A 57671-nucleotide genomic window follows, 5' to 3' on the forward strand; every position below is an offset into this window, starting at 1 on the left:
ATTACCCCAGCCACTAAGCCAACGCTCAATGAGAGTCCAAAGCCAGCAATAATCGACAATAAAGAAATTACAAAAGGAAATTTGAAAGTGTTTGCAGCTATAAAGGCTAATAAAATACCAGTGACCATGCCAATACATCCACCAACAATGGAAATCATGATCGCTTCAGTTAAAAATTGATTAAGTATTGCAGAATTGGTGGCTCCCACAGCTTTACGAATCCCGATTTCTCGCGTCCGTTCAACCACAGAAACCAGCATAATGTTAGCAATACCGATTCCACCAACCACTAACGAAATTCCAGCGATCGCTACCACCATTACTGTAAATAAACCCACAATACTAGTGAAGGTACTAACAATATCCGCTTGATTAGTCAATCGAAAATCATCAGCTTGCGGCGGATAAATATTGTGACGCAGCCGTAAAAGATTAGTGACTTGAAACTGAGCGGCTTCTAACTGTTCCTGATTAGCGCCTTTAACTAAAATTCCATTTACAGAAACGCCTACTAGGGCATTGTTTCCAACCAGTCTCTTTGACATAGTAGTTAGAGGAATGAAAACCTGGTCATCTCGATCCATCGGCCCCTGAGAACCTTTAGGTTCCATCACCCCAATTACTTCATAAGCCTCTCCCTGAATCCGAATTCTCTCGCCGATCGGATTTACACCCTGTGCAAAGAGGGTTTTTTGAACTGTAGGGCCAAGAATAGCTACCTGTGCGGCAATATCTAATTCTTCTTGAGTAAAATATCTCCCTTGCTGGGGGTGAGTATTTCTAACTTCTGGGTAGTTCAAATCTGTGCCATAAATCGTAGTTGAAGTGTTCTGTCCTGCATATACAACTTGGGCGCTGCGTTGGAGATAAGCAGAAACCATCTGTGCTGATGGTGCTTCTTTAGCGATCGCCTTGGCATCTTCCCAAGTCAAGGTGCTGCTAGAACCTACTCCTTGACGGACATTCCCACTTCTTGCCGCACCCGCCAGAATTTGAATGACATCTGTACCCAATGCTTGTATCTGTTGTTCAACCCCCTTTTGCACTCCCTGACCGACAGAAGTAATGGCAATGACTGAAGAAATCCCAATAATTACGCCCAACATAGTTAGACCTGTGCGTAATTTGTTACTCCACAGAGTCTCTGCCGCCATTGTCAAGATTTCCAGCAACGGTACTGTGCGAGTATTCTTCGGTTTGTAAAAGCCCTTAAATATCTTAAACATAAAGTTTTATTTAAAACTCAATACAATCAGTTAAGCATTTCTTCCTTCTCTTCCTTTGCGTCCTTGGCGTCCTTGGCGGTTCGTTAAAAAAGTTGACCTTGACAAAGAGTTAAGCCTTAACCCAAGTGTATTGATTTAAAACTTACTTTAAGGGGAACCACCAGCAGAACCGCCGCCTGAACGACCTCCGCCACCACCGCCTGAACGACCTCCACCGCCACCGCCTAGACCAGGGAAAACTCCTCCTCGTGGTGTTGATTGCGGACGCGATCCTGGTGGGAAACTCAGCAATACCCTTTCATCTCCTGTCAATCCAGACTTAACTTCAGTAAAGTTATTCGCGCTGACACCAGCCTCAATAGGAGTAAACACAGGTCTGTTATTCTTTCCTGCTACAAATACACCTGTGGCATTTTCTTGCCGCACCACCGAGGCGGTTGGTACTACTAGAACATTTTCAACTTGACCGACTTGAAAATCTACTTCCGCATTCATCCCAGATCGCAATAGCCTTTGAGGGTCTGAAAGTGATACTCTCACTTCAAAACTGGTGACGTTTTGCTCTACTATTGCTTGGGCAGCAATTTGGCTGACTTTACCTTCAAAAATTTTTCCTGGATAGGCATCCGCCTTAATCGAGACTTTTTGCCCAAGGCTAATTTTGGAAATATTTGTTTCCGCTAAATTTGCGACAACTTCATTTGTTGAAGCGAGAGACAAGATTGAAGAAGAAGAAGAAGAAGCTACTTCACTACTGGCTGTTGTCGGTGTCACGAAAGCGCCGGGATCAGCATACTTCTTTGTCACTACACCATCAAAAGGGGCGCGAATAATTGTGTCATTGATTTGGGCTTGGATGTTTTGCAACGAACCACGAGCAGATGTTACCTGGGCACGGGCTGCGTTAATATCTTCTTGGCGCGTTCCGGCTTTTAGAAGTGCTAAAGCTTGCTGTCTTTGCTTCACCACAGCTTGGGCTTGCTCAATGTCTTCTGGACGTGACCCAGCTTTTTGTAGAGCCAGTGCTTGTTGTGCTGCATTTACAGTAGCTTGGGCGCTGTCGCGATCGGCACGGCTTTGGTTGAGAGTCTGAAGGGAAATACCGCCTGCATTGTAAAGTTGTTGATTGCGGACAAGATTATCTTCTGCTTTTCTTAGAGCTGCTTGAGTGTTTTGTAACTGTGCCTGTGAAGCAGCAATATCTTGAGAGCGATTACCTGCTTGTACCTTTTGTAGATTCGCTTCGGCTTCGTCTAATGCTCCCTGTGATTGGCCAATATCTTGAGGACGATTACCTGCGATCGCCTTTTGCAGATTCGCCTCGGCTTGTGCCAATTGTCCTTGAGCAGAGGTGAGTTGCCCCCGCAAGTTGGAATCATCCATGTAAGCGACAATCTGTCCCTGTTTGACAATATCCCCTTCTTTCACCAGCAGGCTTTTCAGGATGCCGGAATTTTTCGGGCTGAGGTTGATTGACCGCTCAGGTTTCACCGTTCCATTGGCTGAAACTGTGATTGTTAAACTCTGCCTTTGTACAGGCTGTGTCAGCACCCGCCGTCTGGCTTCTTGGCGGGGAGCAACCGTTACTTGGTAATAAACGGCATAGCCAATTCCACCCAAAAGGCAAAGAGCAATTAGCCAAGAGAGCCAATTACGTTTCACCTTTTTTTTCTTTATCTCTGGAACGAAAACTGATGAATCTACGGTATTTGGTGTATCAATCATATAACTTCGTCTCAAAAGAACAGCTACCGAGCTAGTTATTCACGGCTAATATAGCCTGGTAGCCCTATACCAACAATGATTTTGAGTTTTTAAGTGTTTTAAAGGTTTATTTGCAGTACTAATCCACTAGGGAGTCTGAAGTAATCATCATGCACTCTAACTAATCTTCCAGCAGGAACAATTTCCTGATTAGGAAGAAGAATATCCCCGTTGGGAAGTCTGAAGTAACCTTGATTACGCAGTCTAGCTATGGATCTAGCAGGAATAATTTCCCCATTGGGATATCTGATGTCACCATTACCAAGTCTGACTACTCTGTTATTGAATTGGTTGTTACGGTTCCAATTATCCCGTTCTCTAGAGTTTCTGACTTCTACAGGATAAGGTCTGCCGTCGCGGTTCCAATTATCTCGATCTCTAAGGTTTCTGACTTCTATAGGATAGGATCTGCCATCTCGGTAATTACTTCTATCTTCTCTATAGTTGCGTCTGCCGTCGCGATCCCAATCTTGATTGCGATCGCCAACAACGTAGACTTTCGTCTGGGCACTTGCAGGCGCAGTTAAGAGAGTAGGAACAACGATCAGGGCAGCAGCAGCTAAGACTATCGATACCCGGTTTGCTTTCAACATGGAATTGATTCCTTATTTGTATTAAAGTTATATTTTGCTGAGTTTTGAATTCAGCAATCTTTAGTCATTTGTTGTGTTTAATATTTCCCTCTTCGTATAAATTCATACATATTAATTATTACTTAAAACGTCCAAACCAATGTATGACCAAAGTCATTAGTAATTCCAGACTCATGTATGACCAAAGTCATAAGTTTTTTTAATGGGGCATTGGGAATTGGGCAAATAGTATTGTTCTTAATTTTTCTCCCCCTGCCTCCCCTGCTCCCCCTGCTCCCTCATCCCCACTCCCCACTCCCTAATTAATCCTAATGATGGAAGATTTTGCTACCGTCAACAGCGCAGATCGTTTAAGCTAGCTGAAAGATTCTTTGATTAGTGGCTTAAAGGCGGTAGTGTGCCTAAACATGTTCGTTTGATTTCTTTTCTAATGGTCTGTAGTTTATGGAGTATGCCAAAAGCCGCTAACGCGCAGGCATTAATACCCCATACATTGCAACTAGATGGGACAAAGTTAGAGAAGCAGGGGTTGACCTTGGCTCAAGAGGCGGCTCAACTGGCTCAGTTTCAACAGATTGATTTAGCTTTGCCACGAGCGCGTCTGGCTAGTCAACTGGCTCCGAAGAATGATAAAGTGTGGTTGCTCTTAGGTGGATTGCAACTGCAAACCAAAGAGTATGACGGGGCGATCGCTAGCCTGAAAAAAGCGCAATCTATCAACCCCAAAAATGGTGATATTTTGTTTGCTTTGGGTTCAGCTAATTTTCAGCAGAAAAATTACCAAGCAGCTGTTGTCAATTACCAAGATGGTTTGAAGTTAAAACCCAACGATCCAGAGGGTTTATTTAATTTGGGTAATGCTTACTATCTGCTGGGTAAATTGCCAGATGCGATCACGCAGTACGATAAAGCCGTCTCCTACGATAAAAAATTCTGGCCTGCGATTAATAATATTGGCTTAATCAACTACGAACAGGGTAATACCTCTGAAGCGATTAAACGATGGCAATCTGCTATAACCCTTGATAAGCAAGCCGCAGAACCTTTATTAGCCTTAGCAGTGGCACTGTATACTAAAGGCGATCGCCAGCAAGCATTAAGCTACGGGGAAGCCGCACTCCGCATCGATCAGCGCTATGGTAGTTTGAATTTTCTCAAAGAAAACCTCTGGGGCGATCGCCTACTGGCTGATACGAAAAAATTCTTAGAATTACCGCGTATTCAAGCAGCCCTACAGCAACGAGAAAACTCATCATCAGCCCCTGAACAACAGTCTACTCAATAGGAGTGGGAGTGGAGAGTGGGGATGAGGGAGCAGGGGGAGCGGAGGGGACAAGGGGACAAGGTGACAAGGTGACAAAAGTTTAGAACTTTCAACAAGTCTTTCCCCTTGTCTCCAATTCTCCTTGTCCCCAAATCCTCTTTCCCAATGCCCAATTCCCTACTCCCTACTCCCTACTCCCCTGTCTTATTACCACTTGCCTAATAGTACCTTTTCGTAGTACATCTATACTAAACTGACTAAATACAGGAACTAGTTGCCCAAAAATCTTTGCGGACGAGTAGTCCTGAAATTAGTTGTCAATTCTCAATGGTCGTCTGTGGGTAGAAGTGCGATGATTTGGTCAACAAACTGTTGATGGTCAACAACTGGCTTAGAAATGTAACCATCAGCGCCGCTTTGCTTGAGAAAGTTTTCGCGATCGCCTTCCATAGCATGTGCCGTCACCAAAATAACGGGTAAGTTTGCTGTTTTGGGATCAGATTTTAACATTTGTGTAATTTTGATTCCATCAACAGATTTACCTTGGTAAACGCTTCTAGACAGAGAAACATCCATCAAAATCAGGTCGGCTTCTCCTGATTGGGCAATTTTTATTACTTCTTCCACATTTTCAGTGTGTTTTACACCCAAGCCGCCACGCTTGGATAAAATTTTGGAAAAAACACGAGCATTAATTAGATCGTCTTCGACAATTAAAACAGTTTTCATGAGATTTTTAGTAATAGAGGTACAGTAAGGCGATTAGGCAATTCAAAATTTAAAATGAGAAAATGCAGTCATGGCAAGTATCCTGACTATGGAGTCTATACAAATTAAGTGTGCAGCAAGCATATCATTCGATTAAAAAAACAGCTACCTGCTATGTGTTTCCTTTTTAATAGTCAATGTACATCCTGTCATCAAGGATGATACTACTGCTTTTTCTTCTATGACCATGCCAATTTTAGATTTTAGATTTTAGATTAAAAATCATTTCGGTTCATGCCCCGCCCCAAGGAATGCCCGTAGCTCTGCCCTTATGGTGGGCTGAACAAATCCAAAATCCCAAAATTTAAAATCCGACGCTCGACGACTCACTCTAAGCGAAGCTATGCCAAAGGCTTTACGCTGCGCTATCAAGCTTCGTACCCTTGTAGTCGGTGTCAATCCAAAATCGGCAATCTAAAATCCAAAATTGTTTGACTATCAATATTTTGTTAGGAATCCCATTTCATCCGTTATGCTGTGGTTGCTGCAATATTGAGTTCCGACGGCTTTAGTGTAGTTAAATTTCAGGGAAAAAACTCATGGCAAAACAGTTAAACCTTCTCTCAACGGGACAGGTAATTCCAACAGCCCTGCACACCGAGATGCAACGGTCTTATCTAGAATATGCCATGAGCGTGATTGTCGGGCGAGCGCTACCAGACGTGCGTGATGGCTTAAAACCAGTGCATCGCCGCATCCTATATGCCATGCACGAACTTGGTTTAGTACCAGATAGACCCTATCGAAAATGTGCCCGTGTAGTGGGTGATGTGTTGGGTAAATACCATCCTCACGGCGACCAATCAGTTTACGATGCTTTAGTCAGGCTAGTACAGGATTTTTCTAGCCGCTATCCTTTGCTGGCAGGACATGGTAACTTTGGCAGTGTCGATAATGACCCGCCAGCAGCGATGCGTTATACAGAAACGCGCCTCGCACCCATTAGTCATGAGGGAATGCTGACAGAAATTGGCGAAGAAACTGTGGAATTTGTCGGTAACTTCGATAATTCCCAGCAAGAACCAACAGTATTACCTGCTCAGTTGCCGTTTCTGTTGCTCAATGGCTGTTCTGGTATTGCCGTGGGAATGGCGACGAATGTTCCACCCCATAATTTGGGAGAAGTTGTCGATGGGTTAATTGCTTTAATCGACAACCCAGATTTGCCAGATGAAAAATTATTTGAGTTAATTCCAGGGCCAGACTTTCCTACTGGTGGGGAAATAATTGGTGAGACTGGAATTCGAGAAGCATACACCACAGGTAAAGGTGGCATTTTGCTGCGGGGAGTTGCGACTTTAGAGGAAATTCCAGCCACAAGGGGAAGCAAGCGACGGACGGCAATTATCATTACAGAGTTGCCTTATCAAGTAAATAAGGCTGCCTGGATTGAGAAAGTAGCGGACTTAGTAAATCAAGGTCGTTTGCAAGGAATTTCTGATCTTCGAGATGAAAGCGATCGCGAAGGGATGCGGGTGGTAATTGAACTCAAACGCGATACTAATCCCCAAGAAGTTCTCCAGCATTTGTATCATCAAACTGCTTTGCAAATGACTTTTGGGGCAATTCTCCTAGCAATAGTGAATGGACAACCCCGCCAGTTAAGTTTGCGTCAACTTTTGCAGGAGTTTTTGAGTTTCCGAGAAGAGACGCTCAACCGTCGCTACAATTACGAGTTGGAGAAAGCCCAAAGTCGTGTGCATTTGCTGGAAGGTTTACTCAAAGCACTATCTAATTTGGATCGGGTAATTGAAATTTTACGCCAAGCTCCCGATGGCAGTACGGCAAAAATAAACCTTTGTAGCCGACTAGATTTGAGTGAGGCACAAGGAGATGCAATTTTGGCTATGCCGTTGCGTCGCCTCACCAGTTTAGAACAGCAAAATTTGCAGCAGGAATTTGAGCAGATAAGTGAACAAATTAGATTGTTGGAGCTATTACTCAACGATCGCCGAGAATTACTCAAGGCACTGAAAAAAGATTTGCGATCGCTCAAGCGCAAGTACAGCGATCCCCGACGGACAAAAATTGGAGAGGAGCAAAAGTCTAAGGTAGAGGAGCAGAGGGGCAGAGGGGCAGAGGGGCAAAGGAGCAGAGGGGCAGAGGAGGAGGAACTTAAATCTTCTGAACCAGCAGAGGAAGCGGTTTTAGAATTTACCCAACGGGGTTATGTGCGCCGCACCCAGCCATCTGGGAGAAAGTCAAAAGGTGAAAATGGCCTGCATGATAATGACTTCATTATTCAAACTGTGTTGACTGACACAGAGAAAGACTTGCTAGTATTAAGCGCTAGCGGCAAAGTTTACCCTGTGAAGGTGGGAGAAATTCCCCCAACCACTGGCCGTTCCCCACGAGGAAAACCTTTGATTACCATGCTTAGTAATACTGCTCAAGGCGCTCAAGAAGCTGTAGTCAGCCGCTTTTTGCTGCCGGAAAATCTCGAAACTAAGCAGATGATTCTTTTAACAAAAGAGGGACGGATTAAGCGGCTGTCTCTGGGAGAATTTACTAACTTAACTCGGCGCGGAATCACAATTTTGAAGCTCAAAGATGATGATGAATTGTCATTTACCCAGTTCACCAAACCAGGAGATCATCTGATTTTAGCTAGTTCAGGTGGGCGACTGTTGCGCTTTGCAGTCAATGATGAACAATTACCAATCATGGGACGTGCAGCGATGGGTTTACAAGCATTTCGGTTATTGAAAAATCAGCAAATGGTTGGCTGTGCCACTGTCGGGAAAGATGATCAGCTACTGCTAATTACTCAAGAAGGATATGCCAAGCGAATGCCTGCGAGCCAGTTAAGAGCGGCTAATCGCGGCGATTTAGGCACGCAAGCGCTGAAATTTGCCAGCAAAACTGACAACTTAGCTGGTATGGTTATAGCGACGATCGCATCTAGCGAGGTAGCTTTAGTGACGAATAAAGAGCGGGTGGTGCGGATACCTGTGGAAACAGTGCCAATTTTAGGAAGGGATGTGAAAGGTGAAAGCATCCTTCAACTCAACCGTGATGAAAAAATCATTACTGTTGCTGAAGTGCGATCGTAAATTAGGGTGATGTTCAACTTGCGACAAGCCAACTTGCAGGATTTAGAGGCGCTAATCCAACTGCGTCTCGAACTTCTGCGGGAGGCTGGCGATATAAAAGGTAACTCTGACACCGCAAACCTAGCAGAAGCAACTCGAAAGTATTTTGCTGAAAAAATGCCGCAGAATGACTTTTTAGCTTGGCTAGCTGAAGTGGATAGTCAAATTGTTGCCACTAGCGGCTTAGTATTTTTTCAACGCCCCCCCTACAACGGTAATCTTTCAGGCTCAGAAGCCTACATTATGAACGTTTATACAATTCCGATGTGGCGAGGACAGGGAATTGCTACAGCACTCTTAAAGGAAATTATCAGCTTTGTCAGAGCAACTGAGGCAAAACGCCTCTGGCTTCACGCCACTGAGGATGGTAAACGTATCTACGAGAAGCTTGGTTTTGTCTCGACTTCAAAAAAAATGGAAATAGTCTGGTATTGAACCAAGTATTTTTGACTACAAACATCTCTATAAATTATCAAATAGTTTTTGATTTTAAATAACAAACTCTATATCAAATCAAGCAATGTAAGTTATTTACTTGAATATTAATGTCAATAAGCCATATTATTTATGGAAGTAAAAATTTATATAACACCATTTCACCAAAAATCTGATACAGATGCAAACCTTGAAAGTATTGCTGTATCTAAGTTTTTTAATTGCGTTAACGACGTAGGAGGGTCATTGCGAATTGCGTTAGCGTTCGCGTAGCGTCTCGTAGAGAGGAACGAGCGTCATTGCGAATTGATCTAACATTTCTTCTACCTCAGTAAATCTCACTGAAGGTAGATGTTTGAATATGTATAAATAGTTATTTCTATTTATGTCAAGCTATGGAAACAAAAGTATAAAACATGTTGCCTTTATTAAAATATTTGTTATATTAGTTTACATAAGGAAATAAACCTTAAAAATCAAGCTTGGAGTTTGAACGATGACTAATGCAACCACAACAAAAGTAACTACTCCTGTAATTGAAGATCGCAACGCTTGGCGTTGGGGCTTTACTCCACAAGCAGAAATTTGGAACGGCCGCTTGGCAATGATCGGCTTTTTGGCAGCCGTTTTGGTTGAGCTTTTTTCTGGTCAAGGCTTTTTACATTTTTGGGGCATTCTATAAGTTTTAATATCTAAAGATGACCTATAAATAAAAAAACCTGGAGTGCTAATTCACTACCAGGTTTTTTATTGTTTTGTCAGTTGTCAGTTGTCCTTTGTTTATTTACTAATGACCAATGACTAATGACTAATGACTAATTGACTACCGAATATACTCTTTGAGAACACTGTTACGATTTGGGTGGCGTAACTTGCGGAGTGCTTTCGCTTCAATTTGACGAATACGTTCGCGGGTGACGTTGAAAATCTGTCCGATTTCTTCAAGAGTCTTCATCCGACCATCATCCAAGCCGTAACGCAGTCTGAGCACATCGCGTTCACGAGGACTTAGACTATCGAGGACTTTTTCAAGGTCTTCGCGCAGAAGGTTTTTGGAAACTTGGTCTTCTGGCGTTTCACCATCGGATTCAATAAAATCGCCCAATCGAGAATCTTCTTCTTTACCAATGGGTGTTTCTAATGAAATGGGTAGCTGGGCAGATTTAGCAATAAATCGCAACTTCTCAATGGTCATTTCCATACGAGTGGCAATTTCTTCTTCAGTGGGTTTGCGACCCATTTCTTGAGATAGCAACTTGGTAGTTTTCTTAATCCGAGAGATGGTTTCGTAAAGGTGAACTGGAAGACGAATTGTGCGGGATTGGTCTGCGATCGCGCGGGTAATTGCTTGACGAATCCACCATGTAGCATAAGTGGAAAACTTATAACCTTTTTCGTGGTCAAACTTTTCAGCGGCACGAATCAAACCGAGACTGCCTTCCTGAATTAAGTCTTGGAACGACAAACCACGATTCATGTACTTCTTGGCAATTGAAACTACAAGACGGAGGTTAGATTGCACCATCTTGTCTTTCGCCCTACGACCAACATGGAGGCGATAACGAAAAGCTGGCAAAGGTAATTGTACTGCTTCTGCCCATTCACTATCTCTAGGATCGCGATCTAACTGTTCACAGAGTCTTTCTCGCACTCTCTCTAATTCCAGCAAATCAGCGATTTTCCGCGCCAATTCAATTTCTTCGTCTGCCCGCAACAGCCGAATTCTACCAATTTCTTGCAAGTAGAGCCGAATTGAATCTTCGGTATAGTGCTTCTTCTTGCTTTGTGTCCGACGACGCGATTTAGCGGCTTTTCCAGACTTTGCGTCGTCCTCATCAGACTGAGGCTCTAAAAATTCCTCGTCACCTTCATCGATGATCAGCAAGTCCTCTTCATCGTCTATTAAGAGTTCTTCTAACTCGAGCTCAGGCTGATTTATTATTTCTAGGTCAGGCTGATATATGCTTTCGAGTACGTTGTTAGCCTGGTTCATGCCGCGTTCCTCATGCTCCTTGCAGAATCAATTACTCAAGACAAGATGTGTTTACTGCTCTTTTAAACGAGCTATTCATTAACCGAAAATAAGATTTTTGGCAGATTTGCCAAAGATATTTTCGGACGTTTTACACCTCCGGTCGGAGGTTTTAAAACTAGTTTAAGCGATTACTAAAAGTGACTTGCTCATCTTAGTAAATGTTATGTGTGTTGCTATCACACACTGCTTTCAACTAACTGGTCAAAAAAAAGACTCGTCTTTATCAAAAAATTTGCCACTCTATACTAATGAGTTCAGATTGTTGGCAGATTTTCCTAGAAAGACTCTTCCGATTGTAGCCTGTTTCACAGAAATTGCACTCTTTTTGTGTATTAATCATGAACTTCTAAAGCAATTATTAGCCACTATTACCAAAAAGACATTAAAAACAGGAGTTATACCCTTAAATTTTTTTCCACTTTTCGGAATTGCAGTGACCCTCTTATTACATTACAAAGTAAGTACCTTTGCTTTTGCCGAGTTTCATGTGTTTTACACAACATTTATTACTTAGGAAGAGTGAATTTTATGTTAACTCAGACGATTCGCCTTAATCTACCCATTTTTACATTTCCTTCACAAATTACGCATTCCTTAGACTAAAGCGGTTCTTGACCTTGGGTAAATACAACAAGGGTGATGGTGTTTGCCTTAAAGCAGTTAACCTTCTGCGTACTAATTACCTTAACTGAGGAGTTGAGGCTGTGGCAGAATCGACCTGATAGAAGATCGATTTAGGTTTAACTAATTTGGTCTTATTCACACGTTAGCGCACTGTGGCGATTTCAGCCCTATGAAACTTGACAAACTTTTCTTATTGTATACAAGGATATTTTAATCAATACAAAAAGAATTTGTCCTGTGAACTCGCCGATATAGTCTTATTTAAGGCAAAAGTTCATTAGATACATCCGATACAATCGCGATCGCTAAGGCAGTACATGAAGATATTAACAAGTTTACTGCCAGATGATGTGCGCTTCCAGTAGGCATTACCTCGAACAAAGAGAATCCTGAAGATTGCCTGATGATTTGGTTACAAACTTAATTTACGTAAGTATGTTGTAAGCTTAAATACTTTTATTTCAGTATTTTTTTGTCATCTTATTATGAGAAATCCTCAAAATACTTATTAATTGCTGTTTGATAGATGAGATTCAGTTATTTTCTTAAAGCATAACAAATGTGTTTCTAGCTGGTGGACAAAATAAATCAGCCATTCAGTCCAAAGAGTATCATCTTAACTAAACTTCTATAAAGTTGGTAGTTTAGCTAACAGTAGAAGATTGAATTTTTGTAAAAGATTGACAATCAGCAAATTATATGGTTGATTGCTAACTGAAAAATTTAGAATTTTTGTAGTTATGTTGCTCTGACCAGAAATAAAAAGGTACAGAGCAAATAAATTTATTTATGGGGTTGGGAAATTTTTAACTTTTGAATGCGTGACTTTTGACTTCCCGGAAGGGGCTGACCTATCGTGGTGTTGGGGTGGTTTTTAGACTTGAGGGAAAATTAGGTGGCAGAAGTACCTGGTCAACTATATGAACAATGCCGTTGCTAGCTGGGATGTCTGGCTGAGTCACTTTAGCGTTGTTGACTGTGATTGAATTGCTGGCACGATCAACTGTGATTTGAACAGGACTACCTTCAATTGTTTTAACTTGTCCAGATGTCAATTGCTGGGAGGCAATTCCCCCAGGTATAACATGATACGCTAGAAGCTTGACTAATTGTTGTTTGTTTGCTGGCTGTAAGAGTTGATCTAAAGTAGTTTTTGGTAAAGCAGAGAAAGCGGCGTCAGTAGGTGCAAATATTGTGTAAGGGCCTGGTTTAGCAAGCTGTTCAGTTAAGCCTGCGGCTTGCACTGCTCGGATGAGGGTTTGAAACTGTCCCTGACTAGCTGCTGACTTTGCCAGTTCTGCTAAATTTTGGGTGGCAATAGTGGCAGTAGGAGTTGGCGTGACAGAAGGGACGGTTGCTGTAGGAGTTTCGGCAGGTTGAACGCAGGCAGACAGAGCAATCAAACTACTTATGCCAATAATATTGAACAATATTTCTACTATGCCTTTGCTCGCTTTCATAGCTTTGTCTAAAATCCAGTTAAATAAGGAATTATTGACAATATCTAATGAATTTATGGATATAGTCACTCATCTAACGACATAGTTTGTAGTCTGAAAAATATTAATACAAAGTATTTATATGTTTTGTAGTTTGACATCCTCCGAAAGAGGTAGCTTTTATAGCAGTTTTGGATATAAAAAAGGTAATGGGTGAAAACGTATTACCCATTACCAATGTCACAAATTATTGGAGTCGTGCTAAAGAATCGATATTAAATATCTAAATCGGTGAAGTTGAGTTTAGAACCATAGGTTTCAATGAATTCCCGTCTGGGAGCGACGCGATCGCCCATTAAAATTGTGAAGATGCGATCGGCTTCAGCAGCATCCTCAATTTCGACTTGCTTCATTTTGCGGGTTTCTGGGTTCATTGTGGTGTCCCAGAGTTGTTGTGGCATCATTTCACCCAAACCTTTGAAGCGTTGGATGGTGTAGTTAGCGTTAGCAGGAAATTTGGCGATCGCTTGATCTTTTTCGCGATCACTATAGCAGTACTCATGATTACGTCCCCGTTCTACTTTAAACAGGGGGGGACAAGCAATATAAATAAAGCCTTGTTCGATCAGCGATCGCTGATATCGATAAAAGAATGTTAACAACAAAGTCCGGATGTGCGCTCCATCTACGTCAGCATCCGTCATAATGACTATGCGGTGATAACGCAGTTGAGTAGAATCGAATTCATCACCTTTGACACCTAAACCGAGTGCTGTAATTAACGATTGAACTTCGTTATTTTTATAGATTTTAGCGTCGTCGGTTTTTTCAATGTTAAGAATTTTACCACGTAGAGGCAAGATTGCTTGAGTGCGGCGATCGCGTCCTTGTTTGGCACTCCCACCAGCTGAGTCCCCTTCCACGATGAATATTTCCGATTCGTTGGGATCGCGAGAACTGCAATCTGCTAATTTACCAGGTAATGGCGAAGATTCCAGTACGGATTTGCGCCGAACTAATTCCCGCGCATGACGCGCTGCTTCTGCGGCTTTGAAAGCTTGGATAGCTTTATCTAAAATTGAGTCTGCGATCGCAGGATGAAATTCTAAGTACTCCGTGAGGACTTCTCCTACTAAAGAATCAACAATGCCTCGAACTTCAGTGTTACCGAGTTTGGTCTTGGTTTGTCCTTCAAATTCTGGATCAGGGACTTTAACCGAAATTACCGCAGTCAAACCTTCGCGGACGTGTTCGCCACTGAGGTTAGGTTCATTCTCTTTAATTTTATTGCGCTTGCGAGCGATCGCATTTAATGTCCGAGTCAGAACTGCTTTCAACCCTTCTAAATGCGTACCACCATCTACTGTACGAATATTGTTAGCGAAACCTAGAATATTATCCGTGTAAGCATCAGTACACCATTGCAAAGAAACTTCCACTTGTACATTGTTCCGTTCTCCTTGCACATAGATAATTTCTTCATGCAGTGGCTGCTTCTCGCGGTTCATGTAAGCAACGTACTCTTTGATCCCACCTTTGTACTCGTAGGTTTCTACCTTGGATGTATCGCTTTTTAGTAGTTCTAAACGGTGGTCACTAAAGGTAATTTTGACACCTGCATTCAGATACGCCAATTCCCGTAGGCGACCTGATAAAGTGATGTAATCAAACTCAATGCTAGTTGTAAAGATTTGGGTATCTGGCTTGAAAGTGACAGAAGTTCCAGTTCTAGCTTCTTTGTAAGGCTTGACTTGCAGCTCACTAACTGGGACACCACGTTCATAGCGTTGGAGATGAACTTTTTTATCTCGCCAAACTGTAACTTCTACGACTTCAGATAGGGCATTAACAACAGAAATACCAACCCCGTGTAATCCTCCAGAAACTTTGTAGCCACCACCGCCAAACTTACCACCAGCGTGCAGTACCGTCATCACGGTTTCCAAAGCCGATTTTCCGGTGCGCGAGTGAGTATCGACGGGAATACCGCGACCATCATCTGTTACAGTCACCGAACCATCAGCGTTGATATCCACCTCTATATGAGTGCAATGACCCGCCAAAGCCTCATCGATTGAATTGTCCACCACCTCGTAAACTAAATGGTGGAGTCCTCGCGGCCCAGTGGTACCGATGTACATTCCTGGTCTTTTGCGGACGGCTTCCAGACCTTCCAGAACTTGAATCTGATCGGCACTGTAACTGCTCGTCATGTAAACTCTCCTGATGCGTGGGGTTGAAATCGCCTAAAGGCAAATAAAAGTAAAAACACTCCAAAATTTTAACACAAAAGCCTTGCTGGCGTCTGTAGGGCATTTTCAAGAGAAGTTTATACTGGGGTTGCACTACCGTGGAAGAGGGGCAGGGGAGGCAGAGGGGCAGGGGGCAGGGGGAGCAGGGGAAGTAGGGGAAGAATTTCTAAATCTTGACAAATGACTGATGACTAATGACTAATGACTAAATTAATTGTGATTTGTGGGGCGACGGCAACGGGTAAATCGGGTTTAGCTTTGGCTTTGGCAATGCGGTTCGGTTCTGTAATTCTCAGTGCTGATTCTCGTCAAGTTTATCGTGAGTTTGATATTGGGACGGCAAAACCAACTGTAGCTGAACAAAAATTGGTGCCACACTATTTAATAGATATCTGCAATCCAGCAGATATCATGACAGTAGCAGACTATCAGCAGCAAACACAAGCTTTAATTGCTTCTGTTGGTGTTACCCCACTGTTTTTAGTTGGTGGTACTGGTTTATATATCCGTTCCATTGTCCAAGGGATGAAAATTCCGAGAGTTGCACCACAGATGGAATTGCGATCGCAACTTGAATCTCTCGGTCAACCACAACTCTACGCCATGTTACAACAAGTTGACCCAGTTGCAGCACAAAAGATTCATGGCAATGATTCAGTGCGAACTTTAAGAGCCTTAGAGGTATATTATGTCACTGGTCATCCAATTTCAGAACAGCAAGGGGAGAATCCACCAAATTATCCGATTTTGCAAATTGGTTTAGATTGCGATATTGAAAAGTTGCTTGCTCGTATTCAACAGCGCACTGAGCAAATGATAGCAAATGGTTTGGTTGCTGAAGTGGAGTATCTTTGTCAAAAATATGGCGCTGATTTATCTTTGTTGAATACTTTAGGCTATCAAGAAATTAAGCAGTATTTGGCTGGGGACATTTCCTTAGATGAGGCGAAAGAATTAATAATTTTGCATACGCGACAATTTGCCAAGCGACAACGTACTTGGTTTCGAGCCTATCCACAAATTGAATGGTTTAATGCAGATGATCCTAATTTATTAGAGAAGGTTTGGTATCGGATAAATGAGTTTATAAGTTGTATAAGTTCGTGAGAATTCTAAACTCATGCAAAGACGCAAATAACTTTGCGCCCTTACAGTGAGTGTTCTACAAATTGTCAGGATCTACGCCCATAGCCCGTAGCCTATCTGCTAACAATTGGGTGCGTTGTTCTGCTTGTTCGGCACGTTGTTGTTCCTGTTCGGCGCGTTCATCTCCAGTCGATAAAACATTACCATCTTGGTAGCACCAGCGTAACCAAGTATCTTGTCTACCTTCAAATTTTCCTTGCCACAAAGTTACACCTAAACCAACTTGTTCTAACCAATTTTCTGAAGTTTCAAAGTAGCGCCTTCCTCTAAGTTCATAAACGCGTAGTAGTTTTTCTCCTAATTGTTGATTCTGGTCATATACAATGTAGTAACTAGCCCGCATTTGTTCATAAATTTTCAGCTTTTTGCCAAGTTCATCCCCTTCTTTATTAGAGACAATTTCTAGGACAACTTCTGGAGGTTTGCCAAAACGCCAAACCATATAACAACGATTTTGTTTTTCCCACCAATTTTCAGGAACTTGGACATCTAAGCTGAGAAAAACATCAGGTACAATTGCTGGTTGACCGTCTGTATGATAGATACCTACATTAGCTTCAGCTAAAAAAGTCTGCTGTTGTATGGAACTGTAAAGAGAGCTAACTAAAAGACGTTGTTGTTTGGCAGATGCAAAATTGTCCACAGGTGTATCATCTTCAGTGACTAGCTGGTTGGCATCTGGCACATAGTAATCATCATCATTGATTAGAACTTGCTGAACCATGATTTTATCCAGTATTTAAGAGCGTTATTTCTAGGTTAATTGATTGGGGATTGCAGAGTGCATTGATTCAATATTTTATACTTAAAAATTCTGAGGAGTAGTCATCAATGGAATCTTTTTCAGAACTTGTAAAGCTTTCTAGACTATTAAATGATTTCAGACAACCCTGGTTTGTAGCGGGTGGATGGGCGATAGACCTTTTTATAGGAGATGTAACTAGGGTACATAAAGATATAGAAATCGCAATATTTAGGAAAGACCAGAACAGCCTGCGAGAATATTTATTTGGCTGGGAATTTACCAAGGTTGTTAATGGAAAAATGGAGCCTTGGAATGAAGATGAATGGCTAGAGTTACCGATACATGAAATTCATGCTCATACTAAAAATAACTTATTCTCGGAACTAGAGATTCTCCTGGATGAGTCTTCACAGAGCGAGTGGAGGTTTCGTAGAAATCTTGATATTGCACGTCCATTATCAATGATTCGGTTATTTTCTGATATCGGTGTACCGTTCCTTGCTCCAGAGATTGTACTCTTATACAAAGCCAAGAATCCCAGGTCTAAGGACGAAGATGATTTTTATCGTGTATGCAGGTTACTTAATGAAGAGCGTCAAGTTTGGCTTAAGCAAGCAATAACACTGTGTCACCCCGGACATCATTGGCTTGCAGAAATTCATGCTAACTGAAGATGAGCGCGATCGCATTTACTCACTCTTAGCTGCTATTCTTGCAACAATAGTAATTACAGCTATACTAACCAGCCTGCAACATCTACCTTGAACTTTAAAAAACTATGCTTACCCAAGATAAAAAACAACGCAACTGGAAACCTATTCTCAAAGCATTCGAGGCTGTCCTTGGCAAAAATGGTGTGGTGCAACGCCGCGAAGAACTCATTACCTATGAATGCGATGGTTTGACTGGCTATCGCCAACGTCCGGCTGTGGTGGTGTTACCCAGAACTACAGAACAAGTTGCAGAAATTGTAAAAATATGCAACCAATATTCTATCCCCTTCATAGCACGCGGCTCTGGCACTGGTCTATCTGGTGGCGCTTTACCATTAGAAGATTCTGTTTTAATTGTCACTTCGTTAATGCGGCAAATCCTCAGCATTGATTTGGAAAATCAACGGACAGTTGTCCAACCAGGGGTGATTAATAGTTGGGTAACGCAGGCTGTTAGTGGTGCTGGTTTTTACTACGCTCCTGACCCTTCCAGTCAAATTATCTGCTCTATTGGAGGCAATATTGCCGAAAACTCTGGTGGCGTACACTGTCTTAAATACGGTGTTACTACTAACCACGTTTTAGGATTAAAAATTGTCACGCCGGAAGGGGAAATTATTGATTTAGGCGGACAAATCCCAGAAATGCCTGGTTATGATTTAACAGGTGTTTTTGTTGGTTCCGAAGGCACTTTAGGAATTGCCACAGAAATTACTTTGCGAATTCTCAAAAGTGCAGAATCAATTTGTGTGCTGTTGGCAGATTTTACTAGCATTGAAGCAGCTGGGGCAACTGTTTCTGATATCATCAGCGCCGGGATTATTCCTGGTGGTATGGAAATGATGGATAACTTCAGCATCAATGCTGTTGAAGATGTTGTAGCAACTAATTGTTATCCCCGCGATGCTACTGCCATTTTGCTAATAGAAATTGACGGTTTAGAAGTAGAAGTTGCAGGAAATAAGCAGCGAGTTATTGAAATTTGTAAAAAGAATGGGGCACGAAATGTCACTTCTGCTACTGACCCAGAAACTAGATTGAAATTATGGAAAGGACGCAAAGCCGCTTTTGCTGCGGCTGGGCATTTAAGCCCAGATTATTATGTACAAGATGGTGTAATTCCTCGGACTCAGTTGCCTTATGTTTTGCACGAAATTAAAACATTAAGTGAACAATACGGTTATCGAGTTGCTAATGTATTTCATGCTGGCGATGGCAATCTTCATCCGCTAATTCTTTATGATAATTCTGTGCATGGAGAATTAGAACAAGTAGAAGAAATGGGTGGAAAAATTCTTAAACTTTGTGTCCAAGTTGGTGGTAGTATTTCGGGTGAACATGGCATTGGTGCAGAGAAAAAGTGCTATATGCCACAGATGTTTAGCCAAGTTGATTTAGAAACTATGCAGTGGGTGCGGCAAGTTTTTAATCCTAAAGGGTTAGCAAATCCTGAGAAGATATTCCCTACACCACGAACTTGTGGTGAAGCAGCAAATGCATCGGTACTCAAGCAATTTGAAGGTGTGGAAAGATTTTAAGAAGTTAGGAGTTAGGAGTACAGACGCGATTAATCGCGTCTGTACAAAAATTAAGAGTTTGGAGTCATAATTTATCAGGTTTTAGTATACGTTAAGTATATTTATAACCAAGATTGGCTCTGCATTATTGCTACTATTCTGAGTTCTGAGTTCTGACTCCTGAATTCTGAATCATCATTCCTTTACATCATCCGGAGGATTACAACTTTATTTTGTAGTTATATATATTCCGATCGCACTAGGTAACGCTTACAAATGAATCGGGTTGCTCGCCGTTATGTTTCTTACTTACTGTGTTTGGGATTAGTAGCCACCTTGACAGTTTTTTCGCTCTTTTCAGTCTCTTCAGTGCCAGTTTATTCCCAAAACATAAGTCCTTTAACTACAGAAATTCGCGGCGTTTGGCTCACTAATGTTGCTAGTGGTATACTATTTGTTCCTTGGGGTATTAACCGTGCTATAAACCAATTATCGGCTCTTAACTTTAATACAATTTATCCTGTAGTTTGGAATCGAGGACATACTTTTTATAAAAGTGCTGTAGCTAAAATGACTACAGGTTCGGAAACTCAACCTTTGCTCAACTTCATGCACGGGGGACAGGATGTTTTAGCCAAAATAGTAACACTTGCCAAAAATAAAGATTTGAGAGTCGTCCCCTGGTTTGAATACGGGTTTATGACGCCGCATTATTCACAATTAGCAAGGCGTTATCCCGACTGGTTGACAATTGGGCAAGAAGGTGTAAAGTCTACTCAAGATGCTCCACCAGAAGAAATCGATAATGTTTTGGTAAGTAAGGTGGCTTGGTTAAATCCCTTACATCCGCAAGTTCAAGAGTTTATCCAAGGGCTAATTTTGGAAGTAGTCAAAGATTACGATGTGGATGGTATTCAGCTTGACGATCATTTTGGGATGCCGGTACAGTTTGGCTACGATCGCTTCACTATTGAACTCTACCAGCAAGAGCATCAAGGCAAAAGTCCCCCAACTGATCCTTTTAACTCAGAATGGATGCGGTGGCGAGCAGATAAAATTACTGATTTTATGGCAGAAATCTATCAAGCTGTCAAGGCAGTAAAACCTAAAGTTAGAATATCTCTGTCTCCTAACTATCAAGCTTTTGCCTACAAATACTATTTGCAAGACTGGGAAAATTGGGTAAAAAAAGGTTTAGTTAATGAGTTAATTTTACAGGTATATCGAAATGACAAAAATTCTTTTATCGCGCAACTAGAACAATCATCCATAAAATTGGCTCAAAGTCTAATTCCTGTAGGTATTGGTATATCAACAGGAACGGTGCGTAATCCTGTGAAAATGGCACAAATTAGAGAACAAGTTCAGGTTGTACGCGATCGCAATTTTGATGGTATCTCCTTTTTCTACTGGGAGAGTCTCTGGGGTTACATTGTACCGGAATCACCCCAACAGCGACGCAAAGCTTTTTTTGATCTGTTTAATGCTAAAACTGTCAGACTATTACAACCAAAGAAACTTTAATGCCATTCGCGCCGGAAAATACTAGATTTAGCTTTCTATTGCTGTGGACTTTCGCTACTTTTGGCGGTTTTTTATTGAGTTTACTATTTATCGAAGTCGGCGATAAACCAGATATTGGGGTAGTAGAGGCGGCTATCGGCGGATTTGCGATCGCACTTCCTCAAGGTTGTCTTCTCAAAGAACCTATCTATTGTATCAGGTGGATTTTGTCAAGTCTTTTGGGTTGGAGTATCATCACCGCGATCGGTATTGGTGCGGTGGGTTGGATAGTACCTAGTACTCAGATTTTCCCTGCAAGAATCCTGTCTGGGGCGATTTATGGGGCGCTTGGCGGCTTGGGGATTGGATTGGCACAATTATTAGCAATTCCCCACCATAACGCGTGGCGATGGATATTTGTCTCTTCGGCAAGTTGGGCTGTTGCTGTCCCCATAGGTTCTGTTGTCGGGATGATTTTACACCGCCTGATGCAGTTATTTTTAGGCGAAGTCATGGGATTAGCTATTACTTGGCTGCTGGTTGGTATCCTCACCGGAATAAATGCTCATAAATTGCGATTGTAAATCCTCCCATTCCCTATTGCCTATATTAAGAATTATAAATTTAATTGATGTATACTGAAGTTTGCACTTAAGTATATGCAAAAATCTGGAAAAACTGTTAAAAATCAACTTCAATAAGTTTGCCCAACCTGCAAATGTATTTTTGCCTTCAAAAAGCAGGATTTGTTAAGCTGACTTTTATTAGCTTTCCTAGATTTCTGACAAGAAGTAGAGAAAGATCCAAATCTCGATGAGCAATAGCTGACAATACTTTGCTATAGGCGCTGAAGTGCATTTAATATAAGCGTAACGACAAGAGAGCGCCTAGAAGAGTCAGTAATACCAGACAGGGACTCTCGCATGAATATAAATCCAATGGAATCAACTATGGAGTTGACAAAATTATCACCACCTCAGATTCTCTTCGGCACAGAAGTAGATGAGAAAAGTAGTAGTGAGCAATTTTTACTGAGCATGTACGATTCTGTGCAAGCATCAATATTTGTAGTTGATGTTCTGGAGGACGGAGATTTTCGCTATGTGGCACTTAATCCCACTCATGAACAGTGGATAGGCATTCGCTCAGATGATCTCCGGGGCAAAAAACCAGAGGATATTCTCTCCCCCAACGATGCTGCTAAGGTGCGTCAGCATTATGCTGAATGTGTGCTATTCGGCAAAACTATTTCTTACGAACAATGTTTGCAATTCCAGGGAGTTCAGACTTGGTGGAGTACGACTCTCACGCCGCTAAGGGATGCTAACTCTAGGATTTATCGACTGATTGGTACTAGTAGCAATATTACTCCTGTGAAGCAAGCAGAGCAGGCAGTTGGACTCCAGGTTGAACGGGAACAACTGCTAGAAGCGATCGCGGGACGAATTCATCAATCTGTCGAATTAGAGACAATTCTGCATCAGACAACAATTCAACTGCGGCAGTTTTTGAATTGCGATCGCGTCCTAATTTATCGCTTCGAGACTGATGGCAGTGGGGTAATCATTGCTGAATCAACTGTGACTGATCCCCTGTTGGGAAAAAATATTACCGATCCCTGCTTCAGTGGCAAATATCCAGAACACTACAGGCAAGATTGCATTCAAATTGTTGAAGATATTTATGCAGATGGGTTGCATCCTTGCCATATAGATTTTCTGGCATCTTTGCAGGTGAGAGCCAATCTAACCGTGCCGATTTTCAAAGAGCAAGATATGTGGGGGCTATTGATTGCCCAGCATTGCCACCAATCGCGTCAATGGCAGCAAACAGAAACAGACTTGACTCTTCAGTTGGCAACTCAAATCGGCATTGCTGCCAGACAGGCAGAACTTCGTCAGCAAATCAAGGATCTCCAAGCAAAGTTGGAGTTGCAAAAACAGAAACAAAAAAATCAGTTGCAGCAGGTGCGAAACTTTCAAGCCTTAGTGCGACGCATGACAGAACAAATCCGCGACAGTCTGGATGAAAGTCAGGTATTGCAGACAGTGACTCAAGAATTAGCAGAGTTACTCAACCTTGACCGTTGCCAAATCGAACTTTATAGCACCTGTCAAACTCTGGTTACTATTACCTACGAGTACAGCATTAACCTACCTCGCTGTCAAGGATTGACCAGACAGATTGCAGACCGTCTTGAAGTTTATCAGTCACTATTGCAAAAACAACCTTTGCAATTTTTAGAAATTGTCCCTGGATGGCAACCAAAATTGTTGGTTATGTCTCAGATGGCTTGTCCAGTTTTCGATACTCAAGGGATTTTAGGAAATATTTGGTTGACAAGACCAACACAAGAGGCATTTGATGAATTTGAAATCGAGTTAGTGCAGCAGGTTGCAAATGAATGTGCGATCGCTATTCGTCAAGCCCAACTTTACCAACAAACCCAGGCACAGGTCAAAGAATTAGAAAATTGCGATCGGCTCAAAAACCAATTTCTCAGAAACCTGTCCCAAGAATTGCGGACACCAATAACAAGCATCAGCCTTGCAGTCCAAACTCTTGAAAGTGTCCTGACACCAGCAGAAATATTAGAGATAGAAATAGTTCCACAACTCTTACAGATTCTGCATAACGAGTGTGCGCGAGAAAACAAGTTAATTAACGACCTACTCACACTCACATATCTAGAAGCCGAACCTGATCCCCCAACTTTGATTGCCATTGACTTACAAAGCTGGCTTCACCCCATTGTCGAGTCTTTTCGAGACCTCACCACTTGCCAGCGACAGCAGTTAAACCTGAGTGTTGATCCCGCACTTCCGCTTTTAGAGACAGATATCACAGATATGGAGAGGATTATCACCGAACTACTCAACCATGTCTGCAAATATACCCCAGCAGGCGAGTCTGTCACAGTCTCTGCTCACCTGGCAGAGGACGCAGTAGAGCTTAATATTAGCAATTCAGGACTAGAGCTTACCAGCAACGAACTGTCACGGATATTTGAGCCTTTCTATCACCCTTCCAAACATGATCCTTGGAAACATAGCGGCACTGGGCTAGAATTGGCATTAGTGCAGAAAATGATCAGACATTTAGGCGGCTCAATTTATGTAGAGAGTGGAGCCGGTCAAACCACCTTCAGCATCAGATTCCCGCTTTAATTAGTTTTTTGGCACGGTACTAGCTAATTTGTCAGAAGTTTGCTATTATGGTTATTCGTGCGGGTGACTAGCTCAACGGTAGAGCAGTAGACTCTTAATCTATTGGTTGCGGGTTCAAATCCCTCGTCACCCACTTTTAAAGTATTTTGTACATTAATTAATTATCTGTCACTGTTAACAGATTATTGTCACTTTTCACTAATTAAGCGCATTTGTTGGAGGGAATTCCTAAAGTAGAGGTAGAGGCTAAATCTTCCCTATTAGCTGCACATGGGTTTGATGCAACTAGGATTTTTGTGGGAAGAAAGACCTAACCCCCTAACCTCCTTCCCTATAAGGGAAGGGGGAAATTCAAAACCTCTCTTCTTTTAGGAGAGAGGAATGGAAGTGAGGTCAATATTTAATTTTGATGGTGCTTAATTATGACTGTAACCTTACAATTACCTCCTAATCTGCAATTTACTGATGAGGAATTTGCACAAATTGTCGCTGTGAATAAAGAATTGCGACTAGAGTTAACTGCTGAAGGGGAATTAATTATCATGTCACCCACTGGGGGAGAAACGGGAAACCGTAATTTTGATTTATTAGGTCAAATATGGTTTTGGAGCAATCAAAATAACCTCGGAAAAGCTTTTGATTCTTCTACTGGGTTTAAACTGCCAAATGGGGCAACTCGTTCGCCTGATGCTTCTTGGGTAAAGATAGAAAAATGGAATGCTCTTACCCCAGAACAAAGAAAGAAATTTATCCCTTTGTGTCCTGATTTTGCAGTGGAATTAGTTTCTGAAACTGATGATGTGGAAGAGATTAAAGCCAAAATGGCGGAATACTTAGCAAATGGCTTAAAACTCGGTTGGTTAATTAATCCTAAAGATAAACAAGTAATCATTTATCGCCCAAATCTTGCACCAGAAGTTTTACAATCTCCTACGAGTCTATCAGGTGAAGATGTTCTCCCTGGTTTTGTTTTAAATTTACAGCAGATTTTTATATAGATGAATGATTATCTTGATTTTATTTCTACAATTACAGAACGTTCTCAAATTAAAACTTTTATAGAATCTGATGCTGGTGTTCAGCAGCAAGAAGGCAAACTTTATAGTGTGTTTGCTGCTTGGTGGCAAATACACTATAAATTTTGGGTGAGTTGCCTAAAACTAAAAAGGTGATGGAACTCTGCGCTGAGTTTTTTAGTTCTTTTGTGGATAGTTTGCAACCAGTGGGATTACTTGGCCGCTTTAAAGTTGCGGGTGTGATTGCTTGCTTTAAAGAAAAGATGCTTTAAGTTTTACAAGCCGATGCAATGGCATAACAAGCCGATGCGTTAACAATAAAACTGATTTAGCAGGCAAAAGTAAGTTTTATTACAGCGATCGCCTCAAATTTTTGCCACATCATGCCTTTTTACTGATATTTAGAATCTAATTGCATAGCTCCCAAATATTTAGTCAAATAAGGCGAAAAAACTTCATAAATTAAGGTTAGTGGCTGTCCATGATGCCAAAACAAGTAATGGCGACCCCAAAAAGGCCCAGCTACATCAAAACCAGACTCTAGGGCCGATGAGTCACCATAGTAAATTCCTCGAACATCCCGATACAGTTCTGTGCGAAGACGAGCTAAACTTGCCCAAATTGGTAATGAACGATTTTGCAAATACTCATCTACATGACTAGCTTCCCACCACGAGGTAGCATAGGCTAATCGCTGACCAGAAGCAGTCCGCAGCCACACTTGCCGCCGTAATCGCGGCCCTGGTACAGCTTGGATCAAGTCAGGAGCGTCATCTAAGTCCATGCCAATCAATGACATATCAATGACATCTACTTCTATAGGCTCACCTGTAAGCAATTCTAGGTGACGTGTTGGAGAGCCGTCACCCAAAAGCATTAGCTGCCAAGCAGGTGCTAGCTGAGTATGAGGTAAACTTTTTTGAATTATTTCCTCCCCTCCTTGCCAAATCGGAGTGAGGCGATGCCAAGCTGCTGGCAGTGTTAGGTTGTTTGTCGCCGTAAAAGTAATACTCAATGCTTTTTACAAAACTTCACGTATCTCTATAAAAGCATAAAAAACCATAGAGTCATTTGTTCTTTGTCATTTGTCCTTTGTTAAAAATTTCTGATGCCTGAGCAAGCCGCGAAGCGTCTAATCTTGCAAGATGACTAATGACCCTCTAAATTTAAGGGTCAACAGTCCAAGGTCTATTGACCCTCGACTATTGACCCTTTACTAATCAACAAAATATGCGGATGGGGAGACTCGAACTCCCAAGGCAAAGCCACACGCACCTCAAGCGTGCGCGTATACCAATTCCGCCACATCCGCACGGGTTGTCTAAACATAGACTATAGCATAAGAAAATAATTATAGTAAGGTGATATCTAAAGTTATATTTCTCAAAAATATAAATTTCCTCAAGGCTGTATCAGACTGACAGAAATCTAGCATCTGCACAAGTGATATTAAAAAGGGTAGAACGACTGTAGGAAGTGCGGTGCGTAGGCGCAGCCTGCCGCAGGCATCGCGTACCCACCCTTTGTAGGCAATCTCTACGACGGGCTATGACGCTCGCGGACTCGCTTTGCGCGTCGCTATCGGCGTCGCCGAAACCTAGTTTAGTAAGCTAGCTAAGACTTACAGCAGCAATGTTGTTAGTGTAGTAAGACTCGTAGAGGCAGCAAGCCTGCAATATGCGAGTTTGCTTAGTAATCAAGGTGGCGAATCTACTGTGATAATTTGAAATGATGCGATCGCGTCGTTTCAAGTTGGATCAGAGAAAATGTCAATCTACTGGTAATGATATCGAAACTAAAAAATGAAGTTTGACAAAATATTAATTGCCAATCGGGGAGAAATCGCCCTTCGCATTCTCCGCGCCTGTGAAGAAATGGGAATTGCGACAGTCGCGGTTCATTCCACCGTTGACCGGAATGCTCTTCATGTCCAACTTGCTGATGAAGCGGTTTGCATTGGCGAACCTGCTAGCAGTAAAAGTTATTTGAATATTCCCAATATTATTGCTGCCGCACTGACCCGCAATGCGACTGCTATTCACCCAGGTTATGGTTTTTTGGCAGAAAATGCCCGGTTTGCGGAAATCTGTGCTGACCATCATATTGCTTTTATTGGCCCAACTCCAGAAGCTATAAAGCTGATGGGGGATAAATCCACTGCCAAAGAAACCATGCAAAAAGCTGGAGTCCCGACAGTACCAGGTAGTGAGGGGTTAGTAGAATCTGAGGAAGAAGGATTAAAATTCGCCAAAGAAATCGGCTATCCAGTGATGATCAAAGCCACAGCCGGTGGCGGTGGGCGGGGTATGCGCCTGGTGCGTTCTGAAGATGAATTTGTCAAACTTTTCCTGGCAGCCCAAGGGGAAGCAGGAGCAGCTTTTGGTAATTCTGGCGTTTATATAGAAAAATTTATTGAACGTCCCCGCCACATCGAATTTCAAATTTTGGCGGATAACTACGGTAATGTCATCCACTTGGGTGAACGGGATTGCTCAATTCAGCGCCGGAATCAAAAGCTACTAGAAGAAGCACCAAGCCCGGCTCTCGACAAAGACCTGCGTGAAAAAATGGGACAAGCTGCTGTCAAAGCTGCCCAATTCATTAATTACAGTGGGGCGGGTACTATCGAGTTTCTCTTGGATAGATCCGGTAAATTCTACTTTATGGAAATGAACACCCGGATTCAAGTAGAACATCCTGTAACAGAGATGATTACTGGAGTGGATTTAGTTGCCGAACAAATTCGCATTGCCCAAGGCGAAAGACTTAAGCTTACCCAAGAGCAAGTAGTCTTGCGGGGTCATGCGATCGAGTGCCGGATCAACGCTGAAGACCCAGATCATGACTTTCGTCCCTCTCCTGGACGGATAAGTGGCTATCTGCCCCCTGGAGGCCCTGGTGTTCGTATTGATTCCCACGTCTACACAGATTACCAAATCCCGCCTTACTACGATTCTTTGATCGGCAAGTTAATTGTTTGGGCCCCAGATCGACCCACTGCTATTAACCGCATGAAACGCGCACTCCGCGAATGTGCCATCACTGGACTACCTACCACAATTGGATTTCATCAAAGAATTATGGAAACTCCACAATTTTTGCAGGGTAATGTCTATACAAGTTTTGTGCAGGAAATGAACGGCTAGGGGAGTGGGGGGTGGGGAGTGGGGAAATGAGGGAAATGAGGGAGATGGAGTATAACCAATGCCCCATGCCCCATGCCCCATGCCTAATTAACACGGTCTATCATTGTCAGCAATCCTTGTTGACCTAGTAATATTTCTCGCACCAGACTGAAGATACCAACCCAAATAATAGGTGTAATATCCACTCCGCCTATAGGTTGCACCACTTTTCGCAATGGCACTAAAAATGGTTCAGTGGGCCAAGCTATTAAATTAAAGGGCAAACGATTCAGATCCACTTGCGGATACCAAGTGAGAATGATCCGAAATATAAATAAAAATGTCATCAGCCCTAACACAGGGCCAAGAATCCAAGCAGTCAGGTCAACACCAGTCATGGGTTTAAGGTACTATCTGTAAAGAAAGAAAAATTTAGGCAACGGCAAGCCGCGCTTCGCTAGGTCCACAAAATTTGAAGCTTTGTAAAGCCCTCTCATCATCATTTTAACCAAATGCTGCCACTTCCTTGTGTAATAGAAAAGCAAACTCCCTACAGCAGTTAACAAGTTTGGCAGTTCAGAGTTAGAGGCTTCTCAAGAAAGTAATACACTATTAAAATTAGGATGAAGTGTGTAAAAAAAGGTTTAGAAGTATGACGCCTTCTTTAGCAAATTTTCTTTGGAGTCTGTTATGGGGTACTGCAATTGTTGTAATCCCCGCTACAGTTGGTCTAATTTTCATTAGCCAAAAAGATAAAATCCAGCGTTCATAATGCTTATGAGAGTTAATCAACTCTCATAACCGATTGTCTGTCAGCTATTTATAATAATTGCACTAAAAGCAGCAGTGCTTGCCGCTAGGGCAGTTGTAGCTAACAGACATAGGTTTATTTTATTTTTCGGTGAACAGCTTCAGAGCTTCTTTGCCAAAAGCTTTGAAGCTTCAATATATTGTGACTAATTACAGTAGTGATTTTAATTGTGACTCGCTAACATAGATTTGATATTGGGAAAACAGCAATGATAAATTTTGGGCTGAACTCAGCCAGTTTTCTGGCTCAGGTAAATTTTGGGGCAAACTCAGCCAGTATTCTAGGAATTTTCCTGGCTGTGGCTGGGGCAGCACTGTATTTTCTTCGCACTGTGCGTCCAGAATTGTCACGGGATCAAGATATCTTTTTTGCGGCAGTCGGTTTGCTCTGCGGCTTTATTCTCGTGTTTCAAGGATGGCGCTTAGACCCGATTCTACAATTTGGTCAACTGTTATTAGTTGGCACAACTGTATTTTTTGCAGTTGAAAGTATTCGTCTGCGGAGTATAGCTACCCAGCAAGCAAAGCGCAACACTCCGATTGTGGATGATGAGCGAGAGGTAAGCGGAAACTATTCCTACAAGAATCGCAGAAAGTATCAGGCTGAAATGGATGCAGACTTAGATCCATTGCCTTATGAAGACGAGGAGGAACGCCCCGTGCGTGCCCGGATTCGGGGTAGCAGAGATGAGATTTCCACTCGTGATGACTACTACGAGGAACAACCCCCCCGTCGTTCAGAACGCCGCAACAGCAGCAGTGAAAGACAGGCTCCAGCAGATAGAACGCGGCGGCGGACTTCTGGGCGTCCTGTGAATCGCCCTTCTGAAAGCTCTGAAGAAGAGAATTGGGGTTCTTCATCTAGGCAAGTTGATGATTGGGAAAGTTCGGGAGAGGAAGTTAGAAAACCTTCTCGGCGTAATAACGGATCTGGGCGTCCAGAAAGCCGGGAAGATGATGTCGCTCCCAGACCAAGAAGGCGGCGTCCACCCACTGACTCGACTTCTCGAAGACCGCGCGAAGATGATGAGGCGATCCCAACTGATTATGTGCCATACAACCCGGTTGAAATACCAAATGAGGGGCGAGATAATTCGACCGATTTTGATGACGATGTTTAAAACACTTGGGGTGACAGTAGGTTTAAAGGCGACGGAAAACAGTTGAGGTGGAAAAATTTACGCCTACATTTTGGCTCCAAAGACCAATTCATTGGAGCCTGGTTTTTGGTTTAACCAGTTTGCTTGCATCTTGTGGTTATAACGATATTTCTATGGGGCCTACTTCCCTCAACAGTCGCTACACTGAGGAGCAACCTGCTTTGAGTGGAAATGGGCGCTTTTTAGCATTTGTATCTAATCGGAATGGTAATCAGCAGCTACTGGTTTTCGATTTAGAGAGGCAACTGTTTATTAGTACACCGGGAATAAACCGAGCGGAGACAATTGCGGAAAGTCCTAGCTTGAGCTATACCGGGCGTTATATTGCTTATCTTACCAGTGACCAAGGTAGACCGGTAGTGGCGCTTTATGATCGCGCTATACAACAGTCGCAAATCGTCACACCAACCTATCGCGGCTGGGTTAGAAAACCAAATATCAGCCCCGATGGACGTTATGTTGTCTTTGAAAGTGCCAGCCGTGGTCAGTGGGATATTGAAGTCCTAGACCGAGGGCCAAATATTGAGTTAGATATTCCTAATGGTGCAACCGTAGGTTCACCTCCGTAGAAGACAGGGAGTAAGGGAGCAGGGAGATGAGGGAGAATAATTAATGCCCGCCCCATCCCCCATGCCTAATATATGAAACGTGTTTTTTTTATACCTGTATTTTTATCCTTAAGTTTATTGACTGGGTGTTTTGGCTACCCTCGCCTTTTGAGTTATCCCTTTGATCCGGGGGGGCGGAGTCTCAATAGTTTAGCGTCGGAATTAAACCCCCAAATTTCTGGGAGATACATTGTTTTTATTACTGACCGACGTGGTAGCCAAGATGTTTATATGTTTGATACAGTGACTCGTGATTTGGTTGATTTGCCGGGTTTAAACTCCTTTGATGCGATCGCAACTCATCCTAGCGTTTCCCAAGATGGTCGTTATGTTGTGTTTGCTGCTAGCCGTCAGGGGCGATCGGCTATTTTTCTCTACGACAGGGAAACACGCCAATCACGCAATTTGACTAATAATCTACAATCTGAAGTCCGCAACCCTACAATTAGCGCTGATGGTAGTAGAATTGCTTTTGAATCCAGTAACAACGGGCAGTGGGATATTTTAGTATATGACCGTTATGGACAGCCGTTGAATATACCTCAAGAACCACGTTGAAGAGTGGGGAGTGATGAAAGAAAATTCCCTATTTCTTTCTTTCTATTCCCTACTCCCTATTCCCTTCTACTTGTTGCACAGATTCAATGAGCGATCGCACTTGTTCTGTCCCTTCAGAAGGCTCAAATGATAGAGGAAATTTACCCCGGAGAATCATCCGCAAACCGAGGGGTGCAAGACTTAGTAATCCTCTTAAATCTTTAAAGTAATTACCGACAACTTGTAAACCAAATTGACGTTCATCAATCCAACCACCTTCTTTAACTAAATCCACTAATACTTTTCGGTGACGAATTGAGCGACTATCATCGGCTTGTTTGTGGGTGAGAATTTCTTGTTTAATTTTGGTGATTTGTTCTAATGGTGCAACCTCCATTGGACAAACTGAATCGCAGTATAAACAACGGGTACAACCCCATACGCCTTTAGTACCTTCGTTATAGCTTGCTAAACGATTTTCGGTGTCGCTATCGCGGGAGTCTGCTACCATCCGGTAAGCTTTAGCAAGGGCATGGGGGCCAACAAAGTTTGGATCAACTTCACGGGCATTGCATTCTGAGTAACAAGCACCACACATAATACAGTTACCAGTTTGATCGAGGCGCGATCGCTCTTGTGGTGTTTGCAAAAACTCTCTTTCTGGCACTTGTCGTGCTGCCGTACTCACATAAGGAGCAACTGCTTCTAGATTATTCCAGAAGCTGCTCATATCTACAACCAAATCTTTAATCACAGGCATATTGCCTAGAGGTGCGATCGTGATTTCGGGAATGGGATTTACTTTACTTTGGGATGATGCTATTTGTTGTAATCTGGCAAGTTCACTGCCAATATTTTCCTTACAAGCTAAAGCCGAACGCCCATTAATTCGCATAGCACAGCTACCACAAATTGTATTACGGCAATTTTTGCGAAATGCCAAAGTTCCATCTTGTTCCCACTTAATATGATTGAGGCAATCCAGAATTGTATTACCTGCTTGAGCCTCTACAAGGTAGGTTTGCACCACTGGGGAGGAATTTTGTTGCTGTCGAATGACCTTAAAAATAACTTCCATGACCACTACCAAAATTTTAAAATTGCTTCACTAGCCTCAAAAATCATGATTCAAGGCAGGTAGTTGCGAAAAATGAGCTATACTTCTTTGACCTTCATTCAAAGCCTAGCGTTAATAGGCTGACCATGAAAGAGCGGCTGATTCTAGTTTAACGATAACCATTCAAACTTCACTTATAGCAGTGCTGTAGCCAATATTTGTGTCAAATTCTCAGATAAAACGCCAAAAATGTAATTATAGCTTTGCATTGAATTTACCTGTTTAGGAATGTAAAGGAAAGAGCGTTTTACTTTCTTCTGTGACCTAGCGATCGTATCCCAATTAAATGCATGTCAGGTTAGCGACACCTCTTGATGTCAACTTGAGTTAGAGCAACTAACTAGAAAATTCAGCAGAAGCTACCACTTGACGGAATTTTTTGATTATATAGAAGTGTAAAAGGGTATGTTCAATATATAGTAGTGGCAATCCGATAGGCAGATGTTAAGAGATTTATTCTTCCCATAGACAGACGTACAAAATTCTCTGACTGCTTTTGAGCTTACGATAATAAACCCAGGAAAAATCCTTACACTTTAAAATAAAAGTTATTGTACTGGGAATCCCGGATGCGCGAGACTTTTAAATTTTTGCTTCCTCTCAATCAAGAAAATCTTGAATTTAACACATTGGTCAAAACTGCTCGTCTAAATAGATAAATTTTTATAAAAGGCATAGAGCAATACTCACGCTTGCAATAAAGGGTTAGGAAAATCCTCAGTGCTTTTTCCAAGCTTTCAGTCCTGGAATTTAAATAAAAATTTACCAGCAACTTTAATTCAAAATTAAACAACTATTTTGCTATTATTAGTCCATGCTAGTATTTAATATAAAATTACGAAAACACAAAACAGAATCAATAGCCGTATCAGCGCGGTTACTACTGCTTTGTTAAATCGTAATGTAGAGACAAGAAAATTCGCGTCTCTACTGGCAGTACAAAAGGGCATAAGCCCGTAGGACTCTATTGAAATACTATGCTTTCCTAAGCTTGAGAGGATGAGTAGAAAAAACCTACCTTCTCATTGAGCAGAGGGGCAAGCACTAAAAGTGGAAAACCTGCATTTTTTGGGATCTACGACTTATTTGGAGTAGAATTAACCCAATTTGTAAAGGTTGCTGAAAGTTACACCGCTACAGTAGCGCCAAAAGAGAAAATAATTTCATTTCTGATGGCGAATAATGGTTAAAATTGCCGTGAAATCAGCAAAATGAATTTCTATGGCAACTATGACCAATTGGTTGTGGACAACCATATATAGAAGTGCTTTTGGCTCCTATCGGCAGGAATTGACCCGTTACACTAGAGTCCTAAGTAGCTCTATGCAAATGCTAAAAAGCCAAATGCCAGCATAAGACTACATCGTTTTTCAGTTTGGAGAGAGTAAGGAAAATTTGAGCATAATGACTGAAACTGCAACCGCGCCATTAACCGGAAAAGCACTACTTGCTAAAGTAAAAGAACTTTCCACTTTACCACGCCGAGAAAGAGCTAAACAGTGCGGCTATTACACTGTTACTAAGAATAACCAGGTTCGTGTCAATCTCACTGATTTTTATGACGCTTTGCTATCGGCTAGAGGGATTCCTCTAAGTCCAGAAGCACCTAAAGATGGTCGTGGTCGTGAACCGACATACCGGGTTAGTGTCCATCAAAATGGTCAGATTGTGATTGGTGCCACATATACCAAAGCAATGGGCTTAAAGGCTGGAGATGAGTTTGAAATTAGGTTGGGATACAAACATATTCACCTAATTCAACTGGGTGAAAGTGACAAAAAACTAACCTCAGAAGATATAGACTCCGACGAATCGGACGAAGATTTGGAAGACGAAGAGTAAATTTGCTGATGGTAGGGATAAGTTTCAGGTAATGATAACTTGTCCTTACCACGACAGCAAACTAGTACAGGTCGGCGGAAATAAACGTAGTATTTCATTACAGCCATAAAACTCAAAATTAAAGCTTTTTGACTTTTGACGTTTGAGTTTTGCCTTGCGGCACTAGTAGCTCTATATAGAAAATTTTGTCACAAGTAAAAAATACGATTAGACCCCTTGCAGAAGTCACCAATTTTAGTAGAGTCTTGATTAATCAGCAAGAAATCTATAGTGCAAGAAGTCTATCGTGTTTTTTTTGTTTAGTTTAGTAACTTATTTTGAGTCTCCTGTCAACGCTTTATTGACGTTTATGGAAAATGCACCAGCACTAGTTGTAGTGATGGCATTTTTTACTTTCTGGATAATTTGCTGGTTGCCAGTGGCTACAGTATCAGCAATATTGCTCAATTGGCAACCACCTAAACCTTTACAGCCAGAGCAAAAAATGCCGTTATTGGTGTCACTCTATCTATTAGCTCCCCTAATTCTGTGGGGAGTTAGTTGGTTTACCAATAAATCTTTTTCGGATTACGGCTTTGTTGGCAATATTTCAACTATTGGTTCTTTAGCACTAGGTTTTACTTTGGGAGTGGTGAGCCTAGCTATTGTATTTAGTGGGCAATTTGGGTTAGGCTGGTGTTCTTTTGAAAAGACGAATTTCAAGTTAGCGCTACCCATCTTGCTACCGATTTTGTTGATAGCGTTATTAGTTGGTGGGATAGAAGAGTTAGTTTTTCGCGGTTTCCTGTTTACTGAATTAGCGCAGGATTATCCAGTTTGGGTAGCAGCAGTAATTTCTAGCTTGATATTTGCCTTGCTACATTTGGTTTGGGAGCAACGCGAAACCGCACCTCAACTACCTGGATTGTGGCTGATGGGAATGGTGCTGGTGTTAGCACGGTTTGCCGATCGCAACAATTTGGGTTTAGCTTGGGGATTACACGCGGGATGGATATGGGCGATCGCTACTATAGACACAGCAGAACTAATTACTTATACAGGTAAAGTCTCTGATTGGTTCACTGGTAAGAATAAAAAACCCTTAGCTGGTTTGACAGGAATTATTTGTGTATTGGGAACTGGAATGATTATCTGGTTTTTTTCTAGGCATAATTAAAGTGAAAATAGCGAGAGCAAGACGCCCAACCTACAAGAGATGATTAATTTTTGTGGGCGTCTTATACATTAGAGATTCGTTACCTAATCCCTAATTTTTAACTTCCAAAGCCAGGAATTAAACGCTTAAGGGCGCGATCGGTAACGTCGCTATACCGCAGTTCTCCACAGAGAATCTTACCCATGATTTTGGCACCGGAGGGATGCTTAACACCAACTTTGTAGCCAATAGCAGGAAAGCGATAGAATGCTCCAGCTAATTTTTGTGCCCAAGCCATCTCATTACCCCATTCTTCATTAATAGCTTCAGTATATTTTTCTAAAGCATTGCTATCACCAGAAAGGGCGTCGTTAATAGCTCCTGCTGCAATCAAACCACTAAAAATTGACGGACGAATGCCTTCTGCTGTCATAGGATAAACTACACAAGCAGCTTCCCCAGCCAAAACTGCATTTTGAGTATGCAACTTTTGCTTTCCATTCCACAAGCAAAGGGGATAACCATACTGCTTGCTAGTTTTGATATCTAGATCAAACGATCGCGCGTACTCATCTAAAATCTTTTTAAAATCTTGGGGTTGACCACCAACAAATGTACCGATCCCAATAGAATAACCATCCGCCTTCGGAAAGTTCCAAATGTAGCCATTTTTCACCAAGCCCAACTCAAGATGAATTGTGGATTGGTCTTTGACAGTTGCAGAAACTTCTGCTTCTAAAGCTGCTGCTAAACTGCGTTTACGGTCTTTGAAGCCTAACCATTTTGCCATTGGCCCTTTAGCACCATCAGCCGCAATTAAATAGCGACTTGTAACTGGCTCATTGGTTGTGTTAATTTGCCAATAGTCATTTTTAAATTCAATACTCGTTACTTCAGTATTATCTCGGAGTTCAGCTCCTTGCTTCTGCGCCTGCTGCACTAGGAAATGGTCAAAAATATCTCGTCGCACCATCCAGACTGGTTCTTCTGTGGCGATTTTTGCTTCTACTGGATCGCCTAATTTCCAAGTAAAGCGAAAGGAGTCGGCTTTTACAGAAATTGCAGGGCTAAAATCAAAGTCAAACCATTGAGCGATCACTGGAGATACACCACCGCCACAAGGTTTATATCTTGGTAGAGATTCTTTTTCTAACACTAATACTGAGCGGCCCTGTTTAGCTAAATGATATGCAGCTGTTCCACCAGCTGGCCCAGCGCCGACGATGATGCAATCGTACATAAGGCTGAATTTTTGCTCCTGAATTAGTTTAATTAATTTTTGTTTTGTTAAATATCTAACAAATGATAAAGGCTGAAGAATTTATCTATCATCCTTCAGCCTTTATGCTTCAGACATTAAACTTTAAACAGTCGTGATGTCTTTTTCTTTTTCTGCCAAAAGTGAGTCTATTTTGGCAGTGTACTCGTTTGTCAGTTTTTGTAAGCTATCTTGTTGGTCTTTGGATTCATCTTTGGAGATTTCAGAGGCTTTCTCCTGTTTGCGAATCGCGTCTATGGCATCGCGGCGGATGTTACGAATAGCAACACGACCCTCTTCAGCATATTTAGATGCCATTTTGACAAATTCTTTACGGCGATCGCTGGTTAAAGGCGGAATATTCAGCCGAATTACAGAACCATCGTTACTGGGGGTTAAACCCACATCTGAGAGGGAAATCGCCTTCTCAACGATGTTTAGGGTATTACGCTCATAGGGCTGAATCAGAATTGTCGAGGCATCTGGCGTGCTAATAGTTGCCAGTGATTTTAAGGGCGTAGGCGAACCATAATAGTCCACTAATACCTTATCTAATAGACTCGCATTGGCGCGACCAGTGCGAATCGTGTTAAAAGCTCTTTGAGTTGACTCAACAGAACTTTGCATTTTACTTTTCGCGTCAGCTAATATCACAAGAACCTCCCACAAGGGTACCGATGGATTCTCCCAAGACGGCTCGGTGGATATTACCTCGCACCGTTAAGTCAAATACCAGAATTGGGATATTATTTTCTTTACACAAGGCGATCGCAGTACTATCCATCACCCGCAAATCTTTGGCTAGAACATGCGCGTAGGTAAGGCTATTGTAACGCTTGGCGTCAGGATAAATATGAGGATCGGCATCATACACTCCGTCTACTTTGGTGGCTTTAAAAATCACTTCTGCATCAATTTCTGCGGCTCTTAATGCCGCAGTAGTATCCGTAGTAAAGAAGGGATTTCCAGAACCAGCGCCAAAAATTACCACCCGCCCTTTTTCAAGATGGCGGATGGCACGACGGCGGATATAGGGTTCTGCTAATTCTTGCATAGCGATCGCAGTTTGCACCCGCGTCTGTACTCCTATGCGTTCTAACGAATCTTGCAACGTCATGGCATTCATTACCGTGGCAATCATCCCAATATAGTCAGCGGTTGCCCTGTCCATCCCCGCCGATGCTGCTTTGACGCCACGAAAAATATTGCCGCCGCCAACAACTATGGCGATTTGAGTGCCAGTGGCTATCACCTCTGCTAATTCTTGTGCTATGCCTTTGACCACTTCGGGATCAATACCATAGCCCATGTTGCCCATTAAGGCTTCACCGCTCAGTTTGAGTAAAACCCGTCGGTAATTCGTTCCCATGAAGTTCCGCTTTATCAAAAAAGTTGCAATTGCCTCCAATTTAAGATAGCAGTTACAGGGACTATCTATGTCTAGTTACGCCAAATCAATGTAGTACCTGTTGCTTCTGTTTGTGGTATATCTATTTCTTCACCAAGAAACAGAGAAGCGATCGCAGTTCTTAAATAATCCTCTCCCGCCGATAATGGATCTTGAGGATGATCGTCAATTGTACCTTTGTAGCGTACTATACCATTACTATCTATTAAAAATGCCATTGGTGTTTTTGTAGCACCAAAACTGCGGGTTACATCTTGCGTCGAGTCCCACAGGTAAGGAAAGTTCAAATCGTGACGCTCGGCAAAAGCTTTCATATTTTCAAAGCTTGGCCTAGCGCCGTGATTACCATTACTACCATTCATACCAATTAATGTGAAGCCTTTGGGGGCAAATTCGGCTTGAATGTTTTTTAACCTGTCTATGTACCACTCTACATAAGGACAGTGGTTACATAGAGAAATAACTGCCACTGCTCGGAACTTTTCAAGATAACGCCTGAGATGGTGTACTTGACCATCAATTCCTGGCAGTTCAAAATCGGGTGCATAGCTCCCAACGGGAGTATCGATTGTTTCTAGTAGATTCATGATTTCTGGCTCGCAGAACTAGGAACAAGAAAAATATTGTTAAATTCAGCGTCAGTTTCCAGTTGCAAACCACCCCTTAGCCGATGCCTCATATTTGACAATGTTATATACCAAATTTGCGATCGTAAATTGTGAAACTACTGAATCTAGCAGTGATGCTAATTCGCTCACATCTAAAAATAGTGAAAATATTACTCACATTATTGTAGAAGTTATGATTTTTAATACTGACATAATCTAAGTTGTGAGTAAATTATCTCTATCAACAAGACGGAAATCTATGCTGGATAAAACTATCAGCTAAGGAGCTTTCGTGCTGTCTGTCTGAGCTATCACTACAAAGGATTTACTTTGAAAATCTGATAAATTTTATTCAAATTCACAACAATTTTACTTACGTCTTCCTGCTGAAAGGCTTTTACCCTTGTATTCATCAAATTTTTATGACAACCTCAAGTTCAAAAACAGCACTTACTTCTACAAAAACCTGGATTTGGCAAGATTTCTCTATCTGCTATCAAACCCAAGGAACCACTGGGCCAGCCGTTGTTCTAGTGCATGGATTTGGCGCTTCTTGGTGGCATTGGCGGAAAAATATTCCCGTATTAGCACAAAGTTGCCGTGTTTATGCTATTGATTTGATTGGGTTCGGTGCTTCTGCAAAACCTCAACCTGGAGAAAAAATTGCCTACACTCTAGAAACATGGGGACAGCAAGTGGCAGATTTTTGCCGCGAAGTTGTCGGTGAGCCAGCTTTTTTAGTGGGAAATTCTATTGGCTGTATTGTAGCCATGCAAGCAGCAGTAAGCAACCCAAATATTGCTTTAGGAGTTGCTTTGCTCAACTGTTCTTTACGGCTGTTGCACGATCGCAAACGGGTAACTTTACCTTTATCTCGTCGTTATGGAGCGCCTCTACTGCAACGCCTGTTATCTATCAAACCAGTTGGCGATTTCTTTTTCAATCAACTCGCCAAACCAAAAACGGTGCGGAAAATTCTGCTGCAAGCATACTCGAATCCTGAGATGGTGACAGATGAGTTAGTAGATATTTTGATGTCACCAGCAAGCGATCCGGGTGCTGGGGCTGTGTTTCTTGCTTTTACTTCTTATTCTACAGGGCCATTACCAGAAGACCTTTTACCATTGTTACCCTGTCCTGCGATTATCTTGTGGGGAACAGCCGATCCGTGGGAGCCAATTAAGTTAGGGAGAGAATTAGCTAACTTTCCCCAAGTAGAAAAGTTTATTCCTTTAGAGGGAGTGGGGCATTGTCCGCAGGATGAAGCACCGGAGTTAGTCAATCCAATTTTACTCGATTGGATTTTGGAGCGATCGCGGTAATCATCTGTGAGAGGTTAGAATAGTGTAAATTTTGTCAATCAGCTAAAATCCACTTAAATACTGAACTGATCGTAAACAATAAAGACGACAATTCCAAGGAAAATAAAGAGGATTAAAGTAGCTATTAAACCACGGTGTCGAGAGACAACATCAAGAAGTACTAGTAGCCAAAATAAGGCAATCTCAACTGCGCTAGCAATGAACACAAGTATAAGATTTTTTTGAGCTTGTTTAGCCAGCAAAACAAAACTAAAATTTTTGCTGAAAGAACTGCCTACAAGACCAGAGGCCGATATCGTTATATCTACCAAATTAACTAATAAGCAAATAATTACTATGCCTCCCATTACTGTCAATACAACAGCCAGTCCTTTAAATAATCGATTTATAAGCATCATTTTTTGCTGCTAGAAGAAAATTTTGACATAATAATAAGTATTGTTAAGTTCAAAGACATCGCCGAAGTCATTGAACGGACAGATACCACAATCTATGGACTCGCCGCCTTCTAGACGAAAGATATCTGTAGGATTAGGTTGGGTTGAGGAACGAAACCCAACACCAAGAATCTTTGATTTTGTTCGGTTGAACAAAGTGAAACCCAACATACAAATATTTTATTTTGTCAGAGTAATAAAAGAGCGTTTGAAATAGCACTCAAGGCAATTACTAATTAAAAACTAACTGACATAAAAAGAAACCAAGGGCTGCACTGCCCAAGGGAACTGTCAAATTGTCAATACCTAAAAATGAAACAGCTTCTAAAGCCGTAGCTATAACTGCTACTAACAGTGATACTGCCCAAGTTTGCCAATTGTTACCTTGAGTTCCAACTAAAATCAAACTATTGATGAGATAGCTAACGAGCATCATAGTTAGGGAACCTTCCCAACTTTTTTCTATTCCAAAAACTTTATACTTATGTTTACCAAAGCGTTGCCCAATTAAGGCTGCTAATCCATCTCCCCAAGTCATCACCAAAATTCCAAGTGCTGCGTATTGGGGTTGTTGCAAGTACCAGAACCAGGCAACTAAAATACCGAAACTTACAGAGTAAAAAAATGTCCCTAAGCTTTGCCGTCCAACGCTATTAATACCAGGAAGAATGGGTAATCGGTAGGATAATAAGGTGATTGCACTCGCTAAAATAGAAGCTGTAATCCCTACACTGGCGGGAATATCTAGCCACCAGGCGATTAAAATCACGTTACCAGTGCCAATATGAACTATCTTCCGCACGATTTCTGGCTTATCGGCAAAGCGGTTTACTACCCCTGCAATCAGAAGGATGAGTAACACCCAAATTGCAGCCAACGCAATTTGCAGCCATAAAACCGGAATTGAGGTGAAGTCAGAAAATGTAATTAACAAAGATACGACAAAATGAAAATTTTTACCCCTGTTACTAATTTATAAGATTTGGGTAGCTGCAATGAAATTATTATTTATTTGGCTGATTCGGGGCTACCGAATGTTTATCTCGCCGTTGTTTCTCCCGACTTGTCGCTTTCAACCAACTTGTTCGATGTATGCTATTGAAGCTATTGAACGATTTGGAGTGTTGCGTGGTAGCTGGATGGCAACTCGGCGGATTTTGCGCTGTCATCCGTTTCATCCAGGTGGTTACGACCCGGTACCAGAGGTGGTGGAAAAGTTTAAGGAGGAGTAGTTTTGTGCAGTGGGGAATTGAGGGGTGAAATTTAAACGCAGAGGGGAGGCAGCGCGGTCTTGGGGGTTCCCCTATGAGCGACTGCCGTCGCGCAGAGGGAAGTGCAGAGGGACACAGAGGATGAGAAGAGGGGTAAATTATTAAAGGATGTGTTTGTGGGTATAGATATTTGGGGAGATGTCAACAGATGAGGTTGTCATCTAGCGTGGGGAGGTTGAATAATTTAATTTAGACTTACGATGATTAATTTTACTGCGATTTCTATACCAGAACCACAAATTCCTACTCCTGGCCCGAGTCCGCTACCTAGCCCCAATCCTGAGCCGAATCCGCTACCTAGTCCTGAACCTGTACCGGGGCCAGCGATTCCTCAACCCTTACCGGGGCCTGTACCAGAACCAGTACCTGCTCCCATTCCTCAGACGGTTCCAGGGCCAATTCCCCAAACCATACCGGAACCTGTTTAGATTACCTTGGTAATGTAATCCAAAATCTCAAATCTAAAATCCAAAATGCTAAGAGCCGGAATTGTCGGACTTCCCAACGTCGGAAAATCTACTTTATTTAATGCTGTAGTTGCTAATGCCAAAGCTGAAGCAGCTAACTTTCCTTTTTGCACGATTGAACCGAATGTCGGCGTTGTCGCAGTACCGGATGAACGGTTAAATGTTCTTGCTAAAATTGCCAGTTCAGCACAAATTATCCCAGCGCGGGTTGAATTTGTAGATATTGCCGGTTTAGTTAAAGGTGCTAGTCAGGGTGAGGGACTAGGAAATCAATTCCTGTCCCACATCCGGGAAGTTGATGCGATCGTCCATGTGGTACGTTGTTTTGAGAATGACGATATTATCCACGTTGCTGGTTCTGTTGACCCAGCGCGAGATATTGAAATCATTAATATAGAACTGGGTTTATCAGATTTAGCACAAATTGAGCGGCGAATTGATCGCACTCGTAAACTAGCTCGTACCAGCAAAGATGCACAGTTTGAAATCACAGTCTTAGAAAAATTAGCTGCGGCTTTAAACGAAGGTAAATCGGTGCGTCAGGTGAGCTTGAATGAAGAAGAAACAGAAATTATTAAAGGATTAGAACTGCTCACTTATAAACCGATTATCTACGCTGCAAATGTATCTGAGGATGAATTGGCAACGGGTAATCATTTTGTCGAAACAGTGCGGCAAATCGCAGCAACAGAAAATGCCCAAGTTGTGATAGTTTCGGCTCAAGTTGAAGCTGAATTAGTGGAATTACCAGAAGAAGATAAAGCTGATTTTCTTGCGTCTTTAGGTGTGGAAGAAGGCGGCTTGAAATCTTTGATTCGGGCAACTTACACGCTTTTAGGTTTGCGGACATATTTCACTTGTGGCCCTAAAGAAACCCGCGCTTGGACAATTAATGCGGGAATGTCTGCACCTCAAGCTGCTGGTGTAATTCACAGTGATTTTGAGCGGGGATTTATTCGCGCCGAAACTGTTGCTTATAAAGATTTGGTAACAACTGGTTCGATGAATGCGGCGAAAGAAAAAGGCTTGGTTCGCAGTGAAGGGAAAGAGTATGTTGTGCAGGAAGGGGATGTAATGTTGTTCCGATTTAATGTGTAGGAGTAATTAATGAGTGACCGTTATCGATAAGATAATGGTCAACCCCTTTGGTAAGTCAAAAGTCAAAAGTCAAAAATTTACCAAGCCCATAAATTAGAAAGGTAAAATTTGTTGAAAGTGTTTCACAACATTTAATAGAAGAAGTACGGGCAAAGCTCGAGACATTAATTTTATAAAACTAATTTTATTTTAATTTAGAAGTGCGATCGCACCCCAATACGGTTCGGATAAGCAAGGGAAAAAGGGGAGGTAATCCAAAATCTAAAATCCAAAATTGTTTGACTCACGATAGTACTTTCTGTAAAGAAAGCAATAATTCGTTGACAGTATAGGGCTTTGGCAAAAATGTATTGACACCAATGTTAGTTAATGAACTGAGCTTCTTCTCGGACATAAGTCCACTGCTGGCAATAATTCTGGCTTGAGGGTTAATTTTTCGCAGGGTACGGATGGCAGTTAAACCATCCAGCGAGGGCAGCATAATATCCATTAGTACAGCACTGATTTTGTCCCTATTTTTAGCGTACAGCGCGATCGCCTCTATGCCATCACTGGCAACTAAGATTTTATAATTGTGAGCTTCTAATGATGTTCTGGTAATCTCTTGAATGGCAGTTTCATCATCCACAATCAAAATTAATTCTCCATGTCCTGTTTGTAATGGCAATTCTTCTGGAGTGAATGTTTCCATTCCCTCCACTGCTGGCAAGTAAACCTTAAAGCTAGTGCCACTTCCCACTTCGCTATACACATTCACAAAACCTCTGTGGCTTTTAACTATCCCCAGTACGGTGGAAAGTCCTAAACCAGTGCCTTGTCCTACATCTTTTGTAGTAAAGAATGGCTCGAAAATTCTATCTAAGATTTCTCTAGGTATCCCACCTCCAGTATCGGAGACAGTAACCACTGTGTAAGGCCCTTCTTTGGCTTCCAGGTTCATCCGGGCATAATTTTCGTCAATCAACAGATTCTCAGCATAAATACTCAAACTACCGCCATTGGGCATAGCATCGCGGGCGTTAACGCAGAGGTTCATCAGCACTTGATGCAGTTGTGTGCTATCTCCAGAAACCATCCACAAATCCTGTGTTACATCAGTGCTAATTTCTATGGATTTGGGAAATGTCTCTTTGAGAATCTTGCCAAGTTCCACAATTATATGTCTGAGTTGCAAAGTGATGCGCTTCCCTTCTACACCCCGCGCAAAAGATAGCACCTGTTTGACTAAATCAGCACCGCGTCTAGCGTTGATTTCCAAAATTTCTAGTAGATGGCGAGTTCGCTCATCTGCATGAGGAAATTTGAGTGGTAATAATTGCGCTCCTGCCAAAATCGGTGTCAGGATATTGTTAAGGTCATGAGCAATGCCACTAGCTAAAGTACCAATACTTTCCAAACGTTGGGCGCGAAACAATTGGGCTTCTAGATGTTTTTTCTCGGTAATATCTGTGTCAACGGTGAGAATAGATTTGGGTTTCCCTTGTTCGTCGCATACCAAACTCCAGCGACTAGCAACAAGGATTTCCTTGTCAGTTTTAGTAAGTTTAGTTAATTCGCCCTGCCACTTTCCTTTATTAACAACTTGTAAAAGAGCCGCTTCAATTTCTGGTGAAGGTTCGCCATACAAAAGCTTACTAGCATTTTGGCCCCGAGCTTCTGTCGCTTTCCAACCGTAAAGTGTTTCTGCGCCTTTGTTCCAGAAGATAATTTCATTGTTTAAATCTCGCAGGCAAATGGCATCTGTAGTGACATCAAGTAATGCTGCTTGTTCGCGGATTTTTTCTTCTGCCAATTTGCGTTCGCGTAGCGCGACTTGTCGTTCGCTAATATCAATACTGGCGCATGTCACACCAACAACTTCTTGCGACTCGTTCCGCAATGGCTCAACTGTCAAATCGTAATATCGAGTTGTATCTTTGATTGTTATTGATACTTCCTCTCGCGTTCCTATGCCAGTGGTTAACACTCCACGTTTAATTGTGGTGAGACGTTGAGCATCTTCAACTGGAATAATATCCAAGTCTTGTTTGCCCAACATTTCTTCAACTGTCAATCCATAAGAGGGATTATAAACCCAGGTGTACCGTAACTCGCAATCTTGGTTGTAGACAAAGATAGGAGAGTTTTTGAGAGCTACCCGAAATCGTTCCTCACTTTGTCGCAGTGCGTTGTCTGCCCGTTGCCGTTCGATAGCATAACGCATTGAGCGCACCAGCAAGTCGCCAGTTACTTGCCCTTTCACCAAATAGTCTTGCGCTCCTTCTTGCATTGCTCTAATCGCTAGGGTTTCATCGTTTATACCCGTCAGCACAATTATCGGGGTGGCTTTTGCTTGATGGTGAGCGATGACAAAAGTTTCTAGTCCCTGGCTATCTGGCAGCGAGAGGTCTAACAAAATTACATCAAAAGGTTCCTTAGCTAAGTAGTTGAGGGCTTCGGAAAGGCGCTCAACGGGCGACAAATCAACTACAACTGTGGTAACTTCCTTTAAAAACTCTTGTAATAAAAATACATCACCAGGGTTATCTTCTACTAATAAGACTTTAATATTTTTACCTGCCATTTCCACTACTCCGGTGGCAGTTTTACGATCGCAAACCAAAAATTTTCTATTGATTGTACAATTTTAACGAATTGATCGAAATCGACGGGCTTAGTTATATAACAGTTTGCACATAAATTATAGGCTTTAAGGATGTCTTCTTCAGCTTGGGAAGTCGTCAAAATTACTACAGGAATTCGCTTGAGGTTTTCATCTCCTTTAATTTCTGCCAGTACTTCTCGCCCATCTTTTCTAGGGAGATTTAAATCTAGCAGGACAATATCTGGATGGGCTGCTTTGACATATTTTTCCTGCTTTCGCAAGAATGCCATTGCCTCTACCCCATCTTCGACCACATTCAAGTGAATCGAAATTTTGCTTTCTTCCAGGGCGATGCGTGTGAGTTGGGCATCGCCTGGATTGTCCTCTACCAACAAAACCTCAATAGGCATAATCGGTGTTATAATGCCCACGATTGCTTACCTGCTCTTTCTGGAATTGTGAAGTAGAAAGTCGAGCCTTCACCCAGTTTTGACTCAACCCAGATCCGGCCGCCGTGGCGTTCTATAATTTTTTTACAAATTGCCAGACCAATTCCAGTACCCGGATACTTATCTCTACCGTGCAATCGTTGAAAAATTATAAAAATGCGTTCAGTATACTGGGATTCCAAACCAATACCATTATCGCGTACCCAGAATAACCATTCATCTACCGACGGTATAACATTTAAACTTTCCCCGTCTGGATTTGCATTTGGCTTCGCTACTCCGATGTGAATTTGTGGCTGCTGATGACGGCAAAATTTGATTGCATTGCCAATCAGGTTTTGAAATACTTGGATCAATTGGGTAGCATCAACCATTACTTCTGGTAGAGGCTCGTCGTGAGTGATAATTGCTTTACTATCTGCGATCGCAATTTGCAGATTAGCGATCGCTTGTTCTAAGACAATACTACAATTTACTCGTATAAAAGGCTGTCCACGGGTACTAACGCGAGAATAATTCAACAAATCATTTATCAGCGTCTGCATCCGTCGCGCCCCATCTACTGCATAGTTGATAAACTGATCAGCATTAGTATCAAGTTGATTTTTGTATCTTCGCTCTAATAGTTGTAAATAACTCGTTACCATCCGCAAAGGCTCTTGTAAGTCATGGGAAGCTACATAAGCAAACTGTTCCAATTCCGCATTAGAACGAGCGAGTTCTTGACTTTGCTGAGTTTCTTTTTCTAATAGTTGCGCTTGAGATAAAGCAATGCCAATTTGGTTAGCTAATTGCTTTAACAACTCCGTCTCAAAATTATTCCACCGTCGAGGTGCAGCACACTGATGAGCCAGCAACAAGCCCCAAATGCCCTCCCTGACCATAATTGGCACTACGAGGTTAGCCTTGATAGCAAACTGCTGAAGAAATTCTCGATGGCATGGTTGAATGTGAGCGGTTTCAACGTTTTCCATCGCACTCACTCTTCCTTGGCGATATCTTTCTATATATTCTTCTTTAAAGCAGGGGTCAAAAATATTTCTTCCCAAAATTACCGGCCAACCAGGTAGCACCGCCTCTTGTACTACTGTTCCCGAACCATCAGGCTCTAGTTGAAAAATTAAAACTCGGTCAGCTTGTAGTAGTTTTTGTACCTCAGTAACAGTGGTTTGGAGGATTTCGTCTATTTGTAAAGATTCTCGAATTTTCAGGGTGATTTCAGAAAATAATTGCGATCGCAAATTCTGTCGCTTTAATTCTTCATCAGCCTGCTTGCGATCTGTGATATCTGTATAAGAACCCACCATCCGCACTATATCACCCGATGCGTCCCAAAGTGCCTGTCCTCGATCTAGAATCCATTTATAGCTGCCGTCTTGGCATTGGATTCTATATTCACAGACGTAAAACGGTATTTTCTTGGCAAAGTGGTCTTGGAAGGCTTGAAGTACCCAATCTCGCTCATCGGCGTGGATTAATTTTGTCCATTCATCCCAACCGTTGGAAACTTCGTGGTCTTTATAACCGAGCATTTCTTTCCACCGAGTTGAGAAGAACACTTCATTAGTCTTGAGGTTCCAATCCCATATACCATCATTATTACCATTTAATGCTAATTGCCAACGTTCTTCACTATCTCGTAGTGCTTCTGCTGTTCGTCGTCGTTCAGTAATGTCTTGGAAATAAACAGATAAGCCGTCTTTTGCAGGATAAGCGTGGACTTGAAGCCAGCAGTTGAGTGGCTGATAAAACTCCTCAAATTCCACACTCACCTGTTCTAACATTGCCCTGTGATACTCACGATGGAATGTTGTATTTATTAATTCTGGAAATACCTCCCAGATGCTTTGACCTAATAATTCATTCTGGGTTTTTTGCAACAGCAATTCTGCTTGACCATTAATATAGGTTAATCGCCACTTTTTATCTAAGGCAAAAAACGCATCAGTGATGCTTTCTAGCAAATTAGCAATGCGGATTCTAGCTGATTCTGACTCGGCGTGTGCTGCTTGCTCATACGCCACAAGCTTCTGGGTAACTTGAGATACCTCAGTTACATGACGCCTGAGTTCTAATTGGTCGATTACCAAACGACTCAGAGCTACAAGCGCCTCCACTTGTTTTTGGTTCAATTCTTTTGGAGCTTGGTCAATGACACACAGAGTTCCCAGCATATCTCCCTTGGGAGTAATTAGGGGTACACCTGCATAAAACCTTATATATGGATAGCCAGTTACTACTGCATTATTTGCTAATGTTTCATCAGCTAGGGTGTCAGGAACCACCACAACATTACGCCGCTCTTGGCAAAGGTAAGATAACCCAACACACCGGGGCATTTCTGATACATCTAAACCTACTTTTGCCTTAAACCATTGACGGTTTTCATCAATGAAGTTTACCAAGGATATGGACGTACCACAAATAAATGCCGCTAACTGAGCAAGATTGTCGTAAGCTTCTTCCGGTTCGGTGTCAAGAATTTGATACTGGCGGAGGGCTTCTAGCCTCGTCATTTCTGTATCAATTTGTCCAGCTTTCATTAACTTTTCTTAATAAATTTAAATGTAATATCCAGTCATCAGGGTGGCTATCTCAAGAATAGCTTAATCTTTTGTCATAACTTCTAGTCTTTTCCCCGCCTCTGGCTGTTCAGGAAAGCCTGTTAAATTCTGTCAAAATGCTAAATTCGCATTGTTAAAGTGATTTTTAGTAGCAAGCATTCCCTGTATACGCCGCAAAATTATTGCGTAGACGTAGCCCGTCGTAGATATCGCGCTAATTCTAGTGTAAACAAATTTAGTCTGTATGAGGAGATTTAATTGTTGCAGACTATTTACTAATCATTAAAACCTCACCTTGTCCTCACAGACATCCCTCTCCTTAACAAGGCTACATTGTAAGTTTCCATGCTTTACACGAAAATAAGGAAAGCCTCATCAAGCTAGGTTTTTAAGACTTGTGTGTACACCGTAGCCGTGAGTTCGGAGAGGGACAGGTTTTGCACAAGCAAAATCAGAGTGAGGTTTCTTTGGGCTATTCGATAAACCGTGAATTACATAACCTTGATAGCACTACTATTACACCTCTACCAAAACGGCTTCTCGCAGCTTGGCAATCACATCACTTAAATTACCCGTGTTCATGCGGTAACTCAAAGGATGGGCAATTAACCGCGCCGTGCTTTCATAGAGAGTAGCAATTTCAATCAGACCATTTTCGCGCAAAGTCCGCCCTGTAGAAACTAAATCCACGATCGCTTCTGACATTCCAGTAATCGGGCCTAGTTCAACTGAACCATACAACGGCACTATTTCCACAGGTAAATCTAGACTGTGGAAATATTCACGAGCGCAATTTACATATTTTGAAGCAACTCTACCATGCGGTGGTAAATGTAGCGGCGATCGGTAAGAACTAGATGCCTTTACCGCCACCGACATCCGACAATGCCCAAACTGCAAATCCACCAAGTGGGCAACTTGCGGCTGCTTCTCTCGCAGGACATCGTAACCAACAACACCCAGTTGTGCCTGACCATATTCTACATAAACAGGCACATCCTGCGCCCGCACCAACAAAGCTTTTGCGACTCCTTTAGTGTCAGGAATTTGAAGTTGGCGAGTTCCTGAATCTAAAAAAGCACTAAAATCTAACCCGACAGATTGTAGCAGGCGGATGCTATTTTTAAGGAGTTCCCCTTTTGGCAATGCAACAGTCAGCATTCTTTTTTTAATATCCTTGGCGTTCTGGCAGTTGAATAATATTGAGAATATCTCTATATGCTTACCACAAGCAGCATGAGAATTTTATTAGTTGATGATGAAGTTGAACTAACTGAACCCTTGAGTCGCTTATTAACTCGTGAGGGTTACATTGTAGATGCCGCTTACGATGGCACAAGTGGCAACGAACATGCACAAACAGGCAATTATGACCTACTAATTTTAGATTGGATGCTGCCAGGAAAAACGGGGTTAGAAATTTGTCAGCAATTGCGGCGTCAAGGTAAAACCACTCCCGTGCTGTTTCTCACAGCCAAGGATACTCTAGATGACCGCGTACAAGGTTTAGATGCTGGTGCAGACGACTATTTGGTTAAACCTTTTGAACTGCGAGAGTTACTAGCCAGAGTCCGGGCTTTATTGCGTCGTTCCGGTTCCCAAACCTATGAAACCACTACCGGACGTTTAACCGTCGCTGATTTAGAACTTGATTGTGAAAATCAAGTAGCCTATCGCCAAGGACGAATAATTGAGTTATCGCAAAAAGAAAGCCAGTTGCTGCAATATTTTATGGAACATACTGGACAACTAATGACTCATGCCCAAATTATGGAAAATTTGTGGCAAGAGGAAGAACAACCCAGTAGTAATGTAATTGCAGCATTAATTCGTTTGCTGCGTCGTAAGATTGAGGTAGGTAAAGAAACTACACTGATTCACACAGTTTACGGTAAAGGCTATCGTTTCGGTGCTTCCTCAGTGGAGTAAGTTTAGCCGCCTGTTTTCAGCTGACAAAGATTCGGTTAATTGGTTAGGAGAATCATTAACATTTTTCAATCTTTGCAATTTTAATTCCTGTCGAAGTTTGTTGTAGAGGGATGAATCCACAGGCATCATAATCTGTGAAATTTCCTTCCCGATAATACTGCATTCCTTTCAAATTCTGGATGACTCCTGGGTGCTGAATTCTTACACATCTTCCAACAAGCAAGAATTTCCTATTGATGTTAGCAACAAAGACACGAGGAAAGGTTTAATGAATACTGTTGTGCTAAATCTAGAACCGATTGCTCATCTAACCGATGAACAATTTTATCAATTGTGTATTGCCAATCGTGATGTCAGCCTGGAAATGAATGCAGCTGGAGAATTAATAATTATGCCACCAGTAGGAGGAGAAAGTGGAAATCAAGAAGCTGGACTAATCACTGATTTAGAAATTTGGAATCGTCAAGCAAAACTAGGGAAAGTTTTTAGTTCTTCAACTATCTTTATACTTCCCAACGGTGCAAAACGCTCTCCTGATGCTGCTTGGGTAAAATTGGAGCGGTGGGAAGCTTTAACACCAGAACAACGAAAAAAATTTCCGCCACTTGTACCCGACTTTTTGATTGAACTGCGATCGGAGACAGATCGCCTTGCAACAATTCAAGAGAAAATGCAGGAATACATTAAAAATGGTCTGCGTTTGGGTTGGCTAATTAATCCTCAAGATCGCCAAGTTGAAATTTACCGACTTTTGAAAGTTGTGGAAGTTGTGCAAATACCAGCGATTGTTTCTGGAGAAGATATATTACCTGGATTTGAGTTGCAAGTATAAGTAAATGATAAGCCTGAAAGTATAGCTTTGCTATACCGCATTATCCCAAAAAATACGCATATCGCTACCGAGCAAAATCAAGTAGCTGAACTTGAGTTATAGCTTTGTCGATTGATTATATTCTCAAATTCCTTGGAATAACAGATTTACCTGCGAAAACTTTCGACAAAGGAATTAATTTCAGGGAAACGTCCTACGAAATTCAACAAAGCGTGTTAAAAATGGTAACTGAGTCAAAAACACAGCTTTTGAAAGAGCAGGGAAGGTTGATTACCGAAGTATCATCAACATTTAGGGTGGAAAAATTTAATATAATTAGCTGTTCTAAAGAATGGTTAAACCTGTTGGTGTACTTGACTAATCAAGCAAGTAATAAGTTTGCAAGTATAAGGTATAGGTTTCAATGGCACCGCCTCTTGTGTCTGTTCCGATGAAGAAAAATAAGAAACCGTCTCTGGTGCTGACGCTCTCGGCTGCTGGGCTATTGATTGGTGCAGGCAGTGTAGGATACTGGTTGTTAAGCCAGAGACAACGAGCTTCTAGTGATTTGCTAGTAGGTGCAAATATTATTCCTGGTGATGCCCTGTTTGCGGTTTCTCTGACAACAGATCCCCAGCAGTGGCAGAAATTGCGGGAGTTCGGCACAAAAGAAACCCAAGCAGAACTGGACAGAAATTTAGTTGAATTGCGCGATCGCTTTCTCACTAATAATGGTTACGACTTCCAGAAAGATATCGCTCCTTGGGTAGGCAATGACGTTACAATCGCAATTCTTGCCCCAGCAATAGTGAGTAAAGCTGCACCCAAACCAGTTACCACCAATGAAGATGCTGCCAGCGATCAGCAGTCGATGGTAATGGTATTACCAGTGAAAAATCCAGAAATCGCCAAAAATATTTTGGCACAACCCAAAACCCTTAAACAAGGCAAATGGATTGACCGTATTTATCAAGGAATCGCCATAAAACAAAGTGAGGGACAAGCAGGAGAAAACTTCTCAGCAGCATTACTAGATGGGCGTTTTTTAGTTATAACTGATAATCCCAAAGCCACAGAAAGAGCAATTGACGCTTACAAAAATCAAACATCTCTAGCGACAACAGGGGGCTTTGCTGAGAACTTTCCAAAAATTGCCGATTACCAACCCTTTGGCCAGTTTTACGTCAATGTGCCAACAGCAGCCAAAATAGCCGCAGCTTCTCCAAACCGCCCAATACCAGCTCAAGTTTTGGCTCAACTGCAAAATAACCAAGCTTTAGCGGGGACAATGACTTTAGAGACAGAAGGAATCCGCTTCAAGGGCGTTTCTTGGTTAAACCCTAATAGTCAACGGGTGCTGGCGGTAGAAAACAAAGCTGGACAAATGCAAAACCGCGTACCAGCAGAAACCTTAATGATGCTTTCGGGGGGAAACTTACAGAGATTGTGGGGAGATTATGTTTTAACATCTCAAGGAAATCCCCTCTCACCGATCGCACCAGAACAACTTAGAGGTGGTATAAAATCTCTTACCACTCTCGATTTAGATAAAGATTTGCTCAGTTGGATGAAAGGCGAGTTTTCCTTATCACTGATTCCTACTACTCCAAAACAAGGTTCACCAGATGATTTTCGTCTGGGTTTACTTTTCATGGTACAGACAAGCGATGCCTACGGCGGGCAAAGCCTACGTAATTCAGCTGAAACATCAATAAAACAGCTCGATGACGTGATGAGAAATCAATATCAGTTCCAAGTTCAATCGGCGAAAGTCGCAGGACAACCCGTTGTTAACTGGGTTTCACCCTATGGTACTTTAACTGCTACCCACGGCTGGTTAGATGGAGATGTCGCCTTTCTAGTGGTGGGCGCTCCTATTACTGATAAAATTCTTCCCAAACCCAACAACACACTAGCTAGCACGATCCCCTTCCAACAAACAGTTCCTACAGAACCAAATCCGGCAAATGGTCAATTTTTCTTGGATGTAGAACGAACTGTGAAAAATTTTCCTTTACCAACTCTAATTCCCAATCAACAAGCTTTGCTTGATGCAACGCGCTCAATTGGGATGACATCCGCAGTCAGCGACAGTCGCAGTAATCTTTACGACATTTTTATAGCACTTAAAAAAGTTAGGAACACAACTCCCTTGCCTAATCCAGAAAGTAATAAGAGCAGTTCTGTTAAATAGGGGAGTGGGGAGTGGTGAGATGAGGGAGGAGGGGAAGCGGAGGGGACAAGGTGACAAAAGTTTAGAACTTTTAACAAGTCTTTCCCCTTGTCCCCAATTCTCCTTGTCCCCAAATCCTCTTCCCCATTCCCTATTCCCTATTTCCCCTGTCCCATGACCCTCTAAGCATATAGGATCATAACAGTCAGAATCGATATTTTAAATTATCCACGGAGAGAAGACTTTATGAATTTGGTTGTACTCCAGAACTGGCTGGACAATGCCTCCTTTGCCATATTATTCCTAACAATGCTGGTTTATTGGGGAGGAGCGGCCTTTCCGAATCTGCCTTATCTAGCCGCTTTGGGGACAGCTGGGATGGCGATCGCTAATTTGTGTATGGCGACTCTACTAGGGGCACGATGGATAGAAGCTGGTTACTTTCCTTTAAGTAATCTCTATGAATCCCTGTTTTTCTTAACTTGGGGAATTACCACCGTCCATCTCATTGCTGAAAGTAGTAGCCGTAGCCGTTTAGTAGGAGTTGTTACATCTCCTGTGGCAATGTTGATCGCTGCTTTTGCGACTATGACATTACCATCTCAGATGCAAGCGTCAGAACCTCTAGTACCTGCCTTGAAGTCAAATTGGCTGATGATGCATGTTAGCGTCATGATGTTGAGTTATTCTGCTTTGATGGTGGGTTCATTACTAGCGATCGCTTTTTTAGTTGTGACTCGCGGTCAAAACATCCAACTACAAGGTAGTTCTGTAGGTACTGGTGGCTATCGCAGCAACGGCTACCGCTTACACAAAGCAGCTGAACTAATTCCTCAACCATCAGCCCCTTCTGCCGAAAATAACGGCTTTGCTCGTTTTGAAACTACTAGCAACGGCAACGGTAACGGTAACACCGCAGTTTTGGGTTTAGTTACAACAACCCCAATCCAAAATCCGCAAGACGCTTCGCTATCCGAAATCCAAAATTCGGAACCCCTTTCACCCCAGCGCCTTAACCTTGCCGAAACCCTCGACAACATCAGCTATCGCATCATCGGGCTAGGATTTCCCCTGCTGACAATTGGTATTATTGCTGGTGGCGTTTGGGCTAACGAAGCTTGGGGTTCTTACTGGAGTTGGGACCCTAAAGAAACTTGGGCATTAATTACCTGGTTAGTGTTTGCTGCCTATCTCCACGCCCGAATCACTCGCGGTTGGCAAGGGCGTCGTCCGGCAATTTTAGCCGCCACTGGTTTTGTTGTTGTTTGGGTTTGCTATCTTGGTGTGAATCTTTTGGGCAAAGGTTTACATTCTTACGGTTGGTTCTTTTAAGAACCGTTTAAATAAAACTACCCCACCCGCGCTGCCGCGCACCCCCCTTACCAAGGCTACGGTGTATACACAAGTCGAATTACCCCCCTTAATCCCCCCTTATTAAGGGGGGAAATAATAAATCTAGTTCCCTCCCCTTTATAAGGGGAGGGTTAGGGTGGGGTAAAACCTTGGTTAATCAGCTATTTCAGACTTGTGTATACACCGTAGCTTACAAAGGGGGGTGGGAGGTTTAGGGAGGGGTAACGCGAGAATACTAGGCTAATTTAACGGACATGAAATTATTACTAAATTTTTATTTGACTAGCACTAAATCTATAAAGTTGTCATTTTGTTTCGGATGAACTGTTATATCCCTGGAAAATATAAATTTATTGACAGGAGATTTTTATGGAAGATGGATTCGAGAGACTAAATCATGATGAAGTTGTGTCTATAGAACCAGACACTTTTAATAAGTTAAATATTGCTAAAACTTTTAAAGTTCGTGATTTGATTACAGCAATTAAGGAATATATTGGAGCAGCAGAAACAGACGAAGTAAATTTGTATACAGAAGGATTAAATTGTGAGGTTTTACAATTCAGTACTCAAGGGTGGAAAAAAGGAAAAGTTAGACTTGCTTTAGAATTTTGTCCTGAAGATTCTGAATCACCACTTGATGAAATTTTTCAAAGACTCAAACAAGTAGAAAATTAATATCCAATGAGCAAAAAAACCCCGACTTCTTAAAGAAGTCGGGGTTCTGATACTCTCGATATTTGCAAATAAAATAGGATTTGCTCAATTGCTATCAAAATTCATTAATAAAATAAAGATGTACTAATAACAGAGAAACGGTAAACCTATCATGCTAAATTACGATCCATTAGCTTGTTTGCCCTCATCTGAGGAACTGCCAGACTCTGACGATACCCCTGTGGATAATGAATTACAAGATTTAATTCCCGGTTTACTCAAAGCTACCCTAGCAATGGCTTGGCCAGAACGCATGGATTGGTTTTTTGGTATAGATATGGGGATTTATTATGACCCAGATTTATTAGCGATAGTCCCAGATGGGTTTTTGAGTTTGGGTGTTGAGCGATTTTACGATCAAAACCTCCGCCCCAGTTACGTGCTTTGGGAAGAGAAAAAACTACCCATATTAGTGCTGGAGGTGGTATCTCAGACATATCGCGGTGAGTACTCAACTAAGAAAGCAGAGTATGCAAGATTAGGGATTTTATATTATGTGGTTTACAATCCATTTCGTCGGCGTAAGCCACGTTTAGAAGTTTACAAGTTAGTTAATAATGTTTATGAATGTCAAGATGGTAATCCTGTTTGGCTGCCAGAGATTAGTTTAGGAATTGGCATAGAACAGGGAACTTATCTAGGCATTCCCCGCGAGTGGATGTATTGGTATAACCAGCAAGAGCAAAAGCTTTTAACACCAGAAGAAGACAAAAAACTTGCTCAACAAAAAGCGCAGCAAGCAGAACAGAAATTTCAATTATTACAAGAACGGTTGCGATCGCTCGGCATAGATCCTGATTCTCTCATTTAAATTGCTATCAAAATTCATTTATAAAATAAAGATGTACTAATAACTGAGGAACGGTAAATCCATCATGGTAAATTACGATCCATCAGCTCGTTTGCCCTCTTCAAAAGAACTACCTGACTCTGACGATACCCCAGTAGATAATCAATTACAAAAATCAATTCCCGATTTACTCAGAAGCGTATTAGCAATGGCTTGGGCAGAACGCATGGATTGGTTTTTTGGTATTCGCATGGGTATGTATTACGACCCAGGTTTGCCAGCGATAGTCCCAGATGCGTTTTTGAGTCTGGGCGTTAAGCGATTTTATGATGAAAATCTCCGTCCCAGTTATGTGCTTTGGGAAGAAAAGAAACTACCGATATTAGTACTTGAGGTGGTATCTCAGATATATCGCGGTGAGTACTCGACTAAGAAAGCAGAGTATGCAAGATTGGGGTTTTTGTATTATGTAATTTACAACCCACTTCGTTGCGACAAGCCACGTTTAGAAGTTTACAAATTAGTTAATAATGTTTATGAATTTCAAGATGGTAATCCTGTTTGGCTGCCAGAGATTAGTCTAGGAATTGGCATAGAACAGGGAACTTATCTAGGCATTCCCCGCGAGTGGATGTATTGGTATAACCAGCAAGGGCAAAGGCTTTTAACACCACAAGAACAGGCACAACTTGCTCAACAACGCGCCCAATTATTAGCAGAAAGATTAAGATCGCTCGGTATAGATCCTGATTTAATCTAATTATTCAGAAACATAGATCCCCGACTTCTTCGAGAAGTC

General features: G+C 42.0%; 52 protein-coding genes and 2 tRNA genes (1 of these 54 only partly in view). 31 read left to right on the forward strand and 23 right to left on the reverse strand.

What is annotated here, in order from left to right; all coding sequences use genetic code 11:
• The 3 genes from RMY00_RS14360 to RMY00_RS14370 form a co-directional block, all read right to left on the reverse strand.
• On the reverse strand, window positions 1–1226 hold the 5' portion of the coding sequence (locus RMY00_RS14360) for an ABC transporter permease (protein WP_416212065.1). 55 nt of this gene lie to the left of the window's left edge; 1226 of the gene's 1281 nt are visible here — the first part of the coding sequence; its start codon is at window positions 1224–1226; its stop codon lies off the left edge, out of view.
• Between the two features lie 147 nt (window positions 1227–1373).
• Window positions 1374–2951, reverse strand: coding sequence for an efflux RND transporter periplasmic adaptor subunit (locus RMY00_RS14365; RefSeq protein WP_322648184.1), 1578 nt, complete (start codon window positions 2949–2951; stop codon window positions 1374–1376).
• A gap of 98 nt (window positions 2952–3049) precedes the next feature.
• Entirely contained in the window at window positions 3050–3583 is a 534-nt protein-coding gene (locus tag RMY00_RS14370; RefSeq protein ID WP_322648185.1) for a hypothetical protein, read from the reverse strand.
• Between the two features lie 397 nt (window positions 3584–3980).
• Between RMY00_RS14370 and RMY00_RS14375 the strand changes: the two genes are divergently transcribed.
• Window positions 3981–4868, forward strand: coding sequence for a tetratricopeptide repeat protein (locus RMY00_RS14375; protein ID WP_322648186.1), 888 nt, complete (start codon window positions 3981–3983; stop codon window positions 4866–4868).
• 303 nt (window positions 4869–5171) lie between these two features.
• On the opposite strand, the gene RMY00_RS14380 is transcribed toward RMY00_RS14375, so the two are convergent.
• A complete protein-coding gene (locus RMY00_RS14380) occupies window positions 5172–5576 on the reverse strand; it encodes a response regulator (protein ID WP_109009404.1) in 405 nt (134 codons plus the stop codon).
• Between the two features lie 578 nt (window positions 5577–6154).
• On the opposite strand from RMY00_RS14380, the gene gyrA reads away from it, so the two are divergent.
• The 3 genes from gyrA to RMY00_RS14395 all read left to right on the forward strand — a co-directional run bounded on the left by gyrA (window position 6155) and on the right by RMY00_RS14395 (window position 9824).
• Window positions 6155–8668: a DNA gyrase subunit A gene (gene gyrA, locus RMY00_RS14385; RefSeq protein ID WP_322648187.1), complete on the forward strand. Its 2514-nt coding sequence runs from the start codon at window positions 6155–6157 to the stop codon at window positions 8666–8668.
• Window positions 8669–8677: 9 nt separating this feature from the next.
• The gene (locus RMY00_RS14390) at window positions 8678–9142 is read left to right on the forward strand and encodes a GNAT family N-acetyltransferase (protein ID WP_322648188.1); all 465 of its coding nucleotides are present in this window, start codon (window positions 8678–8680) and stop codon (window positions 9140–9142) included.
• A gap of 496 nt (window positions 9143–9638) precedes the next feature.
• Entirely contained in the window at window positions 9639–9824 is a 186-nt protein-coding gene (locus RMY00_RS14395; protein ID WP_109009401.1) for a chlorophyll a/b-binding protein, read from the forward strand.
• 141 nt (window positions 9825–9965) lie between these two features.
• On the opposite strand, the gene rpoD is transcribed toward RMY00_RS14395, so the two are convergent.
• The 3 genes from rpoD to gyrB form a co-directional block, all read right to left on the reverse strand.
• On the reverse strand, window positions 9966–11135 hold the full coding sequence (gene rpoD / locus RMY00_RS14400; RefSeq protein WP_069073375.1) for an RNA polymerase sigma factor RpoD: 1170 nt from the start codon (window positions 11133–11135) through the stop codon (window positions 9966–9968).
• Window positions 11136–12652: 1517 nt separating this feature from the next.
• Window positions 12653–13261, reverse strand: a complete 609-nt coding sequence (locus RMY00_RS14405; RefSeq protein WP_322648189.1) for a fasciclin domain-containing protein — start codon at window positions 13259–13261, stop codon at window positions 12653–12655.
• A gap of 254 nt (window positions 13262–13515) precedes the next feature.
• Complete coding sequence (gene gyrB / locus RMY00_RS14410) at window positions 13516–15453, reverse strand: DNA topoisomerase (ATP-hydrolyzing) subunit B (RefSeq protein ID WP_322648190.1); 1938 nt, start codon at window positions 15451–15453, stop codon at window positions 13516–13518.
• 240 nt (window positions 15454–15693) lie between these two features.
• Between gyrB and miaA the strand changes: the two genes are divergently transcribed.
• Window positions 15694–16599: a tRNA (adenosine(37)-N6)-dimethylallyltransferase MiaA gene (gene miaA / locus RMY00_RS14415; protein ID WP_322648191.1), complete on the forward strand. Its 906-nt coding sequence runs from the start codon at window positions 15694–15696 to the stop codon at window positions 16597–16599.
• 55 nt (window positions 16600–16654) lie between these two features.
• Here the strand turns inward: miaA and RMY00_RS14420 are convergent, their stop codons facing one another.
• On the reverse strand, window positions 16655–17362 hold the full coding sequence (locus RMY00_RS14420) for a Uma2 family endonuclease (protein WP_322648192.1): 708 nt from the start codon (window positions 17360–17362) through the stop codon (window positions 16655–16657).
• A gap of 107 nt (window positions 17363–17469) precedes the next feature.
• Here RMY00_RS14420 and RMY00_RS14425 point away from each other — a divergent pair, with 107 nt between their 5' ends.
• The 8 genes from RMY00_RS14425 (at window position 17470) to RMY00_RS14460 (ending at window position 25455) form a co-directional block, all read left to right on the forward strand.
• Window positions 17470–18054 (forward strand): nucleotidyltransferase domain-containing protein, encoded by a 585-nt coding sequence (locus RMY00_RS14425; protein WP_322648193.1) that lies wholly within the window; start codon window positions 17470–17472, stop codon window positions 18052–18054.
• Between the two features lie 107 nt (window positions 18055–18161).
• The gene (gene glcD / locus RMY00_RS14430; RefSeq protein ID WP_322648194.1) at window positions 18162–19634 is read left to right on the forward strand and encodes a glycolate oxidase subunit GlcD; all 1473 of its coding nucleotides are present in this window, start codon (window positions 18162–18164) and stop codon (window positions 19632–19634) included.
• Between the two features lie 255 nt (window positions 19635–19889).
• Complete coding sequence (locus RMY00_RS14435; protein WP_322648195.1) at window positions 19890–21137, forward strand: glycoside hydrolase family 10 protein; 1248 nt, start codon at window positions 19890–19892, stop codon at window positions 21135–21137.
• Window positions 21137–21700: a hypothetical protein gene (locus tag RMY00_RS14440; RefSeq protein WP_322648196.1), complete on the forward strand. Its 564-nt coding sequence runs from the start codon at window positions 21137–21139 to the stop codon at window positions 21698–21700. The genes RMY00_RS14435 and RMY00_RS14440 overlap by 1 nt, the downstream gene beginning before the upstream one ends.
• Window positions 21701–22039: 339 nt before the next feature.
• Entirely contained in the window at window positions 22040–24283 is a 2244-nt protein-coding gene (locus RMY00_RS14445; protein WP_322648197.1) for a GAF domain-containing protein, read from the forward strand.
• 61 nt (window positions 24284–24344) lie between these two features.
• Window positions 24345–24416, forward strand: a tRNA-Lys gene (locus RMY00_RS14450).
• A 286-nt stretch (window positions 24417–24702) separates the two neighbouring features.
• The gene (locus RMY00_RS14455; protein ID WP_322648280.1) at window positions 24703–25281 is read left to right on the forward strand and encodes a Uma2 family endonuclease; all 579 of its coding nucleotides are present in this window, start codon (window positions 24703–24705) and stop codon (window positions 25279–25281) included.
• The gene (locus RMY00_RS14460) at window positions 25282–25455 is read left to right on the forward strand and encodes a hypothetical protein (RefSeq protein ID WP_322648198.1); all 174 of its coding nucleotides are present in this window, start codon (window positions 25282–25284) and stop codon (window positions 25453–25455) included. It abuts the gene before it with no gap.
• A gap of 235 nt (window positions 25456–25690) precedes the next feature.
• On the opposite strand, the gene RMY00_RS14465 is transcribed toward RMY00_RS14460, so the two are convergent.
• Window positions 25691–26314 carry a chorismate lyase gene (locus RMY00_RS14465; RefSeq protein ID WP_322648199.1) on the reverse strand — a complete coding sequence of 208 codons (624 nt, stop codon included), beginning with the start codon at window positions 26312–26314 and terminating at the stop codon, window positions 25691–25693.
• Window positions 26315–26530: 216 nt separating this feature from the next.
• Window positions 26531–26611 (reverse strand) — tRNA-Leu (locus RMY00_RS14470).
• Window positions 26612–27101: 490 nt separating this feature from the next.
• Between RMY00_RS14470 and accC the strand changes: the two genes are divergently transcribed.
• Complete coding sequence (gene accC, locus RMY00_RS14475) at window positions 27102–28445, forward strand: acetyl-CoA carboxylase biotin carboxylase subunit (RefSeq protein ID WP_322648200.1); 1344 nt, start codon at window positions 27102–27104, stop codon at window positions 28443–28445.
• A gap of 83 nt (window positions 28446–28528) precedes the next feature.
• Here accC and RMY00_RS14480 read toward each other — a convergent pair whose 3' ends face one another.
• Window positions 28529–28822, reverse strand: coding sequence for a YggT family protein (locus RMY00_RS14480; RefSeq protein ID WP_322648201.1), 294 nt, complete (start codon window positions 28820–28822; stop codon window positions 28529–28531).
• Window positions 28823–29076: 254 nt separating this feature from the next.
• Between RMY00_RS14480 and psbX the strand changes: the two genes are divergently transcribed.
• The 4 genes from psbX to RMY00_RS14500 all read left to right on the forward strand — a co-directional run bounded on the left by psbX (window position 29077) and on the right by RMY00_RS14500 (window position 31560).
• Window positions 29077–29196 (forward strand): photosystem II reaction center X protein, encoded by a 120-nt coding sequence (gene psbX / locus RMY00_RS14485; RefSeq protein ID WP_174709687.1) that lies wholly within the window; start codon window positions 29077–29079, stop codon window positions 29194–29196.
• A 247-nt stretch (window positions 29197–29443) separates the two neighbouring features.
• Window positions 29444–30355, forward strand: coding sequence for a Ycf66 family protein (locus RMY00_RS14490; protein ID WP_322648202.1), 912 nt, complete (start codon window positions 29444–29446; stop codon window positions 30353–30355).
• Window positions 30356–30402: 47 nt separating this feature from the next.
• Complete coding sequence (locus RMY00_RS14495) at window positions 30403–30963, forward strand: hypothetical protein (RefSeq protein WP_322648203.1); 561 nt, start codon at window positions 30403–30405, stop codon at window positions 30961–30963.
• 72 nt (window positions 30964–31035) lie between these two features.
• On the forward strand, window positions 31036–31560 hold the full coding sequence (locus RMY00_RS14500) for a Tol biopolymer transporter periplasmic protein (RefSeq protein WP_322648204.1): 525 nt from the start codon (window positions 31036–31038) through the stop codon (window positions 31558–31560).
• Between the two features lie 49 nt (window positions 31561–31609).
• On the opposite strand, the gene RMY00_RS14505 is transcribed toward RMY00_RS14500, so the two are convergent.
• Window positions 31610–32617 carry a succinate dehydrogenase/fumarate reductase iron-sulfur subunit gene (locus tag RMY00_RS14505; RefSeq protein WP_322648205.1) on the reverse strand — a complete coding sequence of 336 codons (1008 nt, stop codon included), beginning with the start codon at window positions 32615–32617 and terminating at the stop codon, window positions 31610–31612.
• Between the two features lie 1443 nt (window positions 32618–34060).
• Between RMY00_RS14505 and RMY00_RS14510 the strand changes: the two genes are divergently transcribed.
• Both RMY00_RS14510 and RMY00_RS14515 read left to right on the forward strand, forming a co-directional pair.
• On the forward strand, window positions 34061–34498 hold the full coding sequence (locus RMY00_RS14510; RefSeq protein ID WP_109007297.1) for an AbrB family transcriptional regulator: 438 nt from the start codon (window positions 34061–34063) through the stop codon (window positions 34496–34498).
• A 286-nt stretch (window positions 34499–34784) separates the two neighbouring features.
• Window positions 34785–35654 carry a lysostaphin resistance A-like protein gene (locus tag RMY00_RS14515; protein ID WP_416212066.1) on the forward strand — a complete coding sequence of 290 codons (870 nt, stop codon included), beginning with the start codon at window positions 34785–34787 and terminating at the stop codon, window positions 35652–35654.
• Window positions 35655–35751: 97 nt separating this feature from the next.
• Here RMY00_RS14515 and RMY00_RS14520 read toward each other — a convergent pair whose 3' ends face one another.
• From RMY00_RS14520 to RMY00_RS14535, 4 genes are all read right to left on the reverse strand, one after another.
• Complete coding sequence (locus RMY00_RS14520; RefSeq protein WP_322648206.1) at window positions 35752–36873, reverse strand: geranylgeranyl reductase family protein; 1122 nt, start codon at window positions 36871–36873, stop codon at window positions 35752–35754.
• A gap of 123 nt (window positions 36874–36996) precedes the next feature.
• A complete protein-coding gene (gene frr, locus RMY00_RS14525; protein ID WP_322648207.1) occupies window positions 36997–37545 on the reverse strand; it encodes a ribosome recycling factor in 549 nt (182 codons plus the stop codon).
• On the reverse strand, window positions 37532–38260 hold the full coding sequence (gene pyrH, locus RMY00_RS14530; RefSeq protein WP_100898733.1) for a UMP kinase: 729 nt from the start codon (window positions 38258–38260) through the stop codon (window positions 37532–37534). Before pyrH ends, frr begins: the two co-directional genes overlap by 14 nt.
• A gap of 71 nt (window positions 38261–38331) precedes the next feature.
• Complete coding sequence (locus RMY00_RS14535; protein ID WP_322648208.1) at window positions 38332–38886, reverse strand: thioredoxin family protein; 555 nt, start codon at window positions 38884–38886, stop codon at window positions 38332–38334.
• Between the two features lie 443 nt (window positions 38887–39329).
• Here RMY00_RS14535 and RMY00_RS14540 point away from each other — a divergent pair, with 443 nt between their 5' ends.
• On the forward strand, window positions 39330–40229 hold the full coding sequence (locus RMY00_RS14540; protein WP_322648209.1) for an alpha/beta fold hydrolase: 900 nt from the start codon (window positions 39330–39332) through the stop codon (window positions 40227–40229).
• 53 nt (window positions 40230–40282) lie between these two features.
• On the opposite strand, the gene RMY00_RS14545 is transcribed toward RMY00_RS14540, so the two are convergent.
• The 3 genes from RMY00_RS14545 to RMY00_RS14555 all read right to left on the reverse strand — a co-directional run bounded on the left by RMY00_RS14545 (window position 40283) and on the right by RMY00_RS14555 (window position 41600).
• Window positions 40283–40627 carry a hypothetical protein gene (locus tag RMY00_RS14545; RefSeq protein ID WP_322648210.1) on the reverse strand — a complete coding sequence of 115 codons (345 nt, stop codon included), beginning with the start codon at window positions 40625–40627 and terminating at the stop codon, window positions 40283–40285.
• A gap of 9 nt (window positions 40628–40636) precedes the next feature.
• Complete coding sequence (locus tag RMY00_RS14550; protein WP_322648211.1) at window positions 40637–40837, reverse strand: hypothetical protein; 201 nt, start codon at window positions 40835–40837, stop codon at window positions 40637–40639.
• Between the two features lie 61 nt (window positions 40838–40898).
• Window positions 40899–41600 (reverse strand): SEC59/DGK1/VTE5 family protein, encoded by a 702-nt coding sequence (locus RMY00_RS14555; RefSeq protein WP_322648212.1) that lies wholly within the window; start codon window positions 41598–41600, stop codon window positions 40899–40901.
• A 61-nt stretch (window positions 41601–41661) separates the two neighbouring features.
• On the opposite strand from RMY00_RS14555, the gene yidD reads away from it, so the two are divergent.
• The 3 genes from yidD (at window position 41662) to ychF (ending at window position 43502) form a co-directional block, all read left to right on the forward strand.
• On the forward strand, window positions 41662–41898 hold the full coding sequence (gene yidD, locus RMY00_RS14560) for a membrane protein insertion efficiency factor YidD (protein ID WP_322648213.1): 237 nt from the start codon (window positions 41662–41664) through the stop codon (window positions 41896–41898).
• 239 nt (window positions 41899–42137) lie between these two features.
• On the forward strand, window positions 42138–42365 hold the full coding sequence (locus RMY00_RS14565) for a hypothetical protein (protein ID WP_322648214.1): 228 nt from the start codon (window positions 42138–42140) through the stop codon (window positions 42363–42365).
• Window positions 42366–42410: 45 nt separating this feature from the next.
• Entirely contained in the window at window positions 42411–43502 is a 1092-nt protein-coding gene (gene ychF, locus RMY00_RS14570) for a redox-regulated ATPase YchF (RefSeq protein ID WP_190912345.1), read from the forward strand.
• A 283-nt stretch (window positions 43503–43785) separates the two neighbouring features.
• Here ychF and RMY00_RS14575 read toward each other — a convergent pair whose 3' ends face one another.
• From RMY00_RS14575 to hisG, 4 genes are all read right to left on the reverse strand, one after another.
• Window positions 43786–46065, reverse strand: coding sequence for a response regulator (locus RMY00_RS14575; protein WP_322648282.1), 2280 nt, complete (start codon window positions 46063–46065; stop codon window positions 43786–43788).
• A 5-nt stretch (window positions 46066–46070) separates the two neighbouring features.
• Window positions 46071–46496 carry a response regulator gene (locus RMY00_RS14580; protein ID WP_109007311.1) on the reverse strand — a complete coding sequence of 142 codons (426 nt, stop codon included), beginning with the start codon at window positions 46494–46496 and terminating at the stop codon, window positions 46071–46073.
• Window positions 46497–46504: 8 nt separating this feature from the next.
• Window positions 46505–49078 carry a GAF domain-containing protein gene (locus RMY00_RS14585; RefSeq protein ID WP_322648215.1) on the reverse strand — a complete coding sequence of 858 codons (2574 nt, stop codon included), beginning with the start codon at window positions 49076–49078 and terminating at the stop codon, window positions 46505–46507.
• Between the two features lie 537 nt (window positions 49079–49615).
• Window positions 49616–50260 carry an ATP phosphoribosyltransferase gene (hisG, locus tag RMY00_RS14590; RefSeq protein ID WP_322648216.1) on the reverse strand — a complete coding sequence of 215 codons (645 nt, stop codon included), beginning with the start codon at window positions 50258–50260 and terminating at the stop codon, window positions 49616–49618.
• Between the two features lie 75 nt (window positions 50261–50335).
• On the opposite strand from hisG, the gene rppA reads away from it, so the two are divergent.
• The 7 genes from rppA (at window position 50336) to RMY00_RS14625 (ending at window position 57632) form a co-directional block, all read left to right on the forward strand.
• Entirely contained in the window at window positions 50336–51028 is a 693-nt protein-coding gene (rppA, locus tag RMY00_RS14595) for a two-component system response regulator RppA (RefSeq protein ID WP_322648283.1), read from the forward strand.
• Between the two features lie 268 nt (window positions 51029–51296).
• Window positions 51297–51860: a Uma2 family endonuclease gene (locus RMY00_RS14600; RefSeq protein ID WP_322648217.1), complete on the forward strand. Its 564-nt coding sequence runs from the start codon at window positions 51297–51299 to the stop codon at window positions 51858–51860.
• Between the two features lie 403 nt (window positions 51861–52263).
• Window positions 52264–54033, forward strand: a complete 1770-nt coding sequence (locus RMY00_RS14605; RefSeq protein ID WP_322648218.1) for a DUF3352 domain-containing protein — start codon at window positions 52264–52266, stop codon at window positions 54031–54033.
• Window positions 54034–54258: 225 nt separating this feature from the next.
• Window positions 54259–55344, forward strand: coding sequence for a c-type cytochrome biogenesis protein CcsB (gene ccsB / locus RMY00_RS14610; RefSeq protein WP_322648219.1), 1086 nt, complete (start codon window positions 54259–54261; stop codon window positions 55342–55344).
• A 390-nt stretch (window positions 55345–55734) separates the two neighbouring features.
• A complete protein-coding gene (locus tag RMY00_RS14615; RefSeq protein WP_322648220.1) occupies window positions 55735–56043 on the forward strand; it encodes a KGK domain-containing protein in 309 nt (102 codons plus the stop codon).
• A gap of 151 nt (window positions 56044–56194) precedes the next feature.
• Window positions 56195–56893 carry a Uma2 family endonuclease gene (locus tag RMY00_RS14620; protein WP_322648221.1) on the forward strand — a complete coding sequence of 233 codons (699 nt, stop codon included), beginning with the start codon at window positions 56195–56197 and terminating at the stop codon, window positions 56891–56893.
• Between the two features lie 64 nt (window positions 56894–56957).
• Window positions 56958–57632 (forward strand): Uma2 family endonuclease, encoded by a 675-nt coding sequence (locus RMY00_RS14625; protein ID WP_322648222.1) that lies wholly within the window; start codon window positions 56958–56960, stop codon window positions 57630–57632.
• Window positions 57633–57671: the final 39 nt, after the last annotated feature.

The sequence above is a fragment of the Nostoc sp. ChiVER01 genome (genome assembly GCF_034531155.1).
In the GTDB taxonomy this organism is placed as follows: Bacteria; Cyanobacteriota; Cyanobacteriia; order Cyanobacteriales; family Nostocaceae; genus Nostoc.

Bases quoted from the DNA above. Each gene is read 5' to 3' on its own strand.
- RMY00_RS14365 (WP_322648184.1), bottom strand. From the start codon at position 2,951: ATGATTGATACACCAAATACCGTAGATTCATCAGTTTTCGTTCCAGAG.
- RMY00_RS14370 (WP_322648185.1), bottom strand. From the start codon at position 3,583: ATGTTGAAAGCAAACCGGGTATCGATAGTCTTAGCTGCTGCTGCCCTG.
- RMY00_RS14380 (WP_109009404.1), bottom strand. From the start codon at position 5,576: ATGAAAACTGTTTTAATTGTCGAAGACGATCTAATTAATGCTCGTGTT.
- gyrA (WP_322648187.1), top strand. From the start codon at position 6,155: ATGGCAAAACAGTTAAACCTTCTCTCAACGGGACAGGTAATTCCAACA.
- RMY00_RS14390 (WP_322648188.1), top strand. From the start codon at position 8,678: ATGTTCAACTTGCGACAAGCCAACTTGCAGGATTTAGAGGCGCTAATC.
- RMY00_RS14395 (WP_109009401.1), top strand. From the start codon at position 9,639: ATGACTAATGCAACCACAACAAAAGTAACTACTCCTGTAATTGAAGAT.
- rpoD (WP_069073375.1), bottom strand. From the start codon at position 11,135: ATGAACCAGGCTAACAACGTACTCGAAAGCATATATCAGCCTGACCTA.
- RMY00_RS14405 (WP_322648189.1), bottom strand. From the start codon at position 13,261: ATGAAAGCGAGCAAAGGCATAGTAGAAATATTGTTCAATATTATTGGC.
- gyrB (WP_322648190.1), bottom strand. From the start codon at position 15,453: ATGACGAGCAGTTACAGTGCCGATCAGATTCAAGTTCTGGAAGGTCTG.
- miaA (WP_322648191.1), top strand. From the start codon at position 15,694: ATGACTAAATTAATTGTGATTTGTGGGGCGACGGCAACGGGTAAATCG.
- RMY00_RS14420 (WP_322648192.1), bottom strand. From the start codon at position 17,362: ATGGTTCAGCAAGTTCTAATCAATGATGATGATTACTATGTGCCAGAT.
- RMY00_RS14425 (WP_322648193.1), top strand. From the start codon at position 17,470: ATGGAATCTTTTTCAGAACTTGTAAAGCTTTCTAGACTATTAAATGAT.
- glcD (WP_322648194.1), top strand. From the start codon at position 18,162: ATGCTTACCCAAGATAAAAAACAACGCAACTGGAAACCTATTCTCAAA.
- RMY00_RS14435 (WP_322648195.1), top strand. From the start codon at position 19,890: ATGAATCGGGTTGCTCGCCGTTATGTTTCTTACTTACTGTGTTTGGGA.
- RMY00_RS14440 (WP_322648196.1), top strand. From the start codon at position 21,137: ATGCCATTCGCGCCGGAAAATACTAGATTTAGCTTTCTATTGCTGTGG.
- RMY00_RS14445 (WP_322648197.1), top strand. From the start codon at position 22,040: ATGAATATAAATCCAATGGAATCAACTATGGAGTTGACAAAATTATCA.
- RMY00_RS14460 (WP_322648198.1), top strand. From the start codon at position 25,282: ATGAATGATTATCTTGATTTTATTTCTACAATTACAGAACGTTCTCAA.
- accC (WP_322648200.1), top strand. From the start codon at position 27,102: ATGAAGTTTGACAAAATATTAATTGCCAATCGGGGAGAAATCGCCCTT.
- RMY00_RS14480 (WP_322648201.1), bottom strand. From the start codon at position 28,822: ATGACTGGTGTTGACCTGACTGCTTGGATTCTTGGCCCTGTGTTAGGG.
- psbX (WP_174709687.1), top strand. From the start codon at position 29,077: ATGACGCCTTCTTTAGCAAATTTTCTTTGGAGTCTGTTATGGGGTACT.
- RMY00_RS14490 (WP_322648202.1), top strand. From the start codon at position 29,444: ATGATAAATTTTGGGCTGAACTCAGCCAGTTTTCTGGCTCAGGTAAAT.
- RMY00_RS14500 (WP_322648204.1), top strand. From the start codon at position 31,036: ATGAAACGTGTTTTTTTTATACCTGTATTTTTATCCTTAAGTTTATTG.
- RMY00_RS14505 (WP_322648205.1), bottom strand. From the start codon at position 32,617: ATGGAAGTTATTTTTAAGGTCATTCGACAGCAACAAAATTCCTCCCCA.
- RMY00_RS14510 (WP_109007297.1), top strand. From the start codon at position 34,061: ATGACTGAAACTGCAACCGCGCCATTAACCGGAAAAGCACTACTTGCT.
- RMY00_RS14520 (WP_322648206.1), bottom strand. From the start codon at position 36,873: ATGTACGATTGCATCATCGTCGGCGCTGGGCCAGCTGGTGGAACAGCT.
- pyrH (WP_100898733.1), bottom strand. From the start codon at position 38,260: ATGGGAACGAATTACCGACGGGTTTTACTCAAACTGAGCGGTGAAGCC.
- RMY00_RS14535 (WP_322648208.1), bottom strand. From the start codon at position 38,886: ATGAATCTACTAGAAACAATCGATACTCCCGTTGGGAGCTATGCACCC.
- RMY00_RS14540 (WP_322648209.1), top strand. From the start codon at position 39,330: ATGACAACCTCAAGTTCAAAAACAGCACTTACTTCTACAAAAACCTGG.
- RMY00_RS14545 (WP_322648210.1), bottom strand. From the start codon at position 40,627: ATGATGCTTATAAATCGATTATTTAAAGGACTGGCTGTTGTATTGACA.
- RMY00_RS14550 (WP_322648211.1), bottom strand. From the start codon at position 40,837: ATGTTGGGTTTCACTTTGTTCAACCGAACAAAATCAAAGATTCTTGGT.
- yidD (WP_322648213.1), top strand. From the start codon at position 41,662: ATGAAATTATTATTTATTTGGCTGATTCGGGGCTACCGAATGTTTATC.
- RMY00_RS14565 (WP_322648214.1), top strand. From the start codon at position 42,138: ATGATTAATTTTACTGCGATTTCTATACCAGAACCACAAATTCCTACT.
- ychF (WP_190912345.1), top strand. From the start codon at position 42,411: ATGCTAAGAGCCGGAATTGTCGGACTTCCCAACGTCGGAAAATCTACT.
- RMY00_RS14575 (WP_322648282.1), bottom strand. From the start codon at position 46,065: ATGGCAGGTAAAAATATTAAAGTCTTATTAGTAGAAGATAACCCTGGT.
- RMY00_RS14580 (WP_109007311.1), bottom strand. From the start codon at position 46,496: ATGCCTATTGAGGTTTTGTTGGTAGAGGACAATCCAGGCGATGCCCAA.
- RMY00_RS14585 (WP_322648215.1), bottom strand. From the start codon at position 49,078: ATGAAAGCTGGACAAATTGATACAGAAATGACGAGGCTAGAAGCCCTC.
- hisG (WP_322648216.1), bottom strand. From the start codon at position 50,260: ATGCTGACTGTTGCATTGCCAAAAGGGGAACTCCTTAAAAATAGCATC.
- rppA (WP_322648283.1), top strand. From the start codon at position 50,336: ATGAGAATTTTATTAGTTGATGATGAAGTTGAACTAACTGAACCCTTG.
- RMY00_RS14600 (WP_322648217.1), top strand. From the start codon at position 51,297: ATGAATACTGTTGTGCTAAATCTAGAACCGATTGCTCATCTAACCGAT.
- RMY00_RS14605 (WP_322648218.1), top strand. From the start codon at position 52,264: ATGGCACCGCCTCTTGTGTCTGTTCCGATGAAGAAAAATAAGAAACCG.
- ccsB (WP_322648219.1), top strand. From the start codon at position 54,259: ATGAATTTGGTTGTACTCCAGAACTGGCTGGACAATGCCTCCTTTGCC.
- RMY00_RS14615 (WP_322648220.1), top strand. From the start codon at position 55,735: ATGGAAGATGGATTCGAGAGACTAAATCATGATGAAGTTGTGTCTATA.
- RMY00_RS14620 (WP_322648221.1), top strand. From the start codon at position 56,195: ATGCTAAATTACGATCCATTAGCTTGTTTGCCCTCATCTGAGGAACTG.
- RMY00_RS14625 (WP_322648222.1), top strand. From the start codon at position 56,958: ATGGTAAATTACGATCCATCAGCTCGTTTGCCCTCTTCAAAAGAACTA.